This is a genomic window from Oceanospirillum multiglobuliferum (genome assembly GCF_900167095.1).
Classification (GTDB): Bacteria; Pseudomonadota; Gammaproteobacteria; order Pseudomonadales; family Halomonadaceae; genus Oceanospirillum; species Oceanospirillum multiglobuliferum.
On sequence record NZ_FUXG01000014.1, the window covers coordinates 57,672 to 115,342 of the forward strand.

Below are 57,671 nucleotides of genomic sequence, written 5' to 3' on the forward strand. Positions count from 1 at the left end.
TACCCTTTTATTTACAAATTATTGGAGAAATACAATGCGTAATGGCATCTCTGTTACTGGCCTGAGCGAGTTTGTTGATGAAATCAAACAAAATGCAGAAGAGGGCATCGCTGCTTATGGCGTTGAGTTGAATTGGCAATCAGGCACGCGCTCAAAAGTAAAAACACTGCCTATGACGATTGGCACTCATCGTATCAGTCGTGATTTCAGCTGGGAAATTGATGAGCCTCGTCAGCTGCTAGGTTGTAACCATGCACCGAATCCGCAGGAGTACCTGCTCTCTGGTGTGGGTGCCTGCATTATGGTGGGTTTTGCAGTGGGCGCCTCTGTGATGGAAATTCAACTGGAAACTTTAAAAGTAACGGTGCAAGGCGAATTAAACTTGGCCGGATTCTTAAACATTACTCCTGATGTTCCAGTCTCATTTACTGAGCTGAAATATTGCATCGAAGTCGCTGGTAACGGCACCCCTGAGCAGTTCGAACAATTGCGTCAAACTGCACTGAAACAAAGTCCTAACGCCATGACTATCATGAACCAAGTCTCAGTTGTTGGTGATCTTATTATCAAATAACTCGACATAAAGGTTTCATGTCATACAACCATAAAATAAATACAAGAAAGGTATTCAACATGAAAAAACGTAATAAACTTTTTTCTATTTTAACAATGATCGCGCTCCCCTCATTGGCTTCGGCAAATTCGGCTGCGCTATGGGAATCATCAACGCTTAGTAAAGTAATAGAATCAAATGAACTTAGAGTTTGTTTTGAAGCGGGTTATATGCCGTTTGAAATGAAAGCTAAAAATGGTTCTTATATGGGATTTGATATTGATATCGCCAAAGAGCTTGCAAAGTCTATGGGGGTTAAACATGTGCCTGTTAATACCGCTTGGGATGGTATTATTCCTGCGCTTTTAACCAACAAGTGCGACATTCTTATTGGTGGTATGACAGTAACTTCTCAGCGTAATTTGAAAGTAAATTTTGCTGATCCTTATATTGTTGTGGGCCAGTCTTTGTTGATCAAGCCTTCTCTGAAGGGAGTTGTGACAAGTTATGCTGATCTCAACGACCCTAAATACGTGATTGCTGCCAAACTTGGAACCAGTGGTGAGATTGCTGCGAAGAAACTGATTGGCAAAGCCACTATTCGACTCTTTGAGTCAGAAGCAGAAGGCGCACTTGAAGTTGCCAATGGCAACGCCGATGCCTTGGTGTATGACTTCCCGTCAAATGCTATTTTTTCCTCACAAAATAAAGACCGAGTGATTCACCTTGATAAGCCATTTACCTATGAGCCATTAGGTTGGGCAATTCGAAAAGGCGATCCTGACTTTCTGAACTATTTAAACAACTTCTTACGCCAGATCAAAGGTGATGGCCGGTACATGGAAATGTACAAGAAGTGGTTTGCAAATGATGCATGGTTGAAGAAAGTTCAGTAATTAAAGACTAATCGAAACAGGGTTGAATCAAGATGGTTAAAACATCCAATAACCTGCTTTGGTATAGCATATTGTTCGCAATATTGCTGGGCCTAGGCTATTCCATCATTCTGGCAAGCCAGAGCATACAGTATACATGGCGCTGGGAACGTATTGTGCCCTATCTCATTAATACGGAGCCAAAACCAATACTGTCGCCTTATGACGGCACTGTCACAGTCAGTGCAAATGCTGACGCCATAATGGTGAGCTCAGACGATGGTGAGTCTGCTTTTGAAGTGAAAGTTTTCTCACAGCTGGAAGTGGAAGACGGTGATCAGGTGTTTGAAGGCGATGTTATCGCAAGCTTGTCTGAATGGCGCTTAGGCCCTATTGCAAATGGCTTGCTAATGACGCTGAAAATTTCCATCGTATCGCTCTTTTTCGCAGTCGTGATTGGTCTGTTTGTCGGGTTGGCTAGAATCTCTAGCAACCCGATTTTAAAACACCTCTCAATGCTCTACGTCGAGCTGGTACGAGGGACGCCACTGTTAGTACAAATTTTCATTTTCTACTTCTTCATCGGCACAGTTCTGGAGCTAGACCGCTTTACTGCTGGGGCAGCCGCGCTCTCAGTTTTTGCTGCGGCCTATGTTGCAGAGATTATTCGCTCAGGTATTCAGTCCGTTCCTGTTGGGCAGATGGAGGCTGCACGAAGCCTTGGTATGACCTATGTACAAGCCATGGTCTATATCATTTTACCGCAGGCATTTAAACGTACATTACCGCCTATGGCCGGGCAGTTTATCACACTGATTAAAGACTCATCCTTAGTATCAGTTATCTCTATTACTGACTTAACAAAGGCAGGTCGAGAGGTTGTCAGTGGCACATTTGCACCTTTTGAAGTCTGGTTCACAGTGGCGTTGTTATATCTGCTATTGACTGGAAGTTTGTCATGGTTAGTGAACAAATTAGAAAAAAGGATGGCGAGCAGTGACTAATCAATATCAAGGCAATGACATGATCGTTGCGAAAAATATCGACAAGTACTACCCCAATGGTTGTCATGCATTAAAAGCCGTCTCTGCGACTATCAATCGAGGTGAGGTAGTGGTTGTCATAGGGCCATCTGGCTCAGGAAAATCAACATTTTTACGCACTTTGAATCAGCTTGAAACGATTACAACAGGCGAGATTATAGTTGATGGCATCAATATGTATGCCTCTAGCACGAACATTAATAAGTTGCGTGAAGAAGTTGGAATGGTGTTTCAAAACTTCAACCTCTTTCCCCATATGAACGTGCTAGAAAATGTCATGTTGGCACCGATGAAAGTCTCTAAGCGTAAGCGTGAGGATGTTGAGCCTCTAGCACGAAAAATATTGTGCAAAGTGGGCTTGGAGGCGCGTATTGATAATTACCCGTCTCAGCTTTCTGGAGGGCAAATGCAGCGTGTCGCTATTGCTAGGGCGCTGGCAATGGAACCTGATGTGATGCTGTTTGATGAACCAACCTCTGCCCTTGATCCAGAAATGGTAGGGGAGGTATTGGAGGTCATGAAGCAACTTGCCAGCGACGGTATGACGATGGTGGTTGTAACTCACGAAATGGGCTTTGCACGAGAGGTTGCTGATCGAGTGCTCTTTATGGAGGACGGTCAGCTATTGGTAGACGATACGCCAGAGTCATTTTTTGACAACCCTTCTCATCCAAGGTTAGCAAGCTTTCTTTCGCAAGTGCTTTAGATGAGTGAAGGCAGAGATTGAGCTTATCTGCTGTATCAGACAAAGGCATAGGCTGAAAGCCGGCTGATTTTGACTGAATACACCATATTAGTGCTTTAAAAGTGGCATTTTTGAAAATTAAAGCTAACGACTCGGTGATAGATTTAATAGGCAATTTGATCCTAGGGTGATCCAAATCCCTTGGTTTAAAACAGTCCAGAAGACTGAGATACACGTCCTTAAAAGGGACTTTGTTCAGGGACTTTAAAAGAGTCCCTTTATTTACCCTGTCGTTTAGTCCTTTGGGAAAATATTATGAATACAGTGACCCCTAATACCGAGCCTTATAACAATGAAGATATGGCTCAAGAGAACCAAGAATGGATCGAAGCGCTTAATAATATATTAGATGAGCAAGGTGACCTGCGCGGCAAGGATATACTACGCATACTGCAAGATTATATGTTAAGTAAAAATATTAACTTAACAGAAGCAACGCTTAATACACCTTATCGAAATAGTATCTCTGTTAATGAACAACCTGCTTATCCAGGACAGGCAGAGTTAGAGCGTAAAATAGAAAACATTATCCGCTGGAATGCGGCGGCAATGGTGCTAAAAGCTAATGACGCAGGCACCGGTGTAGGTGGTCATATCGCCACTTATCAATCAGCGGCTACCATGCTAGAAGTGGGCTTTAATCACTTTTTTAGAAATAAATCAGAAGGCTATGGTGGTGACCAACTGTTGGTGCAGGCACATGCCGCGCCTGGTTTGTATGCGCGCGCCTATCTTGAAGGGCGCTTAACAGCCGAACAGATGACCAATTTCCGCCGTGAGCTACAAACAGGCGGCGGTTTAAGTTCTTATCCTCACCCACGGCGGATGCCTGATTTTTGGCAAGGCCCAACGGCTTCTATGGGCTTGTCGACGCCTTCTGCTATCTATCAAGCCCGTTTTATGAAGTACCTAGAAAACCGTGGGTTGAAAGCTGCTGATGGCGGTAAAGTTTGGTGCTTTATTGGTGACGGCGAATCAGATGAGCCAGAAGTGCTCGGCACCATAAATATGGCCACAAGGGATAATCTCGACAACCTTGTTATGGTGGTGAACTGTAACCTTCAACGTCTAGATGGCCCTGTTCGTGGTAACGGTAAAATTATCCAAGAGCTTGAGCGTAGCTATCGTGGCGCTGGCTGGAATGTCATTAAAGTTATTTGGGGTAGTGAGTGGGATGAGCTATTCGCCCGTGATCACGAAGGTGTGCTGCAAGCCCGTATGGATCGAGCTGTAGATGGTGATTATCAGTTTTATACCGTGTCAGATGGTGAAACGGTGCGTAATCACTGGATTGAAGAAGATGCGCGCTTAGCCGAGTTGATGAAAATTCTGAACAATGAAGAGATTCGTTGTATCAGACGTGGTGGTCAAGATCGTAAGAAAATCTATGCCGCATTTGAACGTGCGGCTAATGCTCAGGGGCGTCCAACGGTTATTTTGATGAAAACCGTGAAAGGCGATGGCATGGGCGCTTCGGCAGAAGGCCAAAATACAGCGCACCAGAAAAAACAACTGTCAGCTGAAGAACGCATCGAAATGGGACGTCGTTTTGGTATCCCGCTGAGTGATGAGGCTCTGGCAAATGCCGATCTATATTTGCCGGAACCAGACAGTGCAGAAATGCGTTATATGCATGCACGTCGCGAGTCTTTAGGTGGCTATCTACCTTCTCGTAAGGTTGAACATCCAGCGGTGCAAGCCCCTGAGTTATCACTATTTAAAGATGCAGTAAATGGTTCTGAGCGTGAACAGTCCTCTACCATGGCTTTCGTACGTATGCTAGCGCGTATGATGAAAGATAAGAGTATTGGTCGTTATGTGGTGCCGATTGTGCCGGATGAGGCGCGTACTTTTGGTATGGAATCACTGTTTAATCAGTTTGGTATCTACTCATCTGAAGGTCAAAAATACAAGCCGGTAGATTCCAGTAGTTTGCTGCCTTACAAAGAAGCTAAGGATGGTCAGTTATTACAAGAGGGGATTTGTGAAACGGGCGCAATGGCCTCCTTCTTAGCGGCTGGTACGGCCTATGCGAATTACTCTGTGCCGACTATACCGTTTTACATTTTTTACTCAATCTTTGGCTTTCAGCGTGTCGGCGACATGATCTGGGCTTGTTCAGATAGTTTGGCAAAAGGCTTTTTATTGGGTGCAACGGCAGGGCGTACCACACTGAATGGTGAGGGTTTACAGCACCAAGATGGTCACTCCCATGCAATTGCGGCCACTGTGCCCAACATGTATAGCTATGATCCAGCTTTTGCGTATGAGCTTGCAGTGATTGTGCGTGACGGGATTGAGCGTATGTATGAGCGTGATGAAAAAATCTTTTATTACATCACCTTATATAACGAAAACTACCCAATGCCAGCTATGCCTGAGGGCGTTACTGAAGGTGTGTTGCAAGGGCTTTACCGTTTCAAAGCAGATCAAACAGAGGGCTATAAAGTACATCTCATCGGCAGTGGCAGCTTAATGCAAGAGGTGCTTAAAGCGGCAGATATTTTGGCTGAATATGGATGTAGCACAGATATTTGGAGTGCAACCAGTTACAACCAGCTAACCCGTGAAGCTTTAGCTGTAGAGCGCCACAACATGCTCAATCCTGAACAGCCTAAACAGAACTATGTTCAACGGTTAATGGCAGATGAAACAGGTAGCTTTGTGGCGGTCAGTGATTTTGTTAAGTCATTGCCAAATGGGATTGCACGCTGGTTCCCTCAAGGTTTAGTCACTTTAGGTACAGATGGCTTTGGGTTGAGTGAAAGCCGTCCGTCATTGCGTGATCACTTTGAGGTGGATGCTCGTTATATCGCGTGGGCTGCACTTGCTGATCTCTATAAAAAATCGGTGCTGCCAATTGAGACGCTGAATCAAGCGCGTGAAGCGTTGAATATTCCACGTGAGAAGGCTGACCCTGCATTGTTCTAAGCCTGATCAAGCCCTGTATCGGCTTTAGTGTTGAGTTTATTTTATTTCTTCAGCCCTGTTATGGGCTGAGGCATCCGTACTCTAGGAGTGTCTGATGGCTACGGAAATTGTTTTTATGCCAGAAGTAGATGGCAGCGGGGATGTTATTGAGTATTGCGTTGAGCTAGGCGCGCAAATCGCAATAGATGATCCTCTGATTGTTTTTGAATCTGATAAAGCTTCAATGGAAGTACCCTCCGCAGTTGAAGGTATTTTAGTTGAATGGTTGGTTGAGCTAGGTAGTAAAGCAGAGTCTGGCACACCTTTGGCGCGTATTGAGTTAGTTGATACTGTTTCTGAAGTTGAGAAAAACAAAACCTCTGAGGTTGCTGAGAAAACGGCTACGGCTGTGGAGCAACCCTTAGTAGAGGAAACAGCACCGGCTCAAAGCGTGACGATTGAAACAATTACCATGCCTGAAGTAGAGGGCAGTGGTGATGTTATCGAATATTGTGTGGACATTGGATCGCAGATCGAAATTGATGACCCCCTTATTGTCTTTGAGTCAGATAAGGCTTCAATGGAGGTGCCAGCATCTGCAAAAGGTGTATTGATTGAATGGCTAGTTGAATTGGGTAGTAAAGCAGAGTCAGGCACACCTTTGGCGAGGGTTGAAGTTGTCAGTTCAGCCCGTGCAGGCGCTCAAAATAAAGTGTCAGCACAACCTGCTCAAACACCTGCTGCATCTGTTTCTCATGCGGATAGCATCATACCGCAAAAGCCTGTAACGCTGGCACCAGCCGTAACAGATATCGCACAGCCTGTTGTATCGGCAGAGGTGTATGCAGGGCCTGCGACCCGAAAATTAGCGCGAGAGTTAGGTGTAGCCCTAAATAAAGTACAGGGTTCGGGTAACCGTGGCCGTATTTTAAAAGATGATGTTAAGCGCTTTGTTAAGCAGCAGATGTCTCAACCACAAGTAAGTGCAGCCCAATCTCTATCGGGTTCAGGTATTCCTGCAATGCCTACAGTGGACTTCAGTCAGTTTGGTGACATTGAGGAGAAAACGCTTTCAGGCATTGCCAAGGCAACCTCAGCGCATATGACACGCTGCTGGCTGAATATTCCTCATGTCACGCTATTTGATGAGGTTGATATTTCGGAGCTAGAACGTTTCCGAGCACGTTGTAAGCCTGAACAGTATGGTATGGAGAAAAAACCAACGGTTTTACCTTTTATCATCATGATCATTGCTAAAGCGTTGCGCCGCTATCCGCAGTTTAATAGCGCTCTGAGCGCCGACGGCGAAACCTTAATCTATAAGCAATATATCAATATCGGTATTGCTGTAGATACGCCAGCAGGGTTGGTGGTGCCGGTCATCAAAAATGCTGACCAGAAGAGTATTGCTGAGTTAAGCCAAGAGATTGCAAATTATGCTGCTAAAGCCCGTGACCGGAAACTGAAAGCAGAAGATATGCAAGGTGGGTGTTTCACTATTTCCAGTTTAGGTGCGATGGGTGGCACTGGCTTTACCCCTATTATTAATGGCCCAGAGGTGGCGATTTTAGGTGTGGCTCGCTCAGAAATTAAACCGGTTTGGAATGGCGAAACATTCTTGCCCGCTACTAAATTGCCACTGAGTTTGTCTTTTGATCACAGAGTGATTAATGGCGCAGACGCAGGGCGATTTATGTCGATGGTACATCAATGTCTTGCGGATATTGGTTGTACTTTGCTGTAAACCGCTTGTGATCTTGCCAGCAAGCGGAGTTGTTAATTGTAGTCCTTCCCTATACGGCTAAGCCAAGCTGTTTTGAGTGGTTCTCACGAACCACTCTTTTTTCAGTATTATCATTGCCTATAAATTTTTTATAAAAAACTGTTGCTTTTCATGAGGATACCTCTATAATGCGCTGCATCTCTTAGAGAGATCCCTGATAGCTCAGTCGGTAGAGCAGTAGACTGTTAATCTATTGGTCGCAGGTTCAAGTCCTGCTCGGGGAGCCAAATTTAAAAGCCAGCTTACTAGTAAGCTGGCTTTTTTTATGCCTGATATTTACCTCACGCTAGTTTGCCCCTCGATTCCCATATCTTCTATAAAGTGACTATTTAGTCGCATTTAGTCCAGCAAATTTGCTAAGAAAGCATTTGACAGATTTCTGTTTTTGCCGCATTGTAATTCCATAATCAAACGGTCGTATGAAATGTTTGTATGAAACACGAAGTCGACTTAATCATCAGTTCAAAAGCATTGGCAGTAAGCAAGGTTGAATGCGGGTTCTAGAATTGAATGACAGAATTCTGAACAGTTGTTATGAAACCGCTATGCTGAATACAAGAACAACCACCCAATCGGGAGTACAGTGGATGATTTACGCAGGTAAAGCCATCAGGGTAAATGAGATCGAAGGCGGCATTGCTGAGTTAACCTTTGATCTACAAGGTGAATCGGTCAACAAATTTAATCGTGCGACCATTCAAGAATTAGGTGAGGCCACGTTAGCGCTGCAAGCGGCACAAGGTTTAAAAGGCTTGGTGATCAACAGTGCTAAAGATGTGTTTATTGTGGGCGCAGATATTACTGAGTTCCATGACGCCTTTGGCCAGTCGGAAGAAGAGCTGGTTGCCATGAATATGGCAGTACATGAAGTCTTTAACCGTGTAGAAGACCTACCTTATCCAACGGTTACTGCGATTAATGGTATTGCACTAGGCGGTGGTTTTGAAATCTGCCTATGTACGGATTACCGCGTTGCGTCAACTGCTGCCCGCGTGGGTTTGCCAGAAGTTAAACTCGGCATTATTCCAGGTTGGGGCGGCACCGTGCGTTTACCTCGTATTATTGGTAACGATAACGCCATTGAGTGGATCTGTGCATCTAAAGAGAAAAAAGCAGAAGTTGCGCTGAAAGAAGGTGCTGTAGACGCACTTGTCGCACCGGAGCAACTACGTGCAGCCGCCATTGATCTGATCCATGAAGCCAATTCTGGTCGTTTAAACTGGCAAGCAAAGCGCCAAGAAAAACTAGAGCCGCTCAAGCTGAACATGATCGAATCGATGATGTCGTTTGAAACGGCAAAAGGTTTTGTAGCGGGTCAAGCGGGTCCTCATTACCCAGCACCGCTAGAAGCCATTAAGAGCATGCAGAAAGGCGCTGGCGAAGGTCGTGAAAAAGCCCAGAAAGCTGAAGCCAAGTGCTTTGCTCGTATGGCGCGTACCTCGGTTGCACAAAGCTTGGTGGGCTTGTTCTTAAATGATCAGCTACTTAAGAAAAAAGCAGCGGCTTATGAAAAAGACGCGCAGCCTGTTAACAAAGCCGCCGTTCTAGGTGCGGGCATCATGGGTGGCGGTATCGCTTACCAGTCGGCCTCTAAAGGCACGCCGATCATGATGAAAGACATTCGTGAAGATGCGCTGCAACTAGGCTTGAACGAAGCTAAGAAACTGCTGACCAAAATGGTTGAGCGCAAGCGCATGACGCCAGAGAAAATGGCCGATGCGTTAAATGCGATTCGCCCAACCTTAAGCTACGGCGACTTTGCTGATGTTGATCTAGTGGTTGAAGCGGTTGTCGAAAATCCAAAGATCAAAGGTGCGGTATTGGCGGAGCTTGAAGGTCAAGTGGCTGACAACACCATTATCACTTCGAATACGTCTACTATCTCAATTAGCTCACTGGCTGAAAATCTGAAACGCCCTGAAAACTTCTGTGGTATGCACTTCTTTAACCCAGTGCACAAAATGCCGTTAGTTGAAGTGATTCGTGGTGAGAAAACCAGTGAGAAAGCCATTGCGGCAACCGTTGCTTATGCCAAAAAAATGGGTAAAACCCCTGTTGTGGTCAACGACTGTCCTGGTTTCTTAGTGAACCGCATTTTATTTCCTTACTTCGGTGGCTTTATGAGCCTGATCGAGCACGGTGCAGACTTTAAACGTGTCGATAAAGTGATGGAAAAATTTGGTTGGCCAATGGGCCCTGCTTACCTGCTAGATGTCGTCGGCATGGATACAGCGGAACACGCTAACAATGTGATGGCGGCAGGCTTCCCTGATCGCATGGCACGTGAGGGCGAAACGGCTCTGAGTGTGATGTTTGCAGCAAACCGTTTGGGTCAGAAAAATAAACAAGGTTTCTATCTATACGAAGAAGACCGCAAAGGTCGCTCTGTGAAGGTGATGGACGATAGCGTTTATGACCTGTTGAAGCCTCTGGTTAAAGCGGAACGCGAACTCACAGATGACGAAATTGTTGCACGTATGATGATTCCGCTGTGCATTGAAACGGTACGTTGCTTAGAAGATGGCATTGTTGCAACAGCGGCGGAAGCGGATATGGGCTTGATCTTCGGTATTGGCTTCCCTCCATTCCGTGGTGGTGCGCTGCGCTATATCGACAGCATCGGCTTGGCAGCATTCTGTGAACTGGCTGACCAATATGCGCCAGAACTGGGTGCGCTATATCAGCCAACTGAGAAGATGCGTGCAATGGCCGCTGAAGGCAAAACCTTCTTCTAGCCAATAGTTGATCACGCTAAGCCAAGCTTAAACCGAATTTTAGGAGATGATCATGAGCCTTAATCCTCGTGATGCAGTAATTGTAGATGGCGCACGTAGCGCCATGGCAAAAGCCAAAAATGGTGCTTTTCGTAATGTTCGCGCAGAAGAGCTATCTGCTGCGCTGATGGATGGTCTGCTAGCACGTAATGCTGGTATCGACCCTGCTGAAATTGACGACATCATCTGGGGTTGTGTGAACCAAACCCTAGAGCAGGGCTACGATGTTGCCCGTAACGCCTCTATTTTGACGCGCATTCCAAAAACCGTTCCGGCACAAACGGTAAACCGCTTGTGCGGCTCGTCAATGTCAGCCCTGCATATCGCGGCGGCTAACATTCAGGCGGGTTTAGGCAATGTGTATCTGGTGGGTGGCGTTGAGCACATGGGTCATGTTGACATGATGCATGGCGTCGATGTGAACCCTTCTGCCTCTAAATATGCCGCAAAAGCCGCCATGATGATGGGCTTAACCGCTGAGCTGTTGGGTAAGATGCATGGCGTAAGCCGTGAGGATCAAGACGCCTTTGGTGTGCGCTCACATCGTCTAGCTCATGAGGCTGCTGTTGCAGGCCGCTTTGAGAATGAGATTATTGGTGTTGAAGGCCACAGTGCAGAAGGCTTCCGTAAACTGATCCTGCAAGATGAAGTGATTCGTCCAGAAACTTCTATGGAGTCTCTAGCAAGCCTGCGTCCAGTGTTTGATCCGCGCAATGGTACTGTTACTGCGGGTCAGTCTTCAGCCTTGTCTGTGGGCGCTTCAGGTATGTTGATGATGTCAGCTCAGCGTGCGCAAGAGCTGGGCTTAACCCCTATTGCGAAAGTGCTGTCGATGGGCGTAGCGGGTTGTGATCCATCTATTATGGGCTATGGCCCAGTGCCTGCGTCGCAAAAAGCCTTAAAAGCAGCTGGGTTGACGATGGATGATATCGACTTTGTTGAACTGAATGAGGCTTTTGCCGCACAAGCGATTCCAGTTTTGAAAGACCTGAATTTGCTAGACAAAGTGGATCAGAAGGTAAACCTGAATGGCGGTGCAATTGCGCTGGGTCATCCACTGGGTTGTTCTGGTACACGTATTTCTACCACGCTGCTCAACGTGATGCAGCAACGTGGTGGTACGCTAGGTCTTGCCACCATGTGTATCGGCATGGGACAAGGCGTAGCCACTGTATTCGAGCGTCTGTAGGCGTCTGTCACCTGACAGATACTCGAATCATCGGTGGGCACTGAACCCGCTCACCGATGTGCACTTGAAGGCATCTAGTGACTCTGGTTTAAGTTGTTAGATACTTCTTAGCATGAAATGGCACCTGCATAGTTCACTTCACAAGATTAGATTGAAGTACCGACTTTCTTCACGGCGAGTCGGTTTTTTTATGTCTGAAGGAAATGGACCATCATTAAATGACACACCGATAAACCTAATTCAAGTGAAAGGGGCGGACATCCTTTCTGTTACCTGTATCTTTAGATTTAGCGTGACTAAAAAAAACAATCTGGTCAGCCTGTTTTGAAACTGTTATTATATGCACTGCACAATTGGGGTTGTGTCAAACGTCTGCCTTGCACCCAGACGGATCGAAAAAACAAGTTCTCTACAGGTAAATAATGACATGACGTTATCGGCAGTAGAAAAGCAAGCTAGAAAGGTTCAAGAGTTCCGTCAACGTGAAGCGAATATTCTTGAGGCGGCGCTAGAGTTGTTTCTAGAACATGGCGAAGATCGCGTTACAGTTGAAATGATTGCTGACCATGTAGGTATTGGTAAAGGCACGATCTATAAACATTTTCGCAGTAAATCAGAAATATATTTACGCTTGATGCTGGATTATGAGCGTGATTTAGCGGATCTATTTCGTTCCCCTAAAATCTCTGCAGATAAAGAGGCATTGTCTCGTGCCTACTTTGAATTTCGTATGCAGGACCCCGCTAAATATCTATTATTCTCGCGCTTAGAAGATAAGCTAACTAAAACGGCAGGTGTGGGTGATTTGCTTGAAGAGTTACATCGTTTCCGAGCGATCAACTTAGAAAGTTTAACAGACTTGATCAGCGCCCGTATTAATGAAAATAAACTAGAGGATGTGCCTTCTTATTTTCATTATTGTGCACACTGGGCGTTAGTGCATGGCGCTGCCGCGCTCTATCAGTCACGTTTCTTCCAAGAAGTGATTCAAGATAAAGATGAATTCTTTACTTTCTTAATGGAAATTGGTGTGCGCATGGGCAACCGTGGGCAACGAGGTCGTAACAGAGAGGAATCTTAAATTAATGTTTGATGATTTTCCTATTCAATATATAGACCCTGTTTATCGCCCACCTAGTGAGGCTCGCTCGCTCATATTGCCTGTTACTAATGGCTGTAGTTGGAATCAGTGTACATTTTGTGAAATGTACACTGATCCTCAGAAGAAGTTTTATGCTCGTAAGGAGCAAGATGTATTAAACGACATTAATCAAGCCCGTCAACAGCTTGTAGGTGTCCATAAAGTTTTTCTAGCAGATGGCGACGCTATGGTTTTATCAACCCGTCGCCTCAGTGCTATTTTAGATGCGCTCAACGAAGCTTTTCCTGAGTTAACTAGAGTAGGTGCTTATTGCTTACCTAGAAATATTGCGAATAAGACAGTAGAAGAGCTAGTAGAGCTAAAAAACAAAGGGCTCTCTATTTTGTATGTTGGTATTGAATCGGGTGATGACGAGGTTCTGAAGCGTATTCAGAAAGGCGAAACAGCTGAATCAACCTACAATGCGGTCACTAAAATTAAAAAAGCAGGGATCAAAACGTCAGTAATGGTGCTTAATGGTTTAGGTGGTACGAGATTGTCAGAGCAACATGCTTTGAACTCAGCCAAACTGATCAACCGAATACAGCCAGATTATCTTTCGACATTGGTACTGACTTTTCATAAAGGTGATCGCAAATACAAAGAGGCTTTTGGTACCGACTTTGAGATGTTTGACACGGCTAGCCTTTTAGCTGAGATGTACTGTTTTATCAATGCATTAGAGCTTGATTCAACCATATTTCGATCAGATCACGTTTCGAATAGATTAGTATTGAAAGGGGTTTTAGGGCGAGATAAAAATAGCCTTTTATCACAAATTGAAGATGCTCGTCAGCATGGTCGATATAGGAATATTTCTACTACTCAGATTTAATAGCTGTGACTGATCTATAATTTAAAACAATCTTTATTGAAAAAAATACGATCAACTATTAATATAGTTCCTTAGTGATACCCCCCACAAAGAAGAGAGTTAACATGTTGATTAATACATATCGTCAAAAAGAGCAGCTTTTTCGCCAGCTACAGAAAGAACTTCAAGAGTTAGAAGCTCGTGATGACCTAAAAAAAGAGCTTGAATTTAAATCTGCTATTGAAGAAGTGATGGCACGTTTTGATAAAACTGAACGTGAATTAGTTCAACTATTTTCAAACGAATCAGCTGCTGCAACAGGTGATGAGCCTAAAACACGTCGCAAGCGCACTGCTCGTAAATATAAAAACCCAAATACGGGTGAAATTATTGAAGTACGTGGTGGCCGCCAGCGTAATTACCAAAGCTGGATTCAGCTATATGGTAAAGATGTTGTTAAATCTTGGGCTATCTAGTCGCTTAAAGATTTAGTAACAAGCCTATAAAAAGCAGCTACGGCTGCTTTTTTGCGTTTAGTAATGCGGAAATTAAGCCCTTACTTTATACCAAAGCTGTTCTAGTAATGCGCAAACTTTACCTGCAACCAACAAGCCTTGAGAAAAGACTAACTCTGGAAAATGCTTAAAGGCAGGTAATAAGTGAATCTCCTTGGGTGTTATTTGGCAATATTGATGTAAAGCATAAGCATCAAACCAAGGATTACCAATACCCGCATATTCCCAATCAATTAATCTTATCTGCTCATCTTGTATGCATAGGTTTCCGGTATGCAAATCATGATGCGTTAGACAGCAAGCTACTATTGGCAGTTCACTGAAATATTGTTCAAGTAAACAGAGTTGCTCTAGCCAGTAATCAGACTCCGTAACCTGAGAGAGCTGCACTCTGTATGACTCAAATAGTTGTTTATAGTTAATTTGTTCATCTCTATACCCATATTTTATTTGTTGATAATCAGATACTGCCTGTAGTAGCTGATTTTTTTCTAAAGTAGAGAGTAAACTGCCAGATAGATTTACACCTTGATGCCGCATTACACACCAGCCCTCTTCAGGGTTGTTAGCAATGATTTTTAGCGCCCAAGGATAGGGTTGAATCATATTGAGTACTTGAGCCTCTCTTGTGCGGTCTACCCCAAATGCTAGTGATTGAGGAGCATTAATACGTAATACCAAAACATGTATGTGATTACTGCCTTGATATAAATTATTGCTAGTGCCTTCCGTATCTAATGCTTTCCATTGCACTGGATAACCTAACTGTTGATTGACTGAGGTAAATATTGATTGATGCATGACAGTTCTCGGTGGTTTTGGGTAATATGCACGGCACTCCAAGAGACAACGGAGGCGCTATATATTCAAATATACCAACTCAAGCGAAAAAGAGCCGAAACATGATCATGCAGTCGAAAGGTTTTAAAACACAATACTTACTTGTATTAAGCTTGGTGCTAGGATTTTTCAGCAGTTCCGTGTTTGCTAAGACGCTTAATGTTTATACCTATGACTCTTTTGTATCTGATTGGGGGCCTGGGCCTAAATTGAAAGCTGCATTTGAAGCTCAGTGTCATTGCGACTTAAATTTTATCGCGGTTGAGGATGGAGTTAGTATTCTTAACAGAGTGAGAATTGAAGGTAAAAAGAGCAAAGCAGATGTGTTGTTGGGTCTAGATAATGGCCTCATTGAAGAAGCGCGCCGCTTAGGTCTTGTACAAGCGCATGGGCTAAAAACAGATCAAATTAAAGCGGAGTTAGAGTGGCAAGATCGTGATTTTATGCCATTTGACTATGGCTACTTTGCTTTTATTTATGACAGCCGAAAAATAACAGCACCAGCCCAGTCTTTAGATGAGCTGATACAGTCAGATGCACAAATTATCTATCAAGATCCGAGAACCAGCACGCCAGGCCAAGGTCTTATGACATGGATAAATGCTGTGTATGGCGAAAGTGCGGCAGAGTCTTGGCAACAGCTATCTAAGCATACCGTTACCGTCACAAAGGGCTGGTGGGAGGCTTACAGCATGTTTTTAGAAGGGGGGAGTGACTATGTGCTCAGCTACACCACTTCACCTGCTTATCATGCGATTGTTGAGGGGCATGAATACTACAAAGCTGCGTTGTTTGCAGAAGGACATGTGGCTCAGGTTGAAGTGGCGGCTATTGCAGCCAATAGCGCTCAGGTTGAGTTGGCTCAGCAGTTTGTTGCATTTTTAATCTCTCCTGAGGCGCAGCGCATTATTCCAACAACTAACTGGATGCTACCTGTGATTGACGGTGTTGATTTACCAGCGGCTTTTGACCAGTTGATTAAACCCCAGCAAATTGGCTTCTCTAATGAAGAGATCAGTGCTCAGCGTAAGCAATGGCTACAACAGTGGCGTCAAGCCGCTAGCCATTAATTCATACAGACGTGTTTAGTCGTTTCCCAGTTATTTCTATATTGGCTTATGCCGTGGTCATTTCGATCACGGCGATGGCATTTTATGGTTTGATAGGCTTTGACCAAGCTCGTCTGATGCCTGAGCTACTGCAAGACCAATATATTCAGCAAATATTAAGGTTTTCACTATTGCAAGCAGCGGCGAGCGCTGTACTTTCTGTCATGCTCGCATTACCCATCGCTAGGGCTTTGCATTTTATGCCGGAGTTGCCTGCTAGAAAGGCTTTTTTACGTTTTTGTCTACTTTGTTTTGTGATGCCGACCCTTGTTTTAATTACAGGTTTGGTTGCACTACTGGGTCGGTCAGGTCTTATGACAGGATTTATGCCCAATGACTGGAACCTGTATGGCCTAAATGGCATTTTAATCGCACACCTATATTTGAATATGCCATTAGCAGTGCGAGTAATCAGCCAACAACTGGCCCATATTCCAGACACTAGTTGGCGTTTAGCGCAGCAACTGAAACTTTCCCGCACACAGCAATTTTTAAAAGTTGAGTGGCCTGCCCTAAAAAGCAGTTTGTTAATGCTGTTGGGTTTTGTATTTGTACTCTGTTTTAACAGTTTTGCTGTGGTATTAGCTTTGGGTGGTGGGCCAGGGGCAACAACCTTGGAGGTTGCAATCTTTCAAGCCCTAAAATATGACTTCAACTTGAGTGAAGCTCTAACCTTGTCTTGGTTACAATTCACTATAGCAGGGTTAATTTTTGCACTCATCGCTAAGCTGGGTAAACTCAACTGGCTTAGTGCAGATACTCATAAACAACGCTGGCAGCCAGAGTTTGGCCAGTACAGTCAGAGAGTACATCAGGGTCTTTATTTACTGGCATGGCTGCTGTTAGCACTGCCTATTGTGGCTTTAATACCCACACTGTTTAAGGCTCAGCTTAAACATTTAGACTTTACTTTGTTGTTTTTAGCCTGTGTTAGAACAATCGTCATTGCCAGTACTTGTGCGTTGTTTGCAACTTTATTAGCTTGGTGGCTGTTAATCCCCATTCGTCAGGCACAACTACGTAAAAATGAAAGCGGTCGTATTATCTTGCAATGGCTTGCTACACACTCATTGGTTGCACCCGCTATGGTAATGTCTGCGGGGCTTTATATTCTCCTGCTGCCTCGCGTTGATTTGGAGCGCTGGGGGTGGTTTTGGCTGATACTGATTAACACGGTTTTGCTATTGCCCTTTGTAATAGCACAGCTGAAACCCAGATTATTGCAGTATGATCAACAATACTGGCGTTTGAGTGCTAATTTAAAGTTAAGTGGATTAGGTCAGCTACACACTATATGGCCTTTTATTCGTCCAGCTATGTTGGGTAGTTTTGTTTTAGCACTGTTATTAGCGATGGGAGATGTTGCTGTTTTTTCTATATTTGGTGATAACAGTTGGAGCACGCTGCCTTGGTTGATTTATGGTTATGCAGGCAGCTACCGCATGGCCGAAGCTGCTTTGGCATCATTGCTGCTTTTGGCTCTATGTACGTTGCTAATTGTGCTTTTTGAACGGAAACGCCTTTATGAGCAATAGTCTCAGCCTTAGTAATATTGCAGCTGCTACAGCGCAGGGCTTGGTCATCAGTCAACTCGAAGTCTATCTAGAGCAGTATCGGTTATTCTACGATCTGAACATAGTAGAAGGTGAGTGTTTAGCGATTCAAGGCCGAAGTGGTGTTGGTAAAACAACTTTATTGCAAACAATAGCGGGGTTTGAGCGAGCGAAGAGTGGTGCTATTTATTGGCAAGGGCAAAATATATTGCAGCTTGCACCGCACGAGCGCCCTGTCAGTATGTTATTTCAAGAGCACAATTTATTTGAGCACCTATCGGTTATTAAAAACCTCTCTCTAGGATTTGCTGATGTTCTACCCAAAGAGCAACTGATAAAAGCAGCAGAGCGTTTAGGGGTTTATGGACAATTAAATAAAATGCCTGCAGAGCTTTCTGGAGGCCAGCGTCAGCGAATTGGTTTAATTAGAACACTACTAAGACCAGAGCCTATAATCCTGCTGGACGAGCCATTTGCAGAGCTTGACTCTGATACACGGCAGATTGCCGCAGAGTGGACTAGAGAGGTCGCTCAACAGCAGGGCAAAACCCTGCTGGTGGTGACACATCAAGATGAAGATGTTGAGCGTTTAGCGGATCGGTGTTTGGTACTGGGTGATTAGTAGTTTACGACAATAGGGTGTGAGTAATAGCCATTAAGCACTGTTGTTACTTCAATCAAACATTTTGTTTGGCTGTCTGCTGCGCCGTCGTACCCTGTCGTAGCATCTTTATATAAATACATGTCTAGTTTATATGCTTTGAGACTGAGCTTATTCGGTATCGTGTTAGGCTTTGGTGCATCAACTTTTACAACATCGCCTTTGCAACTGAATTCAATTTTGGTACCTACAGGCGGAATCACATCATTTTCATCTTGTATTTCAACAATAATAATCTGTGCGTTACTGGATAGATCAACCTCTGTCGATGCGGTAATTTTGATTATTTCGGCAGATAGCACCAACTCTGTTTGCGTAAATAACTGCGCAAGGCTATTACAATGCCCTGCCATTAACGCATCATTTGAACAATGGGCGCCGCGGTATTTTTGATCATTATAAACATCATCCCAAACGCCATTATTGTTTTGATCTATAAAGGTCTCGCCGTCATTTCGGGTATTATCACGATTCAGATCTATATATGGTTCTGGTAGCGAGGTGTAAGTTTCACCGATATCAAATACACCATTACTATTATTGTCAATAAAGTCCTCCTCTCCCGTTGTGTAGGCCATTACAAATGCAGTAGGCTCCTCTTTGTTTGGATAAGGAGGGCCGCTCTCCCATTTTACAGTGCAATCACCCTCTTCTATGGTACAAGATGCAATTTGCCCTAGTTCCTTTTGAATTTGCCCTGCACTGCTGATAAAAGAGATTACATTGCCATTTGCGACAGGGCCATTATTGATATCACTAGCAGAAACAGTGACATCAACAGCCGTATTTAAATAATGCCAGCCCAAAGGATTGAAGGTTTCAACACCTATGCCAAAAGCTCTTGCAGTTGGCAGGCCAGAGTTCACAGACAAAGCCACTGAGCTTGTCTGCATTACACCTACAGTATTGCCATTAGAGTCTAATTGGTCTGTTTCAGCTAATATTCTAAAGGTGGTATTAACTAAACCAGATGAGACAAAAGTACTTGCAGTACCAGATAAATCGGTATAGCCAATACTTTTGCTTAAAGACAGGCCACCTGTGGTATCGGACAAAGAAAAGCGAACTTCTTTGTTCGCAATAGGGTCACCTTTGGTATCCTTGATACTAAAGCTTACCTGCACCGTAGCAGGTAAGCTTTCTGTGCTGAACCCTTTAATTGCAAGGGTTGTATGCTCAGGCACAATAGATGAGATACTACCTAATTCTGGACTAGATACCGTCAAAGTTCCTGTTGCTGTTACTGACTGCCCTTCAAGGGATGCCGTAATCTTATCTTCACCAACACAACCATTAGCTTGATAAGTTGTAGTGACAGTTCCTGTGTTTGAGGCAATAGTCGCACTTGAAAAGCTGGCTTGATTATTTTCAGCGCAAGGTGAGGTGAAAGAGACATTTGAAATCGAGCTTGTGAATAGGTTGTTATCATTGTTCTTATCAACAATATTAACCGTAATAGGCGTTTCACCTGTTGCAGATAGTACAGGGGTAATAATTGCTAATGTACCAGACTCAAATGTAGAGCCTACACTACGGCCTAGCGCGAGCAGGATAGCTTTTTCGCTGCCAGTATTGTTTTGTTCATTCGAGGTAGCTTGTGCCGCCTCCAATGATTTTTGCTCTCCACACCCCACTAAACTTGATAGTAAAAGCAGTAACGCTAACATCCCTTTTTGCACAATATACTCCAGACTGGCAGCTTGATTCTGTTGCCATAACTTATAATAACGATGCCTAAATACAAGGCGCTAACACAGGTAAGGTTTTGGTTCGCTAAACAGATAACCTTGTGAGTATTGAATACCCAGCGATTCTATAACCGCTTGAACCGACTCAGAGTGCACAAACTCAGCAACTACTGTAATTCCAGCATTTTGTGCAAAAAAGACAATTGCTCTTGTAATCTCATAGCTTGTTTTGTCGGTGTCGATATTTTTAATGTACTTGGCATCAATTTTTATACAGTCGACATCAAGTTCTAAAATACGCTCAAAATTAGAGTACTCTGTTCCAAAGTCATCAATCGCTAAACGATAACCCCGAGCCTTCAGCTCAGACAATTGGTGAATGTGGTTTTTCTTGCCACTGGCGCTGATGCCTTCCAATATCTCCAAAATAACTCGGCTAGGCGTGATGCCATACTGTTCAGATTTTCGATCCAAATACTCTATTAGAAAGTGTTGGCTCAAATCATCTTCTGTAATATTAATGGCAAAATCACATTGATGTTGTGCCATAAAAGCGAAACTACGATCAATAACTAAACGTGTAATGGTTGGTAGTAAACCTGATAGTTTTGCAGCATTTAAGAATTGATAGGGGCCGTAAACAGTGCCATCAAGTGACATTCTGATTAAGGTTTCATAGTGGCTGATCTTGCCTGTTTCGTTATCCCGTATACCTTGAAAGTATGGAACTAAGCCGTCTTCATTGAGCGCTCTATGCAACAAAGTATTCCACTGAATGTAATCTAAGCGTTGACTCTGCTCGATCTCATCGTGCTCGGTGCTATAAAGGTGAAAGCGCCCTTTACCTTCTTGTTTAGCTTTTTTAATAGCCAATAATGATTGGCGCATTAAATCTTTGCAGCCCACAGCACCGCCATAAGTAAAGCTAATATGAAAACTTAAGCCATCTAGTTCTATTTGATTGATAAAAAAATGTTGCCTTACTCTTTTTACACAGTCTTCAAGATCCATTTCACTTGTATAATGTGCAGCAAACTCATCGGCATTCAGCCGATATAGCTGTGCTTGACTAAGCAGTGATTTCAGTTGTTTGGTGATTTCAATTAACAGTCGATCGGCAAAGTCCAACCCATAAGCCGAGTTGATCAAGCTAAAGTTATTGACATTTAACACCAGTAGAGAGCAATGATGGCAGCAGCCATTATTTAATGATGTTTGTAAGCGACTCTTATTGGGTAGCCCTGTCAGTTGATCAATCTCTAGGGCATGAATATAACGGTCTTTTTCTTTTTGTAGCTCTGTGAGATCTGCAAACACGGCAACATAATTTTTTATCTGCCCACCTGCGTCTTTAATAAGATTAATGGTGCTCCACTGCGACAAATAAGAACCATCTTTGCGACGATTAACAATTTTCCCGCTCCAAGAGCCGCTAGCTAACAAGGTTTGCCAAAGAGTTTGGTAAAAAGCTTTATCTTGCTGACCAGAAGATAAAAAACTGGGGTTTTTACCTCTTACTTCATCAATGCTATAGCCCGTGGCCTGTTCAAAGTAGCCATTAACTTCAATGATTTTATTATCAGCATCAGTGATAACAATACCTTCAGAGGAGCTTTCTATTGCCAAACCAAGCAGCTGCAATCGGTGCTGACTTTTTTCTACTTCTTGCTCTAGCTCATGCCGCTCCAGCACAACATTGACAATTTGGCTGCAAGCTTCTAACAAGCGTTTATGAAAGGCGGAAGGTAAGCGGTGTTCGAAAGAGGATAAAGCAAAGGAACCTATCGATTCGCCATTATTGTTGCGTATAGGCATTGACCAACAAGCGCATAGATTGAAGTTGTATGCAATATCTTGCATGTCTCTCCAGCGAGGATCAGAAAAAGTATCGCGAACAAAAACAGGCTGATTAGTAAAAACGGCGGTACCACAGGAACCCGCTTCAGGGCCAGGATGTAATCCATTCAATGCTTGATGGCCTTCTGGAGGCACACTTGGCGCGGCTAACACCGACATTGTTTTATCGCTGGCATCAACCAGCATGACCGAAGCAACGGCATTTGGTAGCAGCTGTTCTGCGAGCCGACAAAGCTCGTTTACAACCTCTAGGTAAGGGGCATTACGAGCCACAGACGTGAGTATTTTTTGCTGTAACGCAAAAATCTGTTCCTGCTGTATTAATGAAATGGCAACGGTGTCGTCCACATCAGCAGAGGTTGCTAAGTCCGTCATATGATCAAGCTGAGAATCAGGTTGCATAGCATCGCCTTTCAAGTACTAATACCGTGAATGTCGCTATATTAACTGAATTTAAATCATGACGCATAAGCCAAACTGTGAAAAATACAGAGATAAATTATATTTCCAACGCAAGATAACCTTTCACGCAAAAAAATAAGCGATTTCATGCTATTGTAATAATGCTATGAAACTCAGTATGCTAGCTCCGTTTTCTGCTATGTTTTCTAATGTTAGTCAATAACCCCCACCCACTGTCATATCGCAAGGATCGCCCTTCAATGATGCAAAAGTTTTTACTGCCCTTTCTATTCGCTATTTTGGCCTATGGCTTTTGGATTAGCCCTGACTTTAAGGAGATTAGTGCAGGGGTTGCGATTTTCTTATTTGGCATGCTGGCCCTTGAAGAGGGGTTCAAGGCGTTTACAGGTGGTTTTTTAGAAAAAGTTCTGCAAAAAACAACCAATAAACTCTGGAAGAGTGTCAGCTTCGGGGTAATTAGCACAACCATTATGCAGTCCAGCTCCTTAGTGTCGGTTATTAGTATCTCTTTTATCTCCGCAGGCTTAATTAGTTTGGCGGCTGGTATTGGCATAGTTTTTGGTGCCAACTTGGGGACAACAACCGGTGCATGGTTAGTGGCTGGCTTAGGCTTAAAGGTTAAAATATCTGCTTATGCCATGCCTATGTTGGTGTTTGGTATTGTCTTGATCTTCCAGAAAAGCAAAGAGCTAAAAGGCGCAGGCTATGTCCTTGCTGGACTAGGTTTCCTCTTTCTGGGTATTCACCATATGAAAGAGGGCTTTGAAGCCTTCAAAGACAATATTGATCTGACGGCTTACGCGGTTGAAGGCTATGCAGGCGTATTTTTATTTACGCTAATTGGGCTTGTCGCCACTGTAGTGATGCAGTCTAGCCATGCCACATTGGTTCTGATTATTACTGCGCTCTCCGCACAACAAATTACCTACGAAAATGCGTTAGCGTTGGCGATCGGCGCTAATGTTGGCACAACAATTACAGCGGTGATAGGTTCTTTAAGCGCCAATATTCAAGGGCGTAGATTGGCAGGGGCTCACCTTATCTTTAACCTTGTTACAGGGTTTGTTGCGATTCTATTTATCTATCAACTGACGGACTTGGTTGATACTGTCAGTCACCTCTTAGGTATTGATACAGATAACTTCACGCTCAAGCTGGCAGTTTTTCATACTATCTTTAATACAATCGGTGTGGCATTAATGCTGCCTTTTGTCTCACAGCTTGTCACCCTGTTGCAAAAGGTGCTTAAAGAAGCCTCTCGGAAAGACTCCACGCCAATCTACTTGAATGATGCTGCCATGAGTCTACCCAATACCGCTTTGGCAGCGGTACGTATGGAAACGCTACACCTCTATGACAATGCTGCTCGAATAATAGCTGGTGGCTTAAGTTTGAAGCTGGAAGATATAGAGGGCGACCGTCCCCTTGATGAAGTAATTTTTAAATCACGTAAAGTGCTACCCACAGATATAGATGAGCTATATCAAAACACGGTAAAGAGCCTATATGGTGATATTGTAGACTTTATCAGTCGTGTACAAGGTGATATATCACCAGAGCAAACAGAAGAACTGTTTCACTTGCGTGCAGCAGGTCGTGATATTGTTGAAGCGATTAAAGACACTAAACATCTACAGAAGAACTTATCAAAGTACTTCTTAGCTGATAATCCCTATATTCAAAGTGAGTATAACGCCCTGCGCAAGCGCTTAGCGTCTGTGATGCGAACCTTACACCAAGTAAGGCATCATAGTGATGACACTGCCACAGTATTGTCATTAGATGCTCTTAAAGTTGAAATGAAAGAACACGACCAGCGCTTAGGCCATGAACTCAGTGGCTTAATTCGCCAGCATCTGATTAGTGCACAGATCTCTGTTTCTCTGATGAATGACAACACTTACGCTTACGACGTGGCCAAAAACTTAGTTCAAATGGGCGAAGTGTTGTTTTCCAATGGAAATTTGGATCAGAAACAGGCAGAACGCAGTGTTTTACTGAGCGAGGATGAAGTTGAAGCGCTGGCAAACTCTCACAAGGAACCGCTATAAAGCGAGGCTAACAATGAATGTTAAAAAACTAATTCGCCAAGCTGAAAACTTTCTCAGCTCTGAAGAGCGCAAGCGTAAAGAAAAAGTAAAATATCTTAAACAAGTCATCAAAAAGCTGCGTCAGCATGAACTGAACTTGAAAGCTGCTCATGAGCAGTGCGCTGATAAAAAGGGCCGAGAGCAGTTGAAAAAAGAGTGGCAGCTAACACATGCTCAACGCAAGAAAGGCGTAAATCGTTTACGTAGCTTGAAGAAGAAAAAGTAACCAATCCCTCATACGGCGCTTAGGTTCAAGCAAAGCATGGCTTTCTTTATTTAAAAGAGGCCATGCTCAGGATGAATCAATGTCGAGATTATTGAGCTAACTCATCTACTGCGGCTAAAGCCTGCGCACCGTAAATAACAGAAGGGCCGCCACCCATTAGCACAGCAACATCAATGGTTTCGACCAGCTCTTGGCGGGTTGCACCCGCACGCAAAGCCGCTGCAACATGCGCAGCGATACAGCCATCACAGCGCGCAGCAATACCAATGGCGGTTGCCATTAGCTCTTTATGCTTAACCGATAATGCACCCTCTTTTAATGCAGCTTGATGAAGTGCAATAAACGCGCTCATGGTTTCAGTGCTGGCTTTTTTGTAAGCAGAACCCATAGCTTGCTGATCTTGATTGATCTGTTTGTAGCTTTTCGTCATCTTAAATAACCTAGTTAATGTAAATCGACAAAGCCAAGCATCTGCTTGGTTTTGCTAATTATAATTAAGAAAGATCTAAATAAAAGGATCTTCTCTACTTTGTGCTTAAGAGAACAAGAAAACAGGACACCCATAAGTGAATGGGTGTCCGAATTTTCCTATAATGGAAAATAAACAACAGGGAATGAGCGGCTGTTTAGGTGTTACTGAGGTTATGAGTTTTATGAAATTAAGAACAATTATTTTATTTTTAATCACGCACTTATCTGTGGGAGCGTTCGGATTTGCTTTAGGGATTTATATGTTGCCGATCCTTATTGCACCAACATCACCGACCGTATCAGAAGTGGCTCGATTATCTTCCGGTGCACAGTATTCAGCTATTTTTAAGAAAGCGCTCAAAGGCAGTGATTCTTTTCATTGGGGAGAGGGGCAGGTATCCATTGGTCCAGATTACATTACACTAACTGGGCGTCTTGCTCCTGGTCCTGATTACAAGCTTTACTTGTCAAAAGAGTTTGTTGAGACAGAGTCTGATTTTAATCGGTTGAAAGACAACATGGTTCGTGTTGGTGATGTTAAGACTTTCGAAAACTTTGTTGTTGAGATACCACAAAACATCGACATATCTAGATATAGTTCAATCATTGTATGGTGTGAAACGTTTGGCGAATTTATTACGGCAGCTAGATATCAATAATTTCCCACACCTAACAAACGCCTCAAGAGGGGCTGTCAATTGAACAGGCTCTGCATTATCTGATCTCTGAAAAGCCGTTTCATCAGCGCTACAAAAACGACGCGAAAGGCCGTTCCCTTATTCAAACGCATCCATAAACGGAATCAGGGTTAAGCTGGCGATTGCGATAATGGCAATCAGGGTCAGAATAAAACGTAGTGGGTTTTCAATAAAACGCTGCCCCGTTGTGGGTATGGGGTGCTGCTGTACCTCTTCTAGCCATTCTTGCTGAATACTATCCAGTAACGCCCTAGCCGTTTCGTAGTCCTCTTCATCCCTCAGCCAAATCGCCGCCAGTGAGATACCAAAGCGCCCTTGACTGGTTTCGTAGTAGTTTACCTCTGCTTCATCAAGACGAGTCCGTACAAAATTAGCTTCTTCTTCGGTCACGGCGTTGAGTTTAAACAGCAGTTTGGCCACGTTGTTTCCTTGGAGCAATCAATAGGTGAAGATGTCGGTAAAGGCGGGATATTAGCGTTGTTCACCCCTAGATGTCACCTTTCTCCTATCAAGTTCCAATTGCGCACTAGGTGTCAGGTGCTTTTCCATTGAGAAGTTAACCAAGCACACTCCGTTTCGCTGTACTTCATTCTTTTTAATGATAGAAAAACCACGCCGCTCAAAGAATGGTTTGGCAATCAGTGAGGCATCCACTGATAAGCGTTTTATACCGCTTATCTTTGCTTGTGCCAGCAGGTGTTCGTATAGGGCAGATGCTACACCTTGCCCCTGATGGTTAGGATGGGTATAAGTGCAGTCGATATACCCTTCTGCACTCAGTTCGATAAATCCAGCCACGTGATTGTCAATGATGGCGATAAATGGCTTTGTCTTATTTAGACGGGATGACCAACCTGCATAATCAATGGGGCTTGATGCCCAAGCGGCTTTTTGCTCTGCGCTATACACTGAAGGTGCAATGGCGTGCACAGCTTGATAAAACAGTTCAGCAATCTCCTTTGCCTTATCATCGGTGTAGGTTGTGATGTTCATTTAAGCCTTATTATGCGTGTCTGTTTAGCTAAAAAACTTAAGTAGATTGGGTAGTTGCTGGTTGTTTATCTGTTGTCTAACCAAGTCATCAGGGTGGGTAAAAAGTCTGCTGCGAGCGCCTCTTGCTCTAACCACATCAGTTTGAGCCATTGCTTAAAGTCTAGGCTCTGTTCATCAAATGATTCTGCATCAAGCATAGAGTGGTTTGCATTGGCGATTAACTTTGTGGTGATCAGCGGATTACTTTGGTTTTGCCACCATTGAAACTCTTGCTGGGCATTAACATTTAGATCTTTATCGCCCCACAAAAGCAGGCTAGGTACGTTAATGTTTGCGTAATCCTGCGTTGCATCTGCTAGGTGATTGTTCAACACAAAGGCATAGCGCGCTTCAGACATTGCATTTTGACCTGCGAACTGAGCGTATTCTCGGTAGCTTGGTGCTCCTTTAAAAAAAGTAATCTCTTCAGTATAAGCCGCTAAGGCAGCGGCTACTTGATCAGGGCTGCTGCCAGCGAGTTCGTGGCGAGTTTGGGTATAATAGCGACCTTGCTCCACCCAGTTAGCCGCAAAGCCAATGCCGATCATAAAGCCTACTTTTTCTGGCTTATTGGCTAAAGCGGGTAGCACCCAGCCCGCTTGGCTGAAACCTAGTAACCCCGTATTTTCGGCGGTGAAACCATATTGATGCTGAACGGCATCAATCGCAGCGAGAACCTCTAACTGCCGATCTGCCATTGACTGATTAAGCCAATTTCCCGTTGATTGCCCTACGCTTGGTTTATCCCAACTAAAGATGGCATACCCCTTTTCTCTGAGTGGTTGCCAGATGAGTTCATAGTAACCCTCTGCGTTATAAGAGGTTGCCCCATCCCCATGCACAAAAAGAATTACCGCCTTTGAGGGGTTGGCTCCTGTGGCCTCAAGGTACTCCCCAGATAAGCTATGATCACCTTGTTTGAACACTAGGGTTTCCGCGCCACTATAGGGAATCACAAAACATGTCATAACCAAGAGTGTCAGCAATCTCCAAAGGTATCGTTTATTCATCATAGCGCCTTATGTCGATAGAAATACTGGCTCAACCCCTTTGCACTTCTCCCAAGGTTGCGAGCAGTTGCTGCGTTGTGGCTTCGTCACTATTGGTGAGTTCAGCTTTAGTACGTAGATAAACGGTAAAAGTGGAGCCTTGCCCTAGTATTGAACTCACTTGAATATCGCCACCATAACGGCGAATAATGCCATAGCTGACCGATAGCCCCAACCCTGTGCCATTGTCTCGCGTGGTGAAGAATGGATCAAAAATATGTGGTAGTGCTGTTTCTGTAATCCCTTCCCCTTGATCCAGCACTCTAATAAAGACACCCTCAATGCAACCCTTTTCCACCCAGTCACCTGTTTCAATCTCAATTAAGCCAGCTCCTTCAGTTGCATTAGCGGCATTCATAATGAGGTTAACCAGCACTTGCTGTAGTTGCTGTACGTTTGCTTCTACTTGCTGTTGAGCATTCAGGTGCAGCTTAACTTGCATCGCTTGTTTTTCAAGGGTATGGCGCACTAGAACAAGGGTTTCTTCTACTACAGGATTGATATTGATACTGGCCATCGCTTGGGTATATTCGCTTGGACGGCTGTATTGTAGTAGGTTGTTGATAAGCGATCTTATCCGATAAACCTGCTGTACAATCAGTTCTATTTCTTCTTCAACGGGTTGGCTATCTTGCCCCAGAATGGCCTGTAGCAGATCAATATTGCCTAGTATTACGGCGGCGGGGTTATTGATCTCATGGGCGATACCTGCGGTTAACTCTCCCAGTACGGCTAGCTTTTCTTTAGTGACCAGTTGCGCACGAGTATCTTGCAGTAGGTGTATATGTTCTTGTAGTTCTTGGGTTTTATCTTGTAGTGATTGGGTGCGTTCTTGTACTTTTTGCTCTAACACTTCTGCGGCTTGCTGAATTTGCCGATTACGCTCTTCTAGTAGATCTAGCATTAGGTCAAACTGTTCAGCCAACTCGCTAAATTCGTCATGGTTTTCCATCATGCCAATTCGCTGACGCCGCCCTAGCTTAACGGCCTGAACAACGCTATGGATACGTTTAAGCGGGTGAATCACTAATCCTGCGCTACGCAAGACCAAAATTGACGAGATGAAGGTAACGACAGCGATTGCGCCTATTAGCTCAATTAAAGTTTTGTGGTAAATGTCGGTGTAAGGTTGCTCTAAAAATCCGGTATAGAGCATACCAATACGTTTACCAGAAAAGTCTTCTATGGGGTCATAAGCAGAGATGTACCATTGATTGACCACAAAGGCACGATCAACCCAGCTTTCGCCTTTTTGCAGCACCTTCTTGTTTACATCATGAGACACTCTTGTTCCCAGCGCCCTTGTAAACTCGCCCTGCTCTGACTGCACGTCAGTATCATTAAAATCACGGGGCACATTAGTGCTAATGCGCGTGTCGTCTAAGAATAGTGTCACAGTGCCAATACCACCCTCTGGCAAAGTACCAGCTTGATACACTAAATCTCTAATCTGATCGACAAAGGCATTATTGCGATTAAGTAAGCGGCCAGTATCCAGTATGGCAACCACCTTGCCGTCCACTTGGACAGGATGAAGGGTGCGGATGAACAAACCACGGGTCTCAATTCTTTTTTGGGTAGGCATTGCTCTAGGTGTGTTTTGCAGCTCAATTTGCATTTGAGGGATTAGCTCAGGTGCAATGGCCGACATCTCTTGCGGACTAATCAGCTGCAAGCCCGCTTTGGCCTCACCATGCACGATGTTTGAAGCCACTTTGGCTAAGCTGCTCTCTTCTAAAATATAATGCGCCACTTCTGAAACAGGTATCAGGCGCACAAAATCGAGTTGATGGATCTGTTTATAAGCGTCGAGGAGCTGATAAATTGAGAGCCACTGTTGCTGCGCCATAGGATCAAGCAAGGGTACTTGCTGTAAAACTTGATGTTGGCTGAGTTGTTTTAAGGTGCTGAGGTCTTGTTGCTGGCGAATGGCCAGAATACCTTTGGCAACCGACAGATCTGCACGCACTTTGCGATAAAGCTGGTCGGCTGAGTAAGTACTCGCCCAGTAGCTGGTCATACCAATGAGTGTGACTAAGATCAAGATAACTGGGGTTAAGGTTAGCCCCAGTATTTTCAAACGAATTGAGGTGCGCATAAGAGAGTCTAGCTATCAGATAGGCTGGTTTCTTCCCATGTCTGCAACTTTCGATCCAACGTTTTCCGAGAAATGCCCAACTGGCGAGCCGCGCTGGATTTATTTCCTTGATGATCTGCAAGCACTTGTAATATGTGGTGTTTTTCAACCTGCTCTAGTGCCCACTCACTAGAGTAGCCTCGGGTAGAGGCACCTGATTCTGAAGCGGGTGCAGACTTTTGACTCTCTGGGAAGCTGTTCACTGGTAAACGTCCCAAAAGGATACAGCGCTCAACAAAGTTTTTGAGCTCGCGCACGTTGCCCGGCCAGTGATAAGCCATCATAGATGCCATGTCTTCATGGGCGAAAGGCACGGGGGGTAAGCCTAACTCACGGGAGAGTTTACGAGAGAAGCAATGTACCAAAGCGGCAATATCTTCTGGACGATCTCTTAATGGCGGTAGGGTTAGCGTTAATACATTTAAGCGATAATAAAGGTCTTCTCTGAAGCGCCCCTCTTTTACCTCATGCTCAAGATTACGATTAGTGGCAGCCACTATTCGCACATCAACCTTAACCTCTTGTTCGCTGCCCACGGGGCGTACCGCTTTTAGTTCAAGCGCCCGTAGTAATTTGGCTTGCATAACTAGAGGCATTTCGCCAATTTCATCTAAGAATAAAGTACCGCCACTGGCATAGTTGAATAAGCCATCGCGGGCTTTTTGCGCGCCAGTGAATGCTCCTTTTGTGTGACCAAATAGCTCGCTTTCTAAAATATCGGGTGCGATGGCGCCACAGTTGACAGGTACAAAGGCTCCGGTGCGGCCACTGTGTTGATGTAGGGCTCTAGCCGCCAGCTCTTTTCCTGTACCTGACTCCCCCTCAATCAGCACAGCTGATGGTGTGGGAGCAACACGACGAATGATAGCATCAACATCTTTTATCACTTGGCTTTCGCCAATCATTGCGCTATTGCCATTGAAAACAGCGTTTAACTCTCGTTTTAAAACAAAATTTTCTCGTGCTAGAAAACGGCGTTCTAAACAGCGGTCTATAGCCGCCATCATCTGTTCTAAACGAAATGGCTTTAAGATAAAGTCACTGGCACCAGCTCTTAATGCTTCGATAGCGGTTTCCAGTTCAGCGTAAGCGGTCATAAAAATAATGTCACTGCGCCGCTCGCTTTGCTGTAAAGCCTCATGCCACTCAATACCTGAGCGCCCCGGAAGCTTGATATCACAGATCAGTAAATCAAAGTGACAACGTTTACGAATCTCTTCAGCACTTTCAATACTTTCTGCGGATTCAACTAAAGCAAAACGCCGACTTAGTGCTTTAACTAAAAAGCTACGCATTCCCAGTTCGTCATCCACAATCAAAACTGAAACCGCAGGTGTATTGGTCAATAAAGAGCTGGGCGGCGCAGTCTCTGACTCTTTGGTCACATTTTTTATATTAGTTTCCAGCGATTTCATAAGTCATCAGTACACTGTAATCAAGTGAAATAAAGTTTAAGGGTTTGTTGATGCACAGCTGCTGCATCATTATGACCCTTAGACCCAATATCGGGACATTTTGTCCCAATTGGCTTTGGATATTTTCTTGCTAAATCAGTTTGTTGCTAAAAAATGCTCTTTTAAAGCCTTAGCAGGCTTGGTGTGTAGCGCAGATGCTTAGCGCTGGCACTTATCTTGCTCTTCAGCAGTGCTAATCATAACAAACAATCCCCTTTTGGGGCATTCAAAGAGGACAGAATGAAAACAGCACTGTTAAGTCGTGGATTACGACAGCTCACCCTAACCGCTTTACTCGCGGTATTCTCGGTACAAGCGTTGGCACAAGAGCTTGGTATTATTCGCTTAGCGACAACCACCAGCACTTACAACTCTGGATTATTAGATTACTTATTACCTGAGTTTGAAAAATCTCATGGCGCTACCGTACAAGTCATTGCTGTTGGCACGGGCAAAGCTTTACGTATGGGGCGTGATGGTGATGTGGATTTAGTGATGACCCACGCACCTAAAGCTGAAGCAAAATTTGTAGAGGATGGCGCAGGTATACAGCCACGTGGTCTGATGTATAACGATTTCGTTTTGGTTGGCCCTAAAAAAGATCCAGCTAAAGTAAACCACACGAAAGACATCGCTCAAGCACTGAAAAAAGTCGCTGTAACAGACAATATGTTTATCTCTCGTGGCGACGACTCTGGCACCCACAAAAAAGAGCTTAACTTGTGGAAGGCTGCGGAAGTAGCACCTACTTTCTCAGGCTACCGTGAAGTGGGTCAAGGCATGGGTAAGGTGCTACAAATTAGCTCTGAACTACAAGCTTATACATTAACTGACCGTGGCACTTGGTTGGCTTACAAAAACAAGGTAGACCTGAAAGTAGTGGCAGAGGGCGACAAACGCTTATTCAACCCATACCAAGTGATTTTGGTTAATCCTAAGCGTCATGAAGGTTTGAACACAAAAGGTGCTCAAGCATTAAGTGACTGGCTGATATCCAAAGCAGCGCAGGAAAAAATCAATAACTTCAAGATCAATGGTGAAGCTTTGTTCACCGCTGATGCTAAGTAATCACGCTCATAAAATTAAGGTGGTGTAGTGATCACGCTCGTTGATACCTTTTCACAAGCGGTGCAACTGTTAGTCTCTGGTGATACCGCCCTTTGGACGATTATTGGTGTTTCCTTTCGTGTTTCACTCACTGCTTTGTTAATTTCGGTTGTCCCTGCAACAATCATTGGCTTTTTATTGGCCTATTGCCAATTTCCAGCTCGATGGCTAGTGCTTTCAATTGTACATACTTTTATGGCAGTGCCGACGGTTGTTGTGGGTCTAATTCTCTTTATGCTGCTTTCTCGTAGTGGGCCTTTAGGGGATTGGCGCTTGTTGTTTACACAAGACGCAATGATCATTGGGCAGGTGCTATTATGCCTTCCACTTCTGATTTCCATGACCCACTCAGCATTTCAAGGCGCGGATAAAAAAGCCTGGGAAACTGCAAAAATGCTAGGCGCTCATCCTTTACGCTGCTTATGGGTTCTAATGCATGAGATTCGCTTTGCGTTAATGGCCACGTTGGTAGCAGCCTTTGCTCGTATTATTGCAGAAGTTGGCTGTGCCATGATGGTGGGCGGCAATATTCTAAACTATACCCGCAACATCACTACCGCTATCGCACTTGAAACACTAAAAGGGGAATATGCCCAAGGTGTAGCCCTCGGCTTAGTGCTTTTCATTTTGGCGATGATGCTCAACTTAGGGATGGCACTGCTGCGTGGCAAAGGGCAGATTGGTCATAGATAACACAAGCACAAATTAGAATAACAATAAAAGACAGGCTAAAACCATTATGCTTTTAAACAAACTTCTTGATGACCATGATCATATATCGCTGATTGCGCGGCTCTCAAATGTACAGCACCGCTGGCACAAGGAAACCTTGCTGTTTCAACTCAATGAGTTGCAGTGGCAGAAAGGCCAAACCATTCTGCTGAGCGGTGATAACGGTGCAGGCAAGTCTACATTAATGCGTTTAATGGCGGGGTTAGAGCCATTACAGCAAGGCTTTATTCAGTTTCCTGTATTGCAAAAAGATCGTTTCAGCCTACCTTGGCGTACTCAAAAGCCGCAGCGAGGCCAATGCTGTTACTTGCATCAAAGCCCTTATCTGTTTGCGGGGACTGTGTTAAATAATTTGTTATTTGTAATTAAATCATTACCCAAAAACAAACGAGAGCTGGCAATACAGCGACTACCCACAGGGTTAGAGCTTGCAGGTTTAACCGCGCTTCAGCACCAACCTGCAAACACGCTTTCAGGTGGAGAAAGGCAACGTATCGCCGCACTTCGTGCATGGTTGTTACAACCCAAAGTGTTACTTCTAGATGAACCAACCGCAAACTTGGATCAAGATTCAATACATCTAATCACGGCATTAGTTGTCGATTTAATTCAACAAAATTCAGCAGTTATGATCAGTTCTCACCAACATACATCACTGACCGATTGCTGTAATGCACACTGGATGATCAAAGAAGGCACGGTTTATGCTGCTAATTCAACGACAGGGACCACAAAGTTGACAGCCCTCCAAACCTCTAATGTAAATAAGTTGAGTGCTGTCGTAAGCCAACCCCATCAGATGGATGTAGCACTATGACACCCCAAAATGACAGCAGCGGTTTTAAGACAGCACAACCCTCAAAATCTACTGCGATACTGAGCGATGTTACCGCCGTTATTTTAGCAGGCGGTCAAGGACAACGTATGGGAGGGCAAGACAAGGGCTTGGTTAACTTTTCTGGCCAACCAATGGTTCAACATATTATTAAGCAGATTCAACCCAACGTACAATTCATCATGATCAATGCCAATCGTAATTTGGCACAGTATCAAAGCTTAGGTTTTCCAGTCATTGAAGATATTCATTCGGGTTATCAAGGCCCATTAATGGGGATGTTAACAGGGCTGACTTATGCTCAAACTGAGTGGGTGCTGTTTTTACCTTGCGATACCCCTATTTTACCCAGCCAATTAATAAAACGTTTATATAATGCAGCCACTGAGAATCAAGCTGATGTTGCTGTTGCGCATGATGGTGAATACTTACAACCCGTAGTGGCATTGGTAAAACGCACATTAGCCCCAAGCTTGGAGCAATGGCTCAATGATGGTAAGCGTAAAATAGACCGTTGGTTTATGCAGCACCGTATGATTGTGGTCAGTTTTGCCGAGCAAATGGCATACCCCCCACTAATGAATTTGAACACCTCTGAAGAGTTGCAAGAGTTTGAGCTATTACAAAGCAAAATAAACGCTTGCTGATGCTTTCCGGCTATCGGTCGGAATATTTTACATAACGGCGTATTCTTCTACGCAAGATTTAGTAATAGCCCTTCAGATTAGTCCCGCTTTTTTTGTCCCCCTAATGTCTATACTGGCATTTCTCAGTATACGATCTGGAGCTTTTCGGAGCTTTTTTGACTTTGTTCAGCACGACTTTGGAATATTACTTGCGATAACCCCGCAAGGTTTAAGCGACTCTACGCATAATCAAGGTGTGCTGAATGGCAATGTTTCCAATTCCCGTTTTAGGTTTTGCTGCATTTAGCGGTACAGGTAAAACGACCTTATTAAAAAAAGTGTTGCCGCTGTTAAAAGCCACTGGCTTGAGAATTGCGGTAGTTAAGCATGCACATCATAACTTTGAGGTCGACCAAGCGGGCAAAGACAGTTATGAACTGCGTAAAGCAGGTGCTAGCCCAATGCTAATTTGTTCAAGTCAGCGCCTTGCATTGATGCTCGACTATGACCAAAGCAGAGAGCCTAAGCTGCATGAGGTGATTGACTTTCTGCCTTTGCATCGACTCGATGCGGTGTTGGTGGAGGGGTTTAAATCAGAAACCTTCGATAAAATCGAGCTACACCGTCCTGCAATGGGTAAGCCTCTTTTGGCGGAGACCGACACCAATATTATTGCCATTGCCACCAATCAACCCAAGCGTCTCACCGAACAATGCCCTGCACTGCCACGCTTAGATTTAGGCAATGCCGAGCAGATCACCGCCTTTGTTATCACTCAGATTGAACAGCAGCGTCAAAAACTTCAGGAGACTTGCAATGTCGGTTAGTTGTTTTGACCTTAGTCCCAAAACATTGAGCCTGAATGAAGGGCGTCAACAGTTACTGGACCAGATAGCCTCTGCTACACCGCCTGAGCATCAGCTTTGTCATATCGAGCAACTGAGTGGAAAAGTACTGGCTGAAGACCTGATCTCACCCATCAATGTGCCTGCTCAAACCAATGCCGCAATGGATGGCTTTGCTATACAGATTCCAGAAGGACAAGGCGCACTTGCTACGTACAAACGGGTTGGCAGTGCTTTTGCCGGAAAAGGTTTCTCAGGTGTATTAAATGAGGGTGAGGCAGTACTCATCACAACGGGCGCCCCTATTCCTGTAGGTGCTAATACGGTAGTGATGAAAGAGCTGTGTACGCTTGATGGAGAGCACGTCAGATTTAATGCCACTGAGCAGGTCAAGCGCCATGACAATATTCGTCAGGCGGGAGAGGATCTTAGTAAGGGGCAGGTCGCACTCACACGCGGCACACGTTTACGGCCAGCCCATCAGGGGCTAATCGCCTCATTAGGACTTGAGCAGGTTGAGGTCTATCGCCCCTTAAAAGTGGCTGTTTTTTCAACGGGTGATGAGGTGGTTGCACAAGGCCAGCCTTTACCCGCTGCCAGCATCTACGACACCAACCGCTTTTCACTGATCGCCTTATTACAAGCGCTGCATTGCGAAGTGATTGACTTGGGCATTTTACCCGACCAAGAAGCCGCGCTAGCACAGGGCCTTAGTCAAGCGGCTCAACAGGCGGATGTAGTGATCTCATCAGGCGGTGTCTCTGTCGGAGATGCAGACTATATCAAATCAGCTTTAGCACAGGTTGGTGAGACTGCCTTTTGGCGTTTGAATATCCGTCCCGGACGTCCTTTTGCATTTGGCTACATTCACAAGACCGATAAAACTCAGGCGCTTTTTCTAGGTTTACCGGGCAATCCAGTCGCGGTGATGGTGACTTTTTTGCAACTGGCGCAACCTGCATTACGTCAGCTGCAAGGTGAGCAAAACTGGCAAGTTCAAAGCCTCCCTGCCATTGCAGCAGAGACGATGCGCAGCCGTGAGGGTCGCACTGACTTTCACCGAGGTATATTCAGCGTCAATACAGGTGGTCAGCTAGTTGTGCGTACTACGGGTAGCCAAGGCTCAGGTATTTTACGCTCAATGGTTGAGGCCAACTGCTTAATTCAAATTCCAGACCCCATTGCAAGGGTTCAAGAGGGTGACTTGCTGATTATTCACCCCTTTGCCGATCTACTTTAGCGACGCCCCTTTAAAACACCTGACCGCATAGCAGAATAACAAGAGAGTTTCCCCATGACCGACCAAGCTCAAACACAACATCCCTCAGGCTTGACCCATTTAGATGCTCAGGGCAACGCTTCGATGGTTGATGTCACAGACAAAGCTGTGACGTTCCGCGAAGCACGCGCAGAGGCCTATGTGCAGATGCAGGCGCACACCTTGGCTCAAATTCTGAATGGCGGGCATAAAAAGGGGGATGTTTTAGCCGTGGCGCGTATTGCCGGTATTCAGGCGGCAAAAAAAACCAGCGACTTAATCCCTCTATGCCACCCGCTGCTGTTGACCAAGGTTGCCGTTGAGTTTTATCCAGAGCCAGCGCACAACCGCATCCGTATCGAAGCATTATGCAAGCTTTCCGGGCAGACTGGGGTTGAGATGGAAGCGCTAACCGCAGCCTCTGTCACAGCTCTGACCCTGTTTGATATGTGTAAAGCCGTGGACAAAACCATGGTCATCAGCGGTATTCAAGTACTAGAGAAAAAAGGTGGGCGCTCGGGTCATTGGCAACATCCCCATACAGAGGCGGTAGCCTCAACCTCCGCAGCTTACACCACAGCCCCCGCAACAGATGCACCTGCAAACAGTATTCAAGTGCGCTTTTTTGCACAGCTCAAGGAGCAACTGGGCTGCGAGCAGCAGTGGATTGAGCTAAGCCAACTTGAGGCTCACACCTTGGATGGCGTGTTACAGCACCTTCAGCAGCAACAGCCTGATTGGCAAGCAGCACTGGCGGCAAACAACCTGTTGATGTCGATCAATCAAAATATGGTCAAGCGTCAAGCTAGGGTTACGGCAGGTGATGAAGTAGCTTTCTTCCCACCCGTTACCGGCGGTTAATTGCACCCTCACCAAGACCACTGAAACAAGGGGAAAGAGATGGAACATCAGGCTGCCATAATTGAGATCGCTGTACAGCAAGCTGGCTTTGACACTGCCGCTATCCAGCAACAGATTACCGCCAACCGCAGTGATATTGGGGCAATTGTTAGTTTCACGGGCTTAGTGCGCGACTTTAATGAGAAGCCTGACGTGTTGTCTCTCACGTTAGAGCACTACCCCGGTATGACGGAGAAAGCGCTGCTTAATATTGCTGAGTCAGCCTGTCAGCGCTGGTCGATTCAGGCACTGACCATTGTGCACCGTGTCGGCTGTTTACGCCCTGCTGATCCAATTGTATTGGTCATGGTGGCCTCTGCTCATCGTCAGGATGCGTTTGACGCTTGTGCTTTTGTCATGGACTACCTGAAAACAGAAGCCCCTTTTTGGAAAAAAGAGAACACCCAACATGGGAATTATTGGGTCAGTGCAAGGGCGTCCGATCAACAGGCTAGAACACGTTGGGAGCACTCAAAATGACCCGCGTTGATGCGCCATTGTCTCACTCTCCCCATACCCCATTGGTTGACCGATTTGGTCGAAAAGTCAGCTATGTGCGCCTTTCTGTGACCGATCGCTGCGACTTTCGCTGTGTGTATTGCATGGGTGAGAACATGAGCTTTCTCCCAAGAGAGCAAGTGCTCACCCTTGAAGAAATTGGACTTATTGCCCAAGCCTTTGCCGAGTTAGGCACCAATAAAATTCGTCTGACTGGTGGTGAGCCATTGGTGAGACGGGATCTGCTGCAACTGGTTCAAACCGTTGGTGATTTACCTCAAATCACCGATTTTGCCATGACCACGAATGGGTCTCAGTTGCCGACTTATGCGAAAGCACTCAAGGCAGCAGGACTCAAACGATTGAACATTAGCTTGGATTCCTTAATCCCTGAACGCTTTAAACAACTCACCCGAATTGGCGATCTGAATAAGGTCATCAAAGGCATTGAGGCCGCCATCGAACAGGGCTTTAAAGGCATCAAACTGAATGCGGTGATCTTAAAGGGGCGTAATGATGATGAGGTTGTGTCGCTGGTAGAGTTTGCTCTAGCAAAAGGGATCGATATCAGTTTCATTGAAGAGATGCCTTTAGGCGAAATCAACGAGCATCAAAGAGCCAGTACTTTTTGCTCCAGTGATGACGTGCGCGCCCTGATAGAGCAGCGCTATAGTTTGCTTGCCAGTACAGATCACACGCAAGGCCCCTCTCGGTATTACCGAATAGCCTCGGCTCATGCACCTTGTCAGTTCAGTGAGGCTCAGTTACATCAAATCAAAATTGGCTTTATCTCACCTCACAGCCATAATTTCTGCGACAGTTGCAACCGTGTTCGAGTCACCGCTGAAGGGCGGTTGTTACTCTGTTTAGGTAATGAGCACTCCGTTGACTTAAGAGCAACGCTACGCCAATACCCCAATCAAATTGAACCATTGAAACAGGCTATTATCCAAGCGATGGATCTTAAACCAGAGCGCCATCATTTCAGTACAGAAGGCGAGGTGCAGGTGCTACGTTTTATGAATATGACAGGGGGATAAGCCAGCCCCATAGCGATTCATTAACATTGACTTATGTAAAATAATTGTAAATTCGCTGTTTGCAGGTGCTGAGCTGGATTACTCTACGCGCTGGTTTATAATAACTTTTCAATCCAGTGTGATTTTTAAGCAAACAGGATCTTGTGTGTCAAAATTGCTGTCGCTACCTTCAGTGCTAGGCGCTTTAATAGTAAGTGCAATGACCTTTACTCTTATTGGCTGCTCTAATTCAGTGCCCAGAGAGCCTGTTGACCTTGCCAGTTTAGAAGTACCTGAGCAATGGCAAAGTGCCAGTAGCTCACCCTCTGCAAACAGATCTGCTACTGTACGCCACCCCCTTGAACAATCTCAGCAAACTCGTTGGATCTATCAGTTCAACGACCTCTCTTTGGTTGAGTTGGTACAAACTGCTTTAGAGAAAAACCCCAGCCTATTAGCAAAAGCAGCACAAGTAAAACAGTCAGAGCAGAGCGTTAAAATTGCAGGTGCATCGGTTTACCCTAGCCTTGATCTGACAGCAAGTACCCGTCGAGTAGAGTCTAGTAATGTAAGCACGACAACAAATAGCTTAAGTTTAGAGGCTCGCTATGAGTTGGATTTATGGGGAAAACTAAGCGCACAAGAGCAACAAGCTAATTACACTTATGCTGCGACTAAAACCAGTTTTGCAGGAGCCACATTAGATCTATCTGCCGATGTCGCTTCAGCTTGGTATCGTTTAATTCTGCAACAAGAATTGCTGCTATTATCGCAACAGCGTGAGGATACTTTAAGCAACGCATTAAGCGTGGTTCAACAAGCCTATCAAAGAGGTTTGAAAACAGCGATAGACCTAAACAGCGCACAAGCCGCATTACAGCAAGAGCGTGCCAATATTGCCCAACAGAAACAGACTTTAACAGAGCAAGTTCGAGTATTGCAGCAACTTCTGGGCCGCTATCCTGATGGTAATACCCAACTTGCAAAAGGTTTACAGCTTCCTGTTTTGCCTGACTTTAAAACAAAAACGTTGCCTTCAGAGTTAATCTCTCGCCAACCCATATTACAAACTGCATGGCTAACACTATTAGCCGCTGATGCCTCAATGGCAATGGCCAATAAGGCACGTTTCCCAAGCCTGGTTCTGTCTGCTTCTGTCGACCAAAATATTGATTGGAACTTAATCGCCAGCCTAACACAGCCATTGTTTAATGCAGGCAAACTGGCCGCGGCTGAAGTACAAGCTGGTGCGAAAGTGCAACAACTTGAAAAGGAGTATCTGCAAAAACTATTTGCCGCCTTTGCCGAGGTTGAGAACGCTTTGATGTCGGAAACATCATTACAGCATCGTTACCAACTGGCAGAAGAAAACTTGAACAATGCTAGACAAACAACCGCCATTCAACTCAGTCAGTATCAACTTGGGCAAATCGAGTTGAATCAGCTGCTTTCCTCTCAGAAAACAATGATTGATAGCCAAGCTTCTCTATTAGAGCTACAGCACCAGCGTTTACAGAATCGAATTCGCCTATATAAAGCCTTAGGCGGACAGTTTTCGAATAGTAGCGAGCGCGAGCAATCTGAAACACTCTGATTCTTGGCAACAGTTTTATATTAACAATTCAAACAATATTCCCTTCTAATCAATAGTAATAGGATTGGGCTTAAGCATGTGGAAAAAAATTCTTCCGGTTATCATTCTTGCGGCCATGATTAGCCTAGGTATATGGATTAAAAACAACCCTCCTACTGCCAATAGAAACGCACCTAAAGCACAAGCGGCCATTACAGTTGAGGTTAAGCCGCTTTCGCTGCAAACCTACCCTGTATTGCTGTATAGTTATGGCCGAGTCAAGGCGCAGGCAGCTACACCTTTAATGAGCCAAGTGGGAGGTAAAGTTATTAAACTACACCCCGCATTTACGTTGGGCGGTCAGTTTAAACAAGGTGATGTTTTAGTAACGCTAGATGATATTGATGCGCGAAATGAGCTGAAAATTGCCCAAGCCAACCTAGCACAAACACAACAGAGCCTGATTGAAGCAGAGGCAAATGCTGAACAAGCCCGCCAAGCATGGCTACTTTCCGGCCAACAAGGAGAGGCCAATGCCTTAGTGTTGCGCCAGCCTCAATTACAAACTGCACAGTCCAAAGTAAAGTCGGCACAAATCAGTGTGCAACAAGCGAAATTAAAGTTGGCCCGCACAACCATCAAGGCTCCTTTTTCAGGTGTTGTCAGTGTGCAGTCTATTGAATTAGGTCAAGTTGTTAATGCTGGAGCAGAGTTAGCCAAACTATACAGTGAAAATGCATTAGAGGTACGTCTGCCCTTAACTGAACGCCAGCTGCCTTTTTTACCATTAAACGCTCAAGGTGTACCAAGCGCAGAGCTGATATTGAAGTCTAACCTAAGCGATAGCCCAATAGCCGCACAAATTGTGGCGATGGATGCAGAGTTAGATCCTGTGAGCCAACAGCTTTATCTATCAGCTCGACCTGAACAGAAGCATAACCTGCGCATAGGAGAGTACTTGCAAGCCCAAATTAAGGGGCAGGTACTGCAAGATGTTTTAGTCATCCCCAATAACAGCCTATACCAAGGGGGTTATGTTTATTTATATCGTGAAGGTACCTTGCAGAAACAAATTGTCAGTTTAATTTGGCAAGATGATCAAAATGCCATTATCAACCAAGGCTTGAGTGTGGGGGATCAGTTGGTGTTAACACCTTTGGGCCAACTACCCTCGGGCACTAAAGTGAAATTGGCTGGCACCTCTCAGCAGGGAGCGAAATCATGATTGCTTGGTTTGCCCGTAACCATGTGGCCGCCAACCTTCTAATGGTTTGCATGTTGTTGGCAGGGGTATCTTCCCTAATCAAAAAAGTACCTTTAGAGGTTTTTCCGACGGTTGAATCTAACGTAATCAACGTATCGGTGTCACTGCGCGGTGCCAGCCCTCAAGATATGGAGCAAGGTGTTGCGGTATTAATAGAACAAGAAGTGCAAGACCTTGAGGGTATTGAGCAAATTGTCAGCCGTTCAGTAGAGGGCAGTACCACAATCTCTATTGAGGTGGCTGATGGCTATGACGCCAAAGAAGTATTGGCTGATATTAAAAGCCGTGTTGATGCCGTCAGCAATTTACCTGATGCCGCAGATCAACCCCGTGTTGCCTTAGCCACACGAAAACGTGAAGTGATATCAGTCACTGTGGCAGGCCAACTGTCAGAGACAGAGATTCGTCAGTTTGCTGAAAGTGTGCGTGATGACCTATTGCGCCTGCCAGGAGTTTCTCAAGTTGAACTGGATGGGGTGCGTGATTATGAGATCGCCATTGAAGTGTCTCAACATCGTCTACGTCAATACAATTTAACATTGGCGCAGATCAGTAACGCCATCCAGAAGGATTCTACCGATCTATCCGCAGGTAATCTGCGCACTGCTAGTAATGATGTACTGTTAAGTTCAAAAGGTCAGCGCTATAACAAAACTGAGTTCGAAAACATTGTTGTATTAGCGCAACCCGATGGTGCAATTGTACGGTTGAAAGAGGTTGCAACGGTTGTTGACGGCTTTGAAGAAACCCCTCTTCGTACACGCTTTAATGGCAAGCCTGCCGCAATGATTGATGTTTTCCGTGTGGGTCAAGAAAGTGCTATCTCTGTAGCTGATGCAGTGAAAACCTATATCAAAGCTCAGCAAGATAAACTCCCTGTTGGTCTAGAGCTAAGCTATTGGGATGATGACTCAGAAATCGTTAAAAAACGTCTCAATACGCTTTTAGAAAATGCAGCACAAGGTGGTGTTTTAGTTTTAGCGTTACTTACGCTGTTTTTAAGACCTGCCATCGCGTTTTGGGTGTTTATTGGCATTCCAATCAGCTTTATGGGGGCTTTTGTTTTCCTGCCGATGCTCGGCGTCAGCTTGAATATCGCCAGTTTATTTGGCTTTATTTTAGTACTGGGTATTGTGGTTGATGATGCGATTGTGACAGGGGAAAACGTTTATAGCCACCTGCGCAAAGCAGAAAGTGGTTTACATGCTGCAATTGTGGGCACACAAGAAGTTGCAGTCCCCGTTACTTTTGGGGTCTTGACTACCGTTGTTGCATTTTTGCCATTGGCCTTTATTGAGGGTAGTCGCGGGGCTATCTTTGCTCAAATCCCCGCAGTGGTTATTCCTGTATTATTGATCTCGCTAATTGAATCTAAGTTTGTTCTACCTGCGCACTTAAAACATATCCGGTTACGTCATGAAAAAAGCAAACGCTCTAAGCTTGAAGTGTGGCAACAGGCTTTTGCCGATGGCTTTGAGCGTGCCATTCTACGCTACTACCGCCCAGCCCTAAAAGTTGTACTGCGCCACCGTTATAGCGCTTTGGCATTTTCGATTGGCTTGTTAATTATTTTAATTAATACATTAAGCTCAGGTTGGATGAAGTTCACTTTCTTCCCGAAAGTACCTAGCGAAACGGCTAGAGTGACACTTACCATGCCTGCGGGCACCGCATTTGATGTGACCGATCGCTATGTCATACTGATGACAGAAAAAGCCCGACAGCTACAAGAAAAGTATCGAGATCCGGCCACAGGTGAAAGTGTAATTTTACACATATTTTCAACCACAGGTTCTTCTGGCAGCAGCTCTAATATTGGTCGGGTACGCTTTGAGATCACTCCAGCTGAAAGCCGTACATCAACCATTACCAGTATTCAGCTGGTTGATGAGTGGCGTAAATTGATAGGCAACTTACCGGGGGCTGAGTCTATTGCTTTTCGTGCGGAGTTAGGCCGAGTCACTAGCCCTGTTGATATTCAGTTGAACGGCAACGACATGAAGCTATTAGAAGAGGTGGCAGACAAGGTTAAACAGCGCTTAGCAACCTATCCCACTTTATTTGAAATCAGTGACAGTCTTGCGGATGGTAAACAGGAGCTTCAGATTGAGCTTAAGCCACAAGCCTACCTTGTAGGATTAAACCGCACGGACTTAGTACGCCAAGTGCAACAAGCCTTTTTAGGTATTGAAGTACAACGTATTCAACGTGGACGAGAAGATGTCAGCGTGATGTTGCGCTTACCCGCTAATGAACGCCAATCTTTAACTGATCTGCTCAGCGTTGATATTCTCACCAGCAGCGGAAATCGTATCCCTTTAAGCCAAGTTGCAGAGTTGAAACCGGCTAAAAGTCCTTCTGCAATTTATCGTATTGATGGCTATCGCACGGTGAATATCACCGCAGATATGGATAAAAAGAATACTAATGCCACAATTTTAAACCAAGACCTGACAGCCTTTATGGATCAACTGACACAACAATATCCCTCGATCAGTTACAGCTTAGAAGGTGAGGCCAAAGAGCAACAGCAATCATTTGGTTCTCTACAGTTTGGTTTAACATTAGTTTTATTTGCCATTTATGGCCTATTGGCAATTCCATTTGCCAACTATGCGCAGCCATTTATTGTGATGTCGGTGATCCCCTTTGGCATTATTGGTTCTGTTATCGGCCATTGGATTATGGGGATGCCACTGACCATCATGAGTTTAATGGGGCTTCTTGCATTAGTAGGTGTTGTGGTAAACGACAGCTTGGTGTTAGTTGATTTTATCAATCAACAACGTAAAACAGTTAAAGGGCAATTGCACCGAGCCTTACTAAGTGCGGCCTCTGCACGTTTTCGCCCTGTCATGTTGACCTCTATGACAACCTTTATGGGGCTGCTGCCGTTGCTGTTTGAAAAGTCGACACAGGCACAATTTTTAATTCCTATGGCAGTTTCTTTAGGCTTTGGAATTTTGTTTGCTACACTTATAACGTTATTTTTAATTCCTGTTAACTACATGATTATGGAAGATATTAAGGCACTGTTTAAAACAGACCCACAATAATTATTCAGGGTTGAATCTATGAAAATCCTGCTAGCCACACCTAAGGCAGATCAATCTGCGTACTTGATGGCTTTAAAGAAATACTGCCCCTATGCAGATGTACAGCTTTGGCAAGATATTGCAAAAACTGACTGGCAGGCAGAGTACGCACTTGTATGGAAGCCAGAAGCTGCACTTTTTGACCATCAGAAAAACCTGAAAGCAATCTTTAATTTAGGCGCAGGCACAGATGCGTTAGAAAAATTACCAAATTTACCCAGAGATGTGCCTCTCTATAAATTGCGTGATGCTGGTATGGGGCAGTGGATGCTGGAGTATGTGCTATACGGTATGATCCACTTCAGCCGTCGCTTTGACCTTTATCGTCAGCATCAAATGGTCTCTAGCTGGCAACCTGAACGCACACGAAACTTACAAGAGAAACGCATTGGTATTTTGGGATTAGGTCCATTAGGACAATATGTTGGCAAGCAGCTTTACCTAATGGGGTATCAAGTAGCAGGCTGGAGTAGAAGCTTAAAAGCAGATCTGCCGTTCCCTCAAGCTACAGGGGCAGCTGCATTGAACAGCTTTTTAAGCCAATCCCATATATTAGTCAATTTACTCCCTGCTAAAGAGGATACATACCATCTACTCAACGCTGATAGGCTTATGCGCTTACCAAGAGACTCAATTGTTATCAGTTCAGGTAGAGGCTCTGTAATTGATGAGCATGCACTGTTGTTACAACTGCAAACCCGACACGTGAGAGGTGCATTACTAGACGTTTTTGAACATGAACCATTGGCTAAAGAGCACCCGTTTTGGAGCCAGCCCAATGTCATTGTCACACCTCATATAGCAGCTCCTACGCAGTCTGATGATGCGATAAAGCAGGTATTAGCCGATATACTTGATATAGAGCTAGGGGACAATACTCTTTTTTAGGCTTTATCCTTCCCCAAAAAAAACCGCGAAATTCTCGCGGTTTTTTTTCGGTAAAATGATTACAAACGGTTAATTTCAGCTTGGTTTGTAATAGATACGCGCACTTGTTGTATATTGTGACGAATCTGGTTCATTTGAATGGCTTGCTGGTAAAAAGCCACCATCTCAGGCTGAGTTTCTGGCTGAGAAATTTGGTTAAGACTTAATAGCAGCACATCACCATTGGCTAGAACTTTTGTTGTAGCACCAGTTTCAAGGGTAAATGCCTTTTTGACCACTGCCTGTGGAACAGATTGTTCGACTCGGCTAATGCCATTCACCGTGACTAGCTCTAAACCTGCTGACTTCGCAGCAGCGCTAAGGCCATCTGCTTGTGCTTGAACCAAAAGCTGATCAGCTAATGCTAACAATTGCTCTTTACGGGCTTGAGCTTCAAGTTTCAGGCGGATATTACCCGTCACTTCAACTAAAGGTTGAATGGCAGGCTCTTTCAATTCAGCAACACGAATAACAACACTGTTCTGACTGTCCAGCTCAATAAGATCGCTGTTTTCACCATTAAGCTTTAATTCGTCAGAGAATGCTGCACGTATAACTTTTGCATTGGCTGCGATGCCTTCGCCACCATTGCTGCTAAAGAGGGTGGTTTCCTGCACAGATAGCCCTAACTCTTTTGCAGGAGTTGCTAAATCATCTGAAGCAAAAGCTGCATTAGCTAGTTCTTCAGTCAATGCCAAATACTGTTTTGCGGCTTTTGATGCTTTTAACTGCTCTACCAAGCTGTCACGCATCTCTGCAATAGGTGTAATCTCAGCGGCAGTTTTACGATCTAAACGAATTAAATGTACACCGAACTCAGTCACAATAGGCTCTGAAATTCCACCTTCTGATAGCGCAAATAAAGCAGTTTCAAAGGTCTGGTCAAAGCTACCTGCTTCAATCATACCTAGCTCACCGCCAATAGATGCAGAACCTACATCCTCAGAAACCTCTTTGGCTACTTCAGAAAAGCTCTCGCCAGCTAGCACACGGTTACGTATTTGTTGTAACTGTGCGATAGCCTCATCTTCTGTGCGCCCGTCAGTTTCTAACAAAATATGTGATGCAAAGTAATCTGTTTGGTTTTGAGCCGTTTTCATATACGCCTGATAAGCGGACTCAATATCAGACTGTGACACTTCAATTTTTGCTGCAATATCATCTTGGCTTAAAGCAATATAGTTCAAACGCACACGCTCAGGCAGCTGGTAAGCCTCACGGTTTTGCTCATAATATGCCGTCACATCCTCTTCAGTTACTGGAGGAACAGTTACAGCATCGACATTTAATGTCACATAGGAGATGTCTCGTGTTTGACTATCAAGCTTAATCACCTGTTCAACATATTTATCAGCAGTTAACGTACTTAAACCAAGGCCAGACTGGTATTGATTGATTAGTACGTCTTTTTTCAACTCTTCACGAAACTGCAAAGGTGTTAAGCCAACATTACGCAGAGTGCTGTTGAACTGATCGGCATTAAATTTACCGTCAGCACCTTTGAACTCTGGTGTACTAATGATAATGCGGTCAATTTGTAAATCGCTTACACCAAGACCAGCATTACGTGCAGCTTGCAACGCTGCCTCACGGTCAATTAAACCTTGTAGGGCACGCTGACGGATTTGATTTTCGTTTAGGCTTGCAGGATCTGCATCAGGCCCCATCTGAGCCAAAATTTGACGTACTTGACGTTGAGCGGCTACCTCTAGCTCATAGCGGCTAATTTTTTTATCGTTTACAGTCGCCACCTCATCACCACCGCTGGTGAATGCCCCTACAATGGCATCTACGCCAAACATGGCAAAAGTGATCACGATGAAGCCTACAATTATTTTTGCCACCCAACCGGATGATTTGTCCCTGATGTTTTGAAGCATGAAACTATCTCTTACCCAATTGTTTTAGATTCAAAGGATTATACGCAGCTAAGGAGCAATCGGAAACTGAATAACCTTGCTGATTTGCAGATATAAAAAAAGCACATCAATTGATGTGCTTTTTAATCTTGCTGAGTGCAGTGTTAACTAATCCTAGTTAACAGCATCCTTTAAAGCCTTACCTGGCTTGAAACTAGGCACTTTAGCGGCTTTGATTTCGATAGGTGCACCTGTTTGAGGGTTACGACCTGTACGAGCTGCACGCTCTTTAACAGAGAATGTACCAAAACCAACTAATACTACTGAGTCACCTTTCTGTAGCGATTCAGAAACGGTTTCAATCATTGCGTCTAGTGCACGACCAGCTGCAGCTTTAGGAATATCTGCAGAAGCTGCAATCGCATCAATCAGTTCAGACTTGTTCACTCTTCACCCCTTAACAATACGGCCAAATACGGCCAAAAACATATGCGTAGATTATTGGTGGCTTACGCAAAAAATCAGGCGCATTTTATACCAATAGCCCCTATAAGCGTCAAGTAATCTCAGTGAGTACTTGTCTTTAAACTATCATCTTTGGCTACTGAGGCTTCATCTTTCGGCAAAGCTTCAACGAAAGGTGTTGGTGCATGCGCCAAGGCAATTGCCAATACATCATCAATCCATTTCACGGGGAAAATATCAAGCTCTGACTTAATAGAATCTGGTACTTCCTTCAAGTCACGACGATTTTCTTCCGGAATAATCACGGTTTTGATGCCTCCACGACGAGCAGCCAGCAGTTTTTCTTTCAAACCACCAATCGGCAGAACTTCACCGCGCAGGGTAATTTCCCCTGTCATTGCAACGGTGCTTTTCACTGGAATACCAGACAAGACCGAAATCATCGCGGTACACATACCGATACCTGCGCTAGGGCCATCTTTAGGTGTTGCACCCTCAGGCACGTGCACGTGAATGTCTTTTTTCTCGTAGAAGTCTGGAGATATACCCCAGCCAACAGCACGACTGCGCACAACGGTCATCGCCGTTTGAATCGACTCTTTCATCACATCGCCCAGAGAGCCAGTCGGTGTTAAACGACCTTTACCAGGCACCGCGACTGCTTCTAGGTTAAGTAGCTCACCACCAACCTGAGTCCATGCCAAGCCTGTGACTTTGCCAACCTGATCTGCTTCATCAGCCAAACCGTAGCTGTACTTACGGACACCGCAGTACTCTTCGATTTTCTCTTCTGTCAATCGAATAGGCTCGCCTTTAAAGCCTTCTGGGCCACGCTTGATCAGCTCTCGTACAGCTTTACGGCACAGTTTTGCAATCTCACGCTCTAGGCCACGAACGCCCGCTTCACGCGTGTAATAACGAATGAGCTCTAAAAGTGCAGCGCGATCAATCAACAACTCAGAGGCGGTAATACCGTTCTGTTCCAGCTGCTTTTTAACTAAATATTTTTCAGCAATGCCCAGCTTCTCGTCTTCGGTGTAACCTGGGATACGGATCACTTCCATACGGTCAAGCAATGAGCCTGGAATATTCATTGAGTTTGCCGTACACACAAACATCACATCAGACAGGTCGTAATCCACTTCTAAATAGTGGTCGCTGAACTTGCTGTTTTGCTCTGGGTCTAGTACTTCAAGCAGTGCAGAAGCAGGGTCGCCACGGTGATCCATACCCATCTTGTCAATTTCATCTAACAAGAATAGGGGGTTCTTCACGCCCACTTTTGCCATGCGCTGTAAGAGCTTACCCGGCATAGAGCCAATATAAGTACGGCGGTGACCACGAATTTCTGATTCGTCACGCACACCACCTAAAGCCATTCGCACATATTGGCGGTTAGTCGCTCGCGCAATAGACTGGCCAAGAGAGGTCTTACCAACACCCGGTGGGCCAACCAAACACAATACAGGGCCTTTTAGTTTCTTAACGCGCTTTTGTACAGCTAGGTAATCTAAAATCCGCTCTTTCACTTCATCTAAACCGAAGTGGTCTTCATTCAGAATATCTTCAGCTTTCTGTACATCATGAGACACCTTAGAGCGTTTCTTCCAAGGCAGGCTAACCATCCAATCAATATAGCTGCGAACAACTGTGGCCTCTGCTGACATCTGTGACATCATCTTCAGCTTTTTCAGCTCGCTTAAGGCTTTATCCTTGGCGTCTTTTGGCATGCCAGAAGTTTCAATGCGCTCTGCAAGCTCATCGGCTTCATTGGCCGTATTGTCTAGCTCGCCCATCTCTTTCTGAATGGCCTTCATCTGCTCATTCAGGTAGTACTCACGCTGATTTTTCTCCATCTGCTGTTTCACGCGTCCACGGACACGCTTTTCAACTTCTAGCAGATCAATCTCAGTCTCAACATGCGTCATCAAGCGCTCTAAACGCTCACGCACATTGTCTAACTCTAGTAATTGCTGTTTTTCCGCTACATTTAACGACAAGTGCGCTGACATGGTGTCAACCAAACGACTTGGATCGGTGATGTTCTTCAGCGAGTTCACAACTTCAGCAGGGATTTTTTTGCTCAATTTGACGTATTGCTCAAATTGATTCATCAGAACATGAACAAGGCTTTCTGCTTCGCGCTCTGACAATGTTTCTGCTTTACGCTCAACAATCTCAGCCTCTAGATAATCACCCGTATCTGCAATTGCTAATAATGCAGCACGATCAACACCTTCGATCAATACCTTAACCGTACCATCAGGCAGCTTAAGCAGTTGCAAAACAGACGCCAATGTACCCACGGTATACAGGTCATCAGTGCTAGGTTCATCAACGCCTGCATCTTTTTGCGCAGCTAAAAAAACTTTCTTGCCTGCGGCCATCGCTGCTTCTAATGCATTAATAGAGCGATCACGACCAACAAACAAGGGCAGAACCATTTGAGGAAATACAACAACATCCCGCAATGGTAATAGTGGCAAGGTTTGCTTGCCCAACTCTTCATTCACCTGTTTCTGCTCCATAGCAGAACCACCTCTAACTGTGCGGCACTGGCCATTCCAGTGCTAACGAAACTTATTGAGAACATAGTGGAGGCATTTAAATGAATTACAACCCCTTGTTCTTACAAAAAAAAAGGGCCCAGAGGCCCTTTTAAGCGGTAATCCTGTTACTTCTGATCACCTGATGCAAGGTCAACCTGTTCATTTGAGTAGATTAGCAGAGGTTCTGACTCTCCTTTAATCACACTCTCATCAACCACAACCTTTGTCACGCCTTCCGCAGAAGGGATCTCATACATCGTTGGTAGTAGTACCGACTCCATAATTGATCTCAGGCCACGAGCACCCGTTTTACGCTCCATCGCTTTACGAGCAACCGCCAATAAAGCTTCGTCACGAAACTCTAGATCAACTTTTTCCATTTCAAAAAGCTTAGCGTACTGTTTAGTTAAAGCATTCTTCGGCTCAGTTAAAATCTGAACCAACGCTTCTTCATCAAGCTCTTGAAGTGTCGCAACCACAGGTAGACGGCCTACAAACTCAGGAATCAAACCAAAGCGTACTAAATCTTCTGGCTCAACATCTAACAGTGTCTGACCAACCGACTTATCCTCTTGCTTACTATTCACTTCAGCAGAGAAACCAATGCCGCCTTTAGTTGAACGATTCTGGATTACTTTTTCTAAGCCAGCAAACGCACCACCACAAATAAATAGAATATTTGAAGTATCAACTTGTAAAAACTCTTGCTGAGGATGCTTACGACCACCTTGGGGTGGAACAGAAGCAACTGTACCCTCAATCAACTTCAATAATGCTTGCTGTACACCTTCGCCTGATACATCTCGGGTGATTGACGGGTTGTCTGATTTACGAGAGATTTTGTCGATCTCGTCAATATAAACAATACCGCGCTGTGCCTTTTCAACATCATAGTCGCACTTCTGAAGTAACTTTTGGATGATGTTTTCAACATCTTCACCCACATAGCCCGCTTCAGTCAGTGTTGTCGCATCTGCAATGGTGAAAGGTACGTTCAACAAACGCGCCAAAGTTTCTGCTAATAATGTTTTACCGCTACCCGTTGGGCCTATTAACAAAATATTACTTTTGCCAAGCTCTACATCGGCTTTGGATACAACACCATGCTTTAAGCGCTTGTAGTGGTTATAAACCGCAACAGCCAGTGTCATTTTAGCTTTTGGTTGGCCAATCACGTACTCGTCTAATGTTGCACGAATCTCTTTTGGCACAGGAAGACGATCTGATTCCAGCTCAGGTTTATCTTCCGTAATCTCTTCACGAATAATGTCATTACAAAGATCAACACATTCATCACAGATGTAGACAGATGGCCCAGCAATTAGCTTGCGTACTTCATTTTGGTTTTTACCGCAAAACGAGCAATACAACAGCTTGCTTCCATCACTACCGGAATCTTTTTGATGGCCCATTCGTTACCTCAGTTTACCTACAGCGGCATAAGCGCCGCTTGAAAAAATTCTGTAGTGCTTAACCCTGCACACGACGATCTAATACTTTGTCGATCAAGCCGTAGTCAACAGCTGTATTGCCATCCATGAAGTTGTCACGATCAGTATCTCGTGCGATCTCTTCAATCGGCTTGCCGGTATGATGTGCTAGCACTTTGTTTAACTTGTCACGAATCGTTAAAATTTCACGCGTATGAATTTCAATATCTGTGGCTTGACCTTGGAAGCCGCCTAATGGCTGGTGAATCATCATACGTGAATGCGGCAGACAGTAACGCTTACCTTCTGCGCCACCCGCTAACAGCAACGCGCCCATGCTCGCAGCTTGACCAATACACATGGTGCTTACATCAGGTTTGATAAACTGCATGGTATCATAAATAGACATACCAGCAGTGACAGAGCCACCCGGAGAGTTGATATACAGGTGAATATCTTTATCAGGATTTTCCGACTCTAAAAACAGCAACTGAGCCACCACAAGATTCGCCATGTAGTCTTCAACAGGGCCAACCAAGAAAATCACTCGCTCTTTCAGCAGGCGAGAGTAGATGTCATATGCGCGCTCGCCTCTGGCAGATTGCTCCACTACCATCGGCACCAAGCCGCCTGCGTTCATGATTTCGTATGGATTGCTCATATGCCTATTCCCTTCGTAAAAATGCCTGACCTCCATAATAGAGGTCAGGCCATCAAAACGTCAAAATGATATCAATTATTCAGCAGTAGCTGGCTTGATCGCATCATCGTAAGACATTTCTGTTTCAGCTACAGCGGCCTCAGCCAGCAACGCTTCAACCACTTTCTCTTCTAGCACTGCAGACTCAAGCTGCTGACGCATTTGTTGATTACTCATATAGTATTCAACAACTTGCTGAGGGTCTTGATACGATTCAGCTAGAGTTTCAACATAAGCGCGAATCTCTGCATCGTCAACCTTGATCTCTTTTGCTTCAACAACTGAAGCCATCAGAAGACCCAGTTTAACACGCTTGATTGCTTGCTCAGAGAACAACTCAGCTGGCAGCATAGAAGCATCAAACTGCTGGCCACCGCCAAACTGTTGAACTGCCTGCTGACGCAGTGCATTCACTTCGTTATCAATCAAAGCTTTAGGCACGTCAAATTCGTTACCCGCGATTAACGCGTTCACAACTTGCTCTTTCACTTTGTTTTTAACAGTTTGCGCCAGCTCACGCGTCATGTTTTTCTTAACGTCAGCGCGGAATGCTTCAACACCGCCTTCTTCAACACCATACAGCTTGAAGAAATCTTCATTTAGCTCAGGCTGTTTTTTCTCAGAAACGCTGTTGATTTTCACTTTGAAAACCGCGTCTTTGCCTTTCAACTGCTCAGCTTGATAGTCTTCTGGGAAAGTGACGTTAACATCTTTCTCTTCGCCCGCTGAAGTACCAACCAGTTGCGCTTCAAAGCCTGGAATGAAAGTACCAGAAGACAGACCTAAATCATGACCTTCTGCTTTGCCGCCTTCAAACGCTTCACCGTCGATGAAACCTTCAAAGTCAATGTTCACACGGTCAGCTTCAGTTGCTGCACGCTCAACTACTTCGTATTTTGCTTGCTGATCGCGCAATACGTCGATCATTTTGTCCAGATCTGCATCAGTTACAGAAGCTACTGGCTTCTCAATTGTAACGTCAGATAGTGGTGCTACCGCTACCTCTGGGTAAACTTCTAGTGTTGCAACGAACTCTAGATCTTTGCCCGCTTCATTAACCTTGGCTTCAATATCTGGGTAACCAGCTGGATTCAGCTTCTCTTGGGTGATCGCTTCTACGTATTGAGTACGGATCACTTCAGACACAACTTCAGCACGCACTTCATCACCAAACTGGCGACGAACAAAGTTCATTGGCACTTTGCCACGACGGAAGCCGTTGATGCGTGCGCTTTTTGCAGTTTGTTTTAGACGCGCTTCAACTGCCTCATCTACACGTGCGGCCGGAACCTGAATTGTTACCCGACGCTCAAGACCAGAAGTTGTTTCAACGGAAACTTGCATGAAAAATCCTCACAATACTTTTATGTGCTTCATTAAGCTGAAAGAAATAGATTTTAAGAGCAGATAAAGCCGCAGGCAAGCGCTTAATCACTTCTTCAACGTATTAAAATACAAAGAAAAAACATGAAACCAGCTTTTACAGCTTAAAGATTTTTAAATTAGGAAAAATAGAATGGTCGGGATAGAGGGATTCGAACCCCCGACATCTTGCTCCCAAAGCAAGCGCGCTACCGGACTGCGCTATATCCCGACTAAAGATGGGGTGAACGATGGGGCTCGAACCCACGACAACCGGAATCACAATCCGGGACTCTACCAACTGAGCTACGCCCACCACAAAGAGGTGTTACAACTAAAGCAAGTGATTCATAATCACTAAATGGTCGGGATAGAGGGATTCGAACCCCCGACATCTTGCTCCCAAAGCAAGCGCGCTACCGGACTGCGCTATATCCCGACTGTACAACAACTTTCTAACATTTTGCTACTGGGGTGAACGATGGGGCTCGAACCCACGACAACCGGAATCACAATCCGGGGCTCTACCAACTGAGCTACGCCCACCACTATATAGCAAATAACAGCAATCCATTACTAGGACACTGGCGCGCCCAGCAGGACTCGAACCTGCAACCTACGACTTAGAAGGCCGTTGCTCTATCCGATTAAGCTATAGGCGCACTACAAGACTGCTTCGTAATGGTCGGGATAGAGGGATTCGAACCCCCGACATCTTGCTCCCAAAGCAAGCGCGCTACCGGACTGCGCTATATCCCGAACTCACTTGTTGTTACGTTTACCTTTCGGTCAGCGTTTCAACATGGCGCGCATTTTATACACCCTTTTTTTTCTCGTCAACTCATTTACAAGTTTTTTTAATATTTTCATTTAGATAGAAGACATTAATAGAGATAGTTTTCCGCAAGCCGACATCATGAGACAATACAAACAGTCTAAGATAATTCCACAGTAAAGTTCGGCGGGAGCACCCTTTTTACAATGAGCGCCAAAATCATTGACGGCAATTTAATTGCACAACAAGTTCGGGAAAAAGTTTCTAAAGCAGTTGCAGAGCGCGTAGCCAACGGTAAATCAGTACCTGGGCTTGCCGTAGTTCTAGTAGGTAACGATCCCGCATCTGAGGTTTACGTACGTAACAAGAAAGCAGATTGTGAAAAAGCAGGCTTTAAGTCATTCTCGCACGACTTAAGCGCTGATACTTCTCAGGAAGACCTGCTGGCGCTTATTGATCAGCTTAATGCTGATCCAAGCGTGAATGGCATTCTTGTACAACTGCCATTACCTGCTCATCTGAAGGCAGACCTTATTCTTGAGCGAATTTTACCCAACAAAGATGTTGATGGCTTTCACCCCTACAATCTAGGTCGATTGGCGCAACGCTTGCCCGTTCTACGCCCTTGCACACCTAAAGGCATCATCACATTGCTCGAAAGCACAGGCGTTAATATTCGTGGACTCAATGCGACTGTTGTTGGTGCCTCTAATATCGTTGGTCGCCCAATGGCGCTAGAACTATTATTAGCAGGCTGTACCACAACAATTACCCACCGCTTCACTCAAGATTTACCAGGAAAACTAGCCGATGCAGATATTGTAGTCGTTGGCGTTGGCAAGCCTGGGCTTGTAAAAGGCGAATGGATTAAGGAAGGTGCCATTGTTATTGACGTAGGCATCAATCGTTTAGAAAACGGCAAGCTGGTTGGCGATGTTGAATACGAAGTTGCTGCACAACGTGCTGGCTGGATTACACCAGTACCTGGCGGTGTTGGCCCAATGACTCGCGCATCACTTCTTGAAAATACGCTGCAAGCAGCCGAGATGCACGACGAAGCAAGCTAGTTATCGGTTTAAAGTGTACCTAAGCAAACGACAGAGCCAATGTCGTTTGCTTAGAGATGATTATTCTCTGCTGCCCTATTTACGGCTTCACTGCTAACCTGAGTTTAACGATTTAGTTTGGACAGCTATTTCATACTCCTCTTTGAGCGGCTCCAAAAACATTATCCATATCGCTTAACCGCCCTCAGGAATTGAGCCATGCAACGCACTATATTTAACACGCCAATAATCAGCCACTTCTTCTACCTTTTCTCCATCGTTGTATTAAAGCTAACAGGGTGGAAGGCTGAAGGGGTATTTCCAAAAGATTTAAATAAAGCAGTTGTCATAGCGGCACCTCATACTACCAATTGGGATATGCCGTTTAGCCTAATGATCGCATTTAAACTTAAGCTGCCAATATACTGGCTAGGCAAGCAGTCTATTTTTAAATTTCCATTTGGCGGCATCATGCGGTGGATGGGAGGTATTCCTGTTGAGCGCTCCAAGTCTAATAACTTAGTCGGCAGCTTAGTGGATCGCTTTGCAGAGCAAGAGCACCTGCTCATCATGATGGCGCCCGAAGGCACTCGTGCACAGGTAACTGCTTGGAAGAGTGGCTTTTATCATATCGCCTACAGTGCGAAAGTTCCCATTGTTCTAGCTTATATCGACTATCGAAATAAGCGCGGAGGCGTTGGGCCAACCTTTATTCCAACGGGTGATTACGAGCAAGATTTAGCAGAAATACAACGTTTCTATGACACTTTTAGAAGGCCATAATTTAATCCCAATCCCAAAACATTGCTGAAACACTATTTACGGCTGCTCTGGTGATGGTTTTTCAGCTTGTATTTGTGCCAGCTTTTGTTGGTAATCTTTTAAAACAATCTGTAGCGCCTGTTCCGCAACAGCTGGATCTATATTGCTATTTTCTAACAGTTCAATAAGATCAACCGCTAATTGAATATGTTGCGGTGCAGAGGCTAGAGACATTAGAACTCCTCGATAACTCGTAAAAGCCGAGCATTATAAAATGCTTCGGCTAAACAGTGGTGCGTTATTTATGAGCATCATGAAAAAACTGGTGCTCTCTTTTGTATATTAGCCTGCACCGCTTCGAGTTGATTAGCACTGAATAACAAAGTTCTCTGCAAAGCCTCTTCACGCGCAAGA

49 protein-coding genes and 7 tRNA genes (1 of these 56 only partly in view) are annotated in these 57,671 nt (G+C 44.8%); 33 read left to right on the plus strand and 23 right to left on the minus strand.

All coding sequences use genetic code 11. The features are described 5' to 3' along the window. Positions 1–34 precede the first annotated feature (34 nt). The 12 genes from B5D26_RS10750 to B5D26_RS10805 all read left to right on the plus strand — a co-directional run bounded on the left by B5D26_RS10750 (position 35) and on the right by B5D26_RS10805 (position 14,303). Complete coding sequence (locus B5D26_RS10750; protein ID WP_078745741.1) at positions 35–574, plus strand: OsmC family protein; 540 nt, start codon at positions 35–37, stop codon at positions 572–574. A 59-nt stretch (positions 575–633) separates the two neighbouring features. Further along, a complete protein-coding gene (locus B5D26_RS10755) occupies positions 634–1,449 on the plus strand; it encodes a transporter substrate-binding domain-containing protein (RefSeq protein ID WP_078745742.1) in 816 nt (271 codons plus the stop codon). Between the two features lie 32 nt (positions 1,450–1,481). Beyond that, positions 1,482–2,432 carry an amino acid ABC transporter permease gene (locus tag B5D26_RS10760; protein ID WP_078745743.1) on the plus strand — a complete coding sequence of 317 codons (951 nt, stop codon included), beginning with the start codon at positions 1,482–1,484 and terminating at the stop codon, positions 2,430–2,432. After that, positions 2,425–3,177: an amino acid ABC transporter ATP-binding protein gene (locus tag B5D26_RS10765; protein WP_428838711.1), complete on the plus strand. Its 753-nt coding sequence runs from the start codon at positions 2,425–2,427 to the stop codon at positions 3,175–3,177. The genes B5D26_RS10760 and B5D26_RS10765 overlap by 8 nt, the downstream gene beginning before the upstream one ends. A 294-nt stretch (positions 3,178–3,471) precedes the next feature. Then, positions 3,472–6,147, plus strand: coding sequence for a pyruvate dehydrogenase (acetyl-transferring), homodimeric type (gene aceE, locus B5D26_RS10770; protein WP_078745744.1), 2,676 nt, complete (start codon positions 3,472–3,474; stop codon positions 6,145–6,147). Positions 6,148–6,241: 94 nt separating this feature from the next. Next, entirely contained in the window at positions 6,242–7,870 is a 1,629-nt protein-coding gene (locus B5D26_RS10775; protein ID WP_078745745.1) for a 2-oxo acid dehydrogenase subunit E2, read from the plus strand. A 190-nt stretch (positions 7,871–8,060) separates the two neighbouring features. Continuing rightward, positions 8,061–8,136: transfer RNA gene (locus B5D26_RS10780), tRNA-Asn, on the plus strand. Positions 8,137–8,496: 360 nt separating this feature from the next. After that, entirely contained in the window at positions 8,497–10,644 is a 2,148-nt protein-coding gene (fadB, locus tag B5D26_RS10785; RefSeq protein WP_078745746.1) for a fatty acid oxidation complex subunit alpha FadB, read from the plus strand. Positions 10,645–10,696: 52 nt separating this feature from the next. Then, positions 10,697–11,872, plus strand: coding sequence for an acetyl-CoA C-acyltransferase FadA (fadA, locus tag B5D26_RS10790; protein ID WP_078745747.1), 1,176 nt, complete (start codon positions 10,697–10,699; stop codon positions 11,870–11,872). A 427-nt stretch (positions 11,873–12,299) separates the two neighbouring features. Next, the gene (locus B5D26_RS10795; protein ID WP_078745748.1) at positions 12,300–12,953 is read left to right on the plus strand and encodes a TetR/AcrR family transcriptional regulator; all 654 of its coding nucleotides are present in this window, start codon (positions 12,300–12,302) and stop codon (positions 12,951–12,953) included. A 4-nt stretch (positions 12,954–12,957) separates the two neighbouring features. Next, complete coding sequence (locus tag B5D26_RS10800) at positions 12,958–13,848, plus strand: radical SAM protein (RefSeq protein ID WP_078745749.1); 891 nt, start codon at positions 12,958–12,960, stop codon at positions 13,846–13,848. Between the two features lie 104 nt (positions 13,849–13,952). Further along, positions 13,953–14,303, plus strand: a complete 351-nt coding sequence (locus B5D26_RS10805) for a histone-like nucleoid-structuring protein, MvaT/MvaU family (RefSeq protein WP_078745750.1) — start codon at positions 13,953–13,955, stop codon at positions 14,301–14,303. A 72-nt stretch (positions 14,304–14,375) separates the two neighbouring features. On the opposite strand, the gene B5D26_RS10810 is transcribed toward B5D26_RS10805, so the two are convergent. After that, complete coding sequence (locus B5D26_RS10810; RefSeq protein WP_078745751.1) at positions 14,376–15,143, minus strand: phosphotransferase; 768 nt, start codon at positions 15,141–15,143, stop codon at positions 14,376–14,378. Between the two features lie 101 nt (positions 15,144–15,244). On the opposite strand from B5D26_RS10810, the gene thiB reads away from it, so the two are divergent. Genes thiB through B5D26_RS10825 form a run of 3 tightly spaced genes read left to right on the plus strand, consistent with a single transcriptional unit; the run spans position 15,245 to position 18,466 of the window. Continuing rightward, positions 15,245–16,252, plus strand: a complete 1,008-nt coding sequence (gene thiB, locus B5D26_RS10815) for a thiamine ABC transporter substrate binding subunit (RefSeq protein ID WP_234985278.1) — start codon at positions 15,245–15,247, stop codon at positions 16,250–16,252. Between the two features lie 53 nt (positions 16,253–16,305). Next, positions 16,306–17,826 (plus strand): ABC transporter permease subunit, encoded by a 1,521-nt coding sequence (locus tag B5D26_RS10820; protein ID WP_234985279.1) that lies wholly within the window; start codon positions 16,306–16,308, stop codon positions 17,824–17,826. Further along, the gene (locus tag B5D26_RS10825) at positions 17,816–18,466 is read left to right on the plus strand and encodes an ATP-binding cassette domain-containing protein (RefSeq protein ID WP_078745752.1); all 651 of its coding nucleotides are present in this window, start codon (positions 17,816–17,818) and stop codon (positions 18,464–18,466) included. Before B5D26_RS10820 ends, B5D26_RS10825 begins: the two co-directional genes overlap by 11 nt. Here the strand turns inward: B5D26_RS10825 and B5D26_RS10830 are convergent. Both B5D26_RS10830 and B5D26_RS10835 read right to left on the minus strand, forming a co-directional pair. Continuing rightward, positions 18,463–20,184: a hypothetical protein gene (locus B5D26_RS10830; protein WP_078745753.1), complete on the minus strand. Its 1,722-nt coding sequence runs from the start codon at positions 20,182–20,184 to the stop codon at positions 18,463–18,465. The genes B5D26_RS10825 and B5D26_RS10830 overlap by 4 nt on opposite strands. A gap of 69 nt (positions 20,185–20,253) precedes the next feature. Next, on the minus strand, positions 20,254–22,452 hold the full coding sequence (locus B5D26_RS10835) for a sensor domain-containing diguanylate cyclase (RefSeq protein WP_078745754.1): 2,199 nt from the start codon (positions 22,450–22,452) through the stop codon (positions 20,254–20,256). 260 nt (positions 22,453–22,712) lie between these two features. Here B5D26_RS10835 and B5D26_RS10840 point away from each other — a divergent pair, with 260 nt between their 5' ends. Together B5D26_RS10840 and B5D26_RS10845 are read left to right on the plus strand one after the other, a co-directional pair. Beyond that, on the plus strand, positions 22,713–24,524 hold the full coding sequence (locus B5D26_RS10840) for a Na/Pi cotransporter family protein (RefSeq protein WP_078745755.1): 1,812 nt from the start codon (positions 22,713–22,715) through the stop codon (positions 24,522–24,524). Between the two features lie 13 nt (positions 24,525–24,537). Next, positions 24,538–24,789 (plus strand): hypothetical protein, encoded by a 252-nt coding sequence (locus B5D26_RS10845; RefSeq protein ID WP_078745756.1) that lies wholly within the window; start codon positions 24,538–24,540, stop codon positions 24,787–24,789. Positions 24,790–24,877: 88 nt separating this feature from the next. On the opposite strand, the gene B5D26_RS10850 is transcribed toward B5D26_RS10845, so the two are convergent. Next, positions 24,878–25,219 carry a carboxymuconolactone decarboxylase family protein gene (locus B5D26_RS10850; RefSeq protein WP_078745757.1) on the minus strand — a complete coding sequence of 114 codons (342 nt, stop codon included), beginning with the start codon at positions 25,217–25,219 and terminating at the stop codon, positions 24,878–24,880. A gap of 163 nt (positions 25,220–25,382) precedes the next feature. Here B5D26_RS10850 and B5D26_RS10855 point away from each other — a divergent pair, with 163 nt between their 5' ends. Further along, a complete protein-coding gene (locus B5D26_RS10855; RefSeq protein WP_234985280.1) occupies positions 25,383–25,919 on the plus strand; it encodes a DM13 domain-containing protein in 537 nt (178 codons plus the stop codon). Between the two features lie 117 nt (positions 25,920–26,036). Here the strand turns inward: B5D26_RS10855 and B5D26_RS10860 are convergent, their stop codons facing one another. From B5D26_RS10860 to B5D26_RS10880, 5 genes are all read right to left on the minus strand, one after another. Next, positions 26,037–26,378, minus strand: coding sequence for a DUF6164 family protein (locus B5D26_RS10860; protein ID WP_078745758.1), 342 nt, complete (start codon positions 26,376–26,378; stop codon positions 26,037–26,039). Positions 26,379–26,429: 51 nt separating this feature from the next. Continuing rightward, complete coding sequence (locus B5D26_RS10865; protein ID WP_078745759.1) at positions 26,430–26,951, minus strand: GNAT family N-acetyltransferase; 522 nt, start codon at positions 26,949–26,951, stop codon at positions 26,430–26,432. 65 nt (positions 26,952–27,016) lie between these two features. Continuing rightward, positions 27,017–28,000 carry an alpha/beta hydrolase family protein gene (locus tag B5D26_RS10870; RefSeq protein ID WP_159445649.1) on the minus strand — a complete coding sequence of 328 codons (984 nt, stop codon included), beginning with the start codon at positions 27,998–28,000 and terminating at the stop codon, positions 27,017–27,019. Between the two features lie 31 nt (positions 28,001–28,031). After that, positions 28,032–30,137, minus strand: a complete 2,106-nt coding sequence (locus B5D26_RS10875; RefSeq protein WP_078745761.1) for a sensor histidine kinase — start codon at positions 30,135–30,137, stop codon at positions 28,032–28,034. Positions 30,138–30,145: 8 nt separating this feature from the next. Then, the gene (locus B5D26_RS10880; protein ID WP_078745762.1) at positions 30,146–31,591 is read right to left on the minus strand and encodes a sigma-54-dependent transcriptional regulator; all 1,446 of its coding nucleotides are present in this window, start codon (positions 31,589–31,591) and stop codon (positions 30,146–30,148) included. Between the two features lie 279 nt (positions 31,592–31,870). Here B5D26_RS10880 and B5D26_RS10885 point away from each other — a divergent pair, with 279 nt between their 5' ends. From B5D26_RS10885 to B5D26_RS10945, 13 genes are all read left to right on the plus strand, one after another. Beyond that, complete coding sequence (locus B5D26_RS10885) at positions 31,871–32,698, plus strand: ABC transporter substrate-binding protein (RefSeq protein ID WP_078745763.1); 828 nt, start codon at positions 31,871–31,873, stop codon at positions 32,696–32,698. Positions 32,699–32,725: 27 nt separating this feature from the next. Beyond that, on the plus strand, positions 32,726–33,430 hold the full coding sequence (locus tag B5D26_RS10890; protein WP_200810662.1) for an ABC transporter permease: 705 nt from the start codon (positions 32,726–32,728) through the stop codon (positions 33,428–33,430). 46 nt (positions 33,431–33,476) lie between these two features. Then, complete coding sequence (locus tag B5D26_RS10895) at positions 33,477–34,286, plus strand: ABC transporter ATP-binding protein (RefSeq protein WP_078745764.1); 810 nt, start codon at positions 33,477–33,479, stop codon at positions 34,284–34,286. Continuing rightward, positions 34,283–34,951, plus strand: a complete 669-nt coding sequence (gene mobA, locus B5D26_RS10900) for a molybdenum cofactor guanylyltransferase MobA (protein ID WP_078745765.1) — start codon at positions 34,283–34,285, stop codon at positions 34,949–34,951. Before B5D26_RS10895 ends, mobA begins: the two co-directional genes overlap by 4 nt. 242 nt (positions 34,952–35,193) lie before the next feature. Continuing rightward, positions 35,194–35,757: a molybdopterin-guanine dinucleotide biosynthesis protein B gene (mobB, locus tag B5D26_RS10905; RefSeq protein ID WP_078745766.1), complete on the plus strand. Its 564-nt coding sequence runs from the start codon at positions 35,194–35,196 to the stop codon at positions 35,755–35,757. Further along, on the plus strand, positions 35,747–37,015 hold the full coding sequence (locus tag B5D26_RS10910; RefSeq protein ID WP_078745767.1) for a bifunctional molybdopterin-guanine dinucleotide biosynthesis adaptor protein MobB/molybdopterin molybdotransferase MoeA: 1,269 nt from the start codon (positions 35,747–35,749) through the stop codon (positions 37,013–37,015). The genes mobB and B5D26_RS10910 overlap by 11 nt, the downstream gene beginning before the upstream one ends. Before the next feature lie 54 nt (positions 37,016–37,069). Further along, complete coding sequence (gene moaC, locus B5D26_RS10915) at positions 37,070–37,894, plus strand: cyclic pyranopterin monophosphate synthase MoaC (protein ID WP_078745768.1); 825 nt, start codon at positions 37,070–37,072, stop codon at positions 37,892–37,894. Positions 37,895–37,933: 39 nt separating this feature from the next. Continuing rightward, positions 37,934–38,413, plus strand: coding sequence for a molybdopterin synthase catalytic subunit MoaE (gene moaE, locus B5D26_RS10920; protein ID WP_078745769.1), 480 nt, complete (start codon positions 37,934–37,936; stop codon positions 38,411–38,413). After that, positions 38,410–39,471 (plus strand): GTP 3',8-cyclase MoaA, encoded by a 1,062-nt coding sequence (gene moaA / locus B5D26_RS10925; protein ID WP_078745770.1) that lies wholly within the window; start codon positions 38,410–38,412, stop codon positions 39,469–39,471. Before moaE ends, moaA begins: the two co-directional genes overlap by 4 nt. Positions 39,472–39,616: 145 nt before the next feature. Next, the gene (locus tag B5D26_RS10930; protein WP_078745771.1) at positions 39,617–41,044 is read left to right on the plus strand and encodes an efflux transporter outer membrane subunit; all 1,428 of its coding nucleotides are present in this window, start codon (positions 39,617–39,619) and stop codon (positions 41,042–41,044) included. Between the two features lie 76 nt (positions 41,045–41,120). Further along, the gene (locus tag B5D26_RS10935) at positions 41,121–42,248 is read left to right on the plus strand and encodes an efflux RND transporter periplasmic adaptor subunit (protein WP_078745772.1); all 1,128 of its coding nucleotides are present in this window, start codon (positions 41,121–41,123) and stop codon (positions 42,246–42,248) included. Continuing rightward, the gene (locus B5D26_RS10940; protein WP_078745773.1) at positions 42,245–45,343 is read left to right on the plus strand and encodes an efflux RND transporter permease subunit; all 3,099 of its coding nucleotides are present in this window, start codon (positions 42,245–42,247) and stop codon (positions 45,341–45,343) included. The genes B5D26_RS10935 and B5D26_RS10940 overlap by 4 nt, the downstream gene beginning before the upstream one ends. 18 nt (positions 45,344–45,361) lie before the next feature. Continuing rightward, entirely contained in the window at positions 45,362–46,270 is a 909-nt protein-coding gene (locus tag B5D26_RS10945; protein ID WP_078745774.1) for an NAD(P)-dependent oxidoreductase, read from the plus strand. A gap of 59 nt (positions 46,271–46,329) precedes the next feature. On the opposite strand, the gene B5D26_RS10950 is transcribed toward B5D26_RS10945, so the two are convergent. The 12 genes from B5D26_RS10950 to B5D26_RS11005 all read right to left on the minus strand — a co-directional run bounded on the left by B5D26_RS10950 (position 46,330) and on the right by B5D26_RS11005 (position 55,433). Next, positions 46,330–48,189: a SurA N-terminal domain-containing protein gene (locus B5D26_RS10950; RefSeq protein WP_078745775.1), complete on the minus strand. Its 1,860-nt coding sequence runs from the start codon at positions 48,187–48,189 to the stop codon at positions 46,330–46,332. Between the two features lie 153 nt (positions 48,190–48,342). Continuing rightward, the gene (locus tag B5D26_RS10955; protein WP_028303739.1) at positions 48,343–48,615 is read right to left on the minus strand and encodes an HU family DNA-binding protein; all 273 of its coding nucleotides are present in this window, start codon (positions 48,613–48,615) and stop codon (positions 48,343–48,345) included. A gap of 119 nt (positions 48,616–48,734) precedes the next feature. Continuing rightward, positions 48,735–51,161, minus strand: a complete 2,427-nt coding sequence (gene lon, locus B5D26_RS10960; RefSeq protein WP_078745776.1) for an endopeptidase La — start codon at positions 51,159–51,161, stop codon at positions 48,735–48,737. A gap of 146 nt (positions 51,162–51,307) precedes the next feature. Further along, entirely contained in the window at positions 51,308–52,594 is a 1,287-nt protein-coding gene (clpX, locus tag B5D26_RS10965) for an ATP-dependent Clp protease ATP-binding subunit ClpX (RefSeq protein WP_078745777.1), read from the minus strand. Positions 52,595–52,652: 58 nt separating this feature from the next. Next, complete coding sequence (gene clpP / locus B5D26_RS10970) at positions 52,653–53,273, minus strand: ATP-dependent Clp endopeptidase proteolytic subunit ClpP (protein ID WP_078745778.1); 621 nt, start codon at positions 53,271–53,273, stop codon at positions 52,653–52,655. 75 nt (positions 53,274–53,348) lie between these two features. Continuing rightward, positions 53,349–54,656, minus strand: a complete 1,308-nt coding sequence (gene tig / locus B5D26_RS10975) for a trigger factor (RefSeq protein WP_078745779.1) — start codon at positions 54,654–54,656, stop codon at positions 53,349–53,351. A gap of 173 nt (positions 54,657–54,829) precedes the next feature. Then, positions 54,830–54,906, minus strand: a tRNA-Pro gene (locus B5D26_RS10980). Positions 54,907–54,914: 8 nt separating this feature from the next. Next, a tRNA-His gene (locus tag B5D26_RS10985) sits at positions 54,915–54,990 on the minus strand. Between the two features lie 46 nt (positions 54,991–55,036). After that, positions 55,037–55,113: transfer RNA gene (locus B5D26_RS10990), tRNA-Pro, on the minus strand. 31 nt (positions 55,114–55,144) lie between these two features. Beyond that, positions 55,145–55,220 (minus strand) — tRNA-His (locus tag B5D26_RS10995). 39 nt (positions 55,221–55,259) lie between these two features. Next, positions 55,260–55,336 (minus strand) — tRNA-Arg (locus B5D26_RS11000). Positions 55,337–55,356: 20 nt separating this feature from the next. Next, positions 55,357–55,433, minus strand: a tRNA-Pro gene (locus B5D26_RS11005). A gap of 222 nt (positions 55,434–55,655) precedes the next feature. Here B5D26_RS11005 and folD point away from each other — a divergent pair. Together folD and B5D26_RS11015 are read left to right on the plus strand one after the other, a co-directional pair. After that, a complete protein-coding gene (folD, locus tag B5D26_RS11010) occupies positions 55,656–56,516 on the plus strand; it encodes a bifunctional methylenetetrahydrofolate dehydrogenase/methenyltetrahydrofolate cyclohydrolase FolD (RefSeq protein ID WP_078745780.1) in 861 nt (286 codons plus the stop codon). Between the two features lie 198 nt (positions 56,517–56,714). After that, on the plus strand, positions 56,715–57,278 hold the full coding sequence (locus B5D26_RS11015; protein ID WP_078745781.1) for a lysophospholipid acyltransferase family protein: 564 nt from the start codon (positions 56,715–56,717) through the stop codon (positions 57,276–57,278). Between the two features lie 36 nt (positions 57,279–57,314). On the opposite strand, the gene B5D26_RS11020 is transcribed toward B5D26_RS11015, so the two are convergent. Both B5D26_RS11020 and B5D26_RS11025 read right to left on the minus strand, forming a co-directional pair. Then, positions 57,315–57,491 carry a DUF2496 domain-containing protein gene (locus tag B5D26_RS11020; RefSeq protein WP_078745782.1) on the minus strand — a complete coding sequence of 59 codons (177 nt, stop codon included), beginning with the start codon at positions 57,489–57,491 and terminating at the stop codon, positions 57,315–57,317. Positions 57,492–57,568: 77 nt separating this feature from the next. Next, positions 57,569–57,671 carry the 3' portion of a crotonase/enoyl-CoA hydratase family protein gene (locus B5D26_RS11025; RefSeq protein ID WP_159445650.1) on the minus strand. The gene runs 707 nt beyond the window's last position, so the window shows 103 of its 810 coding nt (coding positions 708–810); its start codon lies off the right edge, out of view; it ends in the stop codon at positions 57,569–57,571.

Coding starts and splice junctions, on each gene's coding strand:
- B5D26_RS10750 (WP_078745741.1), top strand. CDS start 35: ATGCGTAATGGCATCTCTGTTACTGGCCTGAGCGAGTTTGTTGATGAA.
- B5D26_RS10755 (WP_078745742.1), top strand. CDS start 634: ATGAAAAAACGTAATAAACTTTTTTCTATTTTAACAATGATCGCGCTC.
- B5D26_RS10760 (WP_078745743.1), top strand. CDS start 1,482: ATGGTTAAAACATCCAATAACCTGCTTTGGTATAGCATATTGTTCGCA.
- aceE (WP_078745744.1), top strand. CDS start 3,472: ATGAATACAGTGACCCCTAATACCGAGCCTTATAACAATGAAGATATG.
- B5D26_RS10775 (WP_078745745.1), top strand. CDS start 6,242: ATGGCTACGGAAATTGTTTTTATGCCAGAAGTAGATGGCAGCGGGGAT.
- fadB (WP_078745746.1), top strand. CDS start 8,497: ATGATTTACGCAGGTAAAGCCATCAGGGTAAATGAGATCGAAGGCGGC.
- fadA (WP_078745747.1), top strand. CDS start 10,697: ATGAGCCTTAATCCTCGTGATGCAGTAATTGTAGATGGCGCACGTAGC.
- B5D26_RS10795 (WP_078745748.1), top strand. CDS start 12,300: ATGACGTTATCGGCAGTAGAAAAGCAAGCTAGAAAGGTTCAAGAGTTC.
- B5D26_RS10800 (WP_078745749.1), top strand. CDS start 12,958: ATGTTTGATGATTTTCCTATTCAATATATAGACCCTGTTTATCGCCCA.
- B5D26_RS10805 (WP_078745750.1), top strand. CDS start 13,953: ATGTTGATTAATACATATCGTCAAAAAGAGCAGCTTTTTCGCCAGCTA.
- B5D26_RS10810 (WP_078745751.1), bottom strand. CDS start 15,143: ATGCATCAATCAATATTTACCTCAGTCAATCAACAGTTAGGTTATCCA.
- thiB (WP_234985278.1), top strand. CDS start 15,245: ATGATCATGCAGTCGAAAGGTTTTAAAACACAATACTTACTTGTATTA.
- B5D26_RS10825 (WP_078745752.1), top strand. CDS start 17,816: ATGAGCAATAGTCTCAGCCTTAGTAATATTGCAGCTGCTACAGCGCAG.
- B5D26_RS10835 (WP_078745754.1), bottom strand. CDS start 22,452: ATGCAACCTGATTCTCAGCTTGATCATATGACGGACTTAGCAACCTCT.
- B5D26_RS10840 (WP_078745755.1), top strand. CDS start 22,713: ATGATGCAAAAGTTTTTACTGCCCTTTCTATTCGCTATTTTGGCCTAT.
- B5D26_RS10845 (WP_078745756.1), top strand. CDS start 24,538: ATGAATGTTAAAAAACTAATTCGCCAAGCTGAAAACTTTCTCAGCTCT.
- B5D26_RS10850 (WP_078745757.1), bottom strand. CDS start 25,219: ATGACGAAAAGCTACAAACAGATCAATCAAGATCAGCAAGCTATGGGT.
- B5D26_RS10855 (WP_234985280.1), top strand. CDS start 25,383: ATGGAAAATAAACAACAGGGAATGAGCGGCTGTTTAGGTGTTACTGAG.
- B5D26_RS10865 (WP_078745759.1), bottom strand. CDS start 26,951: ATGAACATCACAACCTACACCGATGATAAGGCAAAGGAGATTGCTGAA.
- B5D26_RS10870 (WP_159445649.1), bottom strand. CDS start 28,000: ATGAATAAACGATACCTTTGGAGATTGCTGACACTCTTGGTTATGACA.
- B5D26_RS10875 (WP_078745761.1), bottom strand. CDS start 30,137: ATGCGCACCTCAATTCGTTTGAAAATACTGGGGCTAACCTTAACCCCA.
- B5D26_RS10880 (WP_078745762.1), bottom strand. CDS start 31,591: ATGAAATCGCTGGAAACTAATATAAAAAATGTGACCAAAGAGTCAGAG.
- B5D26_RS10885 (WP_078745763.1), top strand. CDS start 31,871: ATGAAAACAGCACTGTTAAGTCGTGGATTACGACAGCTCACCCTAACC.
- B5D26_RS10895 (WP_078745764.1), top strand. CDS start 33,477: ATGCTTTTAAACAAACTTCTTGATGACCATGATCATATATCGCTGATT.
- mobA (WP_078745765.1), top strand. CDS start 34,283: ATGACACCCCAAAATGACAGCAGCGGTTTTAAGACAGCACAACCCTCA.
- mobB (WP_078745766.1), top strand. CDS start 35,194: ATGGCAATGTTTCCAATTCCCGTTTTAGGTTTTGCTGCATTTAGCGGT.
- B5D26_RS10910 (WP_078745767.1), top strand. CDS start 35,747: ATGTCGGTTAGTTGTTTTGACCTTAGTCCCAAAACATTGAGCCTGAAT.
- moaC (WP_078745768.1), top strand. CDS start 37,070: ATGACCGACCAAGCTCAAACACAACATCCCTCAGGCTTGACCCATTTA.
- moaE (WP_078745769.1), top strand. CDS start 37,934: ATGGAACATCAGGCTGCCATAATTGAGATCGCTGTACAGCAAGCTGGC.
- moaA (WP_078745770.1), top strand. CDS start 38,410: ATGACCCGCGTTGATGCGCCATTGTCTCACTCTCCCCATACCCCATTG.
- B5D26_RS10935 (WP_078745772.1), top strand. CDS start 41,121: ATGTGGAAAAAAATTCTTCCGGTTATCATTCTTGCGGCCATGATTAGC.
- B5D26_RS10940 (WP_078745773.1), top strand. CDS start 42,245: ATGATTGCTTGGTTTGCCCGTAACCATGTGGCCGCCAACCTTCTAATG.
- B5D26_RS10945 (WP_078745774.1), top strand. CDS start 45,362: ATGAAAATCCTGCTAGCCACACCTAAGGCAGATCAATCTGCGTACTTG.
- B5D26_RS10950 (WP_078745775.1), bottom strand. CDS start 48,189: ATGCTTCAAAACATCAGGGACAAATCATCCGGTTGGGTGGCAAAAATA.
- lon (WP_078745776.1), bottom strand. CDS start 51,161: ATGGAGCAGAAACAGGTGAATGAAGAGTTGGGCAAGCAAACCTTGCCA.
- clpX (WP_078745777.1), bottom strand. CDS start 52,594: ATGGGCCATCAAAAAGATTCCGGTAGTGATGGAAGCAAGCTGTTGTAT.
- clpP (WP_078745778.1), bottom strand. CDS start 53,273: ATGAGCAATCCATACGAAATCATGAACGCAGGCGGCTTGGTGCCGATG.
- tig (WP_078745779.1), bottom strand. CDS start 54,656: ATGCAAGTTTCCGTTGAAACAACTTCTGGTCTTGAGCGTCGGGTAACA.
- folD (WP_078745780.1), top strand. CDS start 55,656: ATGAGCGCCAAAATCATTGACGGCAATTTAATTGCACAACAAGTTCGG.
- B5D26_RS11015 (WP_078745781.1), top strand. CDS start 56,715: ATGCAACGCACTATATTTAACACGCCAATAATCAGCCACTTCTTCTAC.
- B5D26_RS11020 (WP_078745782.1), bottom strand. CDS start 57,491: ATGTCTCTAGCCTCTGCACCGCAACATATTCAATTAGCGGTTGATCTT.